49 protein-coding genes and 1 pseudogene (2 of these 50 cut by a window edge) are annotated in these 57,671 nt (G+C 54.5%); 24 read left to right on the forward strand and 26 right to left on the reverse strand.

Going from position 1 to position 57,671, the window contains the following annotated elements; genetic code table 11:
* Nucleotides 1-2,162 carry the 3' portion of a glycogen phosphorylase gene (glgP, locus tag ACHHZ6_RS10330; RefSeq protein WP_182272913.1) on the forward strand. 286 nt of this gene lie to the left of the window's left edge, so 2,162 of the gene's 2,448 nt are visible here — the last part of the coding sequence; its start codon lies beyond the left edge, outside the window; it ends in the stop codon at nt 2,160-2,162.
* Nucleotides 2,163-2,774: 612 nt separating this feature from the next.
* On the opposite strand, the gene glpD is transcribed toward glgP, so the two are convergent.
* Nucleotides 2,775-4,283 carry a glycerol-3-phosphate dehydrogenase gene (gene glpD, locus ACHHZ6_RS10335; RefSeq protein ID WP_182272912.1) on the reverse strand — a complete coding sequence of 503 codons (1,509 nt, stop codon included), beginning with the start codon at nt 4,281-4,283 and terminating at the stop codon, nt 2,775-2,777.
* A 188-nt stretch (nt 4,284-4,471) separates the two neighbouring features.
* Here glpD and glpE point away from each other — a divergent pair, with 188 nt between their 5' ends.
* The 3 genes from glpE to ACHHZ6_RS10350 are packed head-to-tail and all read left to right on the forward strand — an operon-like array spanning nt 4,472 to nt 6,463.
* Nucleotides 4,472-4,804, forward strand: coding sequence for a thiosulfate sulfurtransferase GlpE (gene glpE, locus ACHHZ6_RS10340; protein ID WP_182272911.1), 333 nt, complete (start codon nt 4,472-4,474; stop codon nt 4,802-4,804).
* Between the two features lie 53 nt (nt 4,805-4,857).
* Nucleotides 4,858-5,688: a rhomboid family intramembrane serine protease GlpG gene (glpG, locus tag ACHHZ6_RS10345; protein WP_182272910.1), complete on the forward strand. Its 831-nt coding sequence runs from the start codon at nt 4,858-4,860 to the stop codon at nt 5,686-5,688.
* Between the two features lie 16 nt (nt 5,689-5,704).
* A complete protein-coding gene (locus tag ACHHZ6_RS10350) occupies nt 5,705-6,463 on the forward strand; it encodes a DeoR/GlpR family transcriptional regulator (protein WP_182272909.1) in 759 nt (252 codons plus the stop codon).
* Between the two features lie 79 nt (nt 6,464-6,542).
* Here ACHHZ6_RS10350 and ACHHZ6_RS10355 read toward each other — a convergent pair.
* Both ACHHZ6_RS10355 and malT read right to left on the reverse strand, forming a co-directional pair.
* Nucleotides 6,543-7,696: pseudogene (locus tag ACHHZ6_RS10355) on the reverse strand (IS481 family transposase).
* A gap of 118 nt (nt 7,697-7,814) precedes the next feature.
* Complete coding sequence (gene malT / locus ACHHZ6_RS10360; RefSeq protein ID WP_395122185.1) at nt 7,815-10,520, reverse strand: HTH-type transcriptional regulator MalT; 2,706 nt, start codon at nt 10,518-10,520, stop codon at nt 7,815-7,817.
* A gap of 584 nt (nt 10,521-11,104) precedes the next feature.
* Here malT and malP point away from each other — a divergent pair.
* Together malP and malQ are read left to right on the forward strand one after the other, a co-directional pair.
* Entirely contained in the window at nt 11,105-13,498 is a 2,394-nt protein-coding gene (gene malP / locus ACHHZ6_RS10365) for a maltodextrin phosphorylase (protein WP_395122186.1), read from the forward strand.
* A gap of 9 nt (nt 13,499-13,507) precedes the next feature.
* Entirely contained in the window at nt 13,508-15,589 is a 2,082-nt protein-coding gene (malQ, locus tag ACHHZ6_RS10370) for a 4-alpha-glucanotransferase (protein ID WP_182272906.1), read from the forward strand.
* 36 nt (nt 15,590-15,625) lie between these two features.
* On the opposite strand, the gene gntT is transcribed toward malQ, so the two are convergent.
* From gntT to gntX, 3 genes are all read right to left on the reverse strand, one after another.
* Nucleotides 15,626-16,942 carry a gluconate transporter gene (gntT, locus tag ACHHZ6_RS10375; RefSeq protein WP_182919057.1) on the reverse strand — a complete coding sequence of 439 codons (1,317 nt, stop codon included), beginning with the start codon at nt 16,940-16,942 and terminating at the stop codon, nt 15,626-15,628.
* Between the two features lie 361 nt (nt 16,943-17,303).
* The gene (nfuA, locus tag ACHHZ6_RS10380; RefSeq protein ID WP_014072124.1) at nt 17,304-17,879 is read right to left on the reverse strand and encodes a Fe-S biogenesis protein NfuA; all 576 of its coding nucleotides are present in this window, start codon (nt 17,877-17,879) and stop codon (nt 17,304-17,306) included.
* Between the two features lie 61 nt (nt 17,880-17,940).
* Nucleotides 17,941-18,624, reverse strand: a complete 684-nt coding sequence (gntX, locus tag ACHHZ6_RS10385) for a DNA utilization protein GntX (protein WP_182272904.1) — start codon at nt 18,622-18,624, stop codon at nt 17,941-17,943.
* Nucleotides 18,625-18,660: 36 nt separating this feature from the next.
* On the opposite strand from gntX, the gene bioH reads away from it, so the two are divergent.
* A complete protein-coding gene (gene bioH, locus ACHHZ6_RS10390; RefSeq protein ID WP_182272903.1) occupies nt 18,661-19,434 on the forward strand; it encodes a pimeloyl-ACP methyl ester esterase BioH in 774 nt (257 codons plus the stop codon).
* Nucleotides 19,435-19,545: 111 nt separating this feature from the next.
* Nucleotides 19,546-19,815: a YdgH/BhsA/McbA-like domain containing protein gene (locus tag ACHHZ6_RS10395; protein WP_182272902.1), complete on the forward strand. Its 270-nt coding sequence runs from the start codon at nt 19,546-19,548 to the stop codon at nt 19,813-19,815.
* Between the two features lie 33 nt (nt 19,816-19,848).
* Here the strand turns inward: ACHHZ6_RS10395 and feoC are convergent, their stop codons facing one another.
* The 5 genes from feoC to greB form a co-directional block, all read right to left on the reverse strand.
* Entirely contained in the window at nt 19,849-20,085 is a 237-nt protein-coding gene (gene feoC / locus ACHHZ6_RS10400; protein ID WP_182272901.1) for a [Fe-S]-dependent transcriptional repressor FeoC, read from the reverse strand.
* 11 nt (nt 20,086-20,096) lie between these two features.
* Entirely contained in the window at nt 20,097-22,415 is a 2,319-nt protein-coding gene (gene feoB / locus ACHHZ6_RS10405; protein ID WP_182919056.1) for a Fe(2+) transporter permease subunit FeoB, read from the reverse strand.
* A 30-nt stretch (nt 22,416-22,445) separates the two neighbouring features.
* Entirely contained in the window at nt 22,446-22,673 is a 228-nt protein-coding gene (gene feoA, locus ACHHZ6_RS10410; RefSeq protein ID WP_008503050.1) for a ferrous iron transporter A, read from the reverse strand.
* Between the two features lie 294 nt (nt 22,674-22,967).
* Nucleotides 22,968-25,298 carry a Tex family protein gene (locus ACHHZ6_RS10415; protein WP_395122187.1) on the reverse strand — a complete coding sequence of 777 codons (2,331 nt, stop codon included), beginning with the start codon at nt 25,296-25,298 and terminating at the stop codon, nt 22,968-22,970.
* 87 nt (nt 25,299-25,385) lie between these two features.
* On the reverse strand, nt 25,386-25,859 hold the full coding sequence (greB, locus tag ACHHZ6_RS10420; RefSeq protein ID WP_182272898.1) for a transcription elongation factor GreB: 474 nt from the start codon (nt 25,857-25,859) through the stop codon (nt 25,386-25,388).
* A 232-nt stretch (nt 25,860-26,091) separates the two neighbouring features.
* Here greB and ompR point away from each other — a divergent pair, with 232 nt between their 5' ends.
* Nucleotides 26,092-26,811 (forward strand): two-component system response regulator OmpR, encoded by a 720-nt coding sequence (gene ompR, locus ACHHZ6_RS10425; protein WP_001157751.1) that lies wholly within the window; start codon nt 26,092-26,094, stop codon nt 26,809-26,811.
* Nucleotides 26,808-28,154 (forward strand): two-component system sensor histidine kinase EnvZ, encoded by a 1,347-nt coding sequence (envZ, locus tag ACHHZ6_RS10430; protein ID WP_182272897.1) that lies wholly within the window; start codon nt 26,808-26,810, stop codon nt 28,152-28,154. Before ompR ends, envZ begins: the two co-directional genes overlap by 4 nt.
* A 95-nt stretch (nt 28,155-28,249) precedes the next feature.
* Here envZ and pckA read toward each other — a convergent pair whose 3' ends face one another.
* The 5 genes from pckA to ACHHZ6_RS10455 all read right to left on the reverse strand — a co-directional run bounded on the left by pckA (nt 28,250) and on the right by ACHHZ6_RS10455 (nt 34,413).
* Nucleotides 28,250-29,866 carry a phosphoenolpyruvate carboxykinase (ATP) gene (gene pckA, locus ACHHZ6_RS10435; RefSeq protein ID WP_182272896.1) on the reverse strand — a complete coding sequence of 539 codons (1,617 nt, stop codon included), beginning with the start codon at nt 29,864-29,866 and terminating at the stop codon, nt 28,250-28,252.
* Nucleotides 29,867-30,223: 357 nt separating this feature from the next.
* Entirely contained in the window at nt 30,224-31,102 is an 879-nt protein-coding gene (hslO, locus tag ACHHZ6_RS10440; protein ID WP_023309492.1) for an Hsp33 family molecular chaperone HslO, read from the reverse strand.
* 25 nt (nt 31,103-31,127) lie between these two features.
* Nucleotides 31,128-31,529, reverse strand: coding sequence for a ribosome-associated heat shock protein Hsp15 (hslR, locus tag ACHHZ6_RS10445; RefSeq protein ID WP_182272895.1), 402 nt, complete (start codon nt 31,527-31,529; stop codon nt 31,128-31,130).
* The gene (yrfG, locus tag ACHHZ6_RS10450; RefSeq protein ID WP_182919054.1) at nt 31,526-32,209 is read right to left on the reverse strand and encodes a GMP/IMP nucleotidase; all 684 of its coding nucleotides are present in this window, start codon (nt 32,207-32,209) and stop codon (nt 31,526-31,528) included. The genes hslR and yrfG overlap by 4 nt, the downstream gene beginning before the upstream one ends.
* 65 nt (nt 32,210-32,274) lie before the next feature.
* Nucleotides 32,275-34,413, reverse strand: coding sequence for an intracellular growth attenuator family protein (locus tag ACHHZ6_RS10455; protein WP_182919053.1), 2,139 nt, complete (start codon nt 34,411-34,413; stop codon nt 32,275-32,277).
* A gap of 517 nt (nt 34,414-34,930) precedes the next feature.
* Here ACHHZ6_RS10455 and nudE point away from each other — a divergent pair.
* Nucleotides 34,931-35,491 carry an ADP compounds hydrolase NudE gene (gene nudE / locus ACHHZ6_RS10460; protein WP_182272892.1) on the forward strand — a complete coding sequence of 187 codons (561 nt, stop codon included), beginning with the start codon at nt 34,931-34,933 and terminating at the stop codon, nt 35,489-35,491.
* On the opposite strand, the gene ACHHZ6_RS10465 is transcribed toward nudE, so the two are convergent.
* From ACHHZ6_RS10465 to mrcA, 4 genes are all read right to left on the reverse strand, one after another.
* A complete protein-coding gene (locus ACHHZ6_RS10465; protein ID WP_182272891.1) occupies nt 35,421-35,906 on the reverse strand; it encodes a hypothetical protein in 486 nt (161 codons plus the stop codon). The two genes, nudE and ACHHZ6_RS10465, sit on opposite strands and share 71 nt — an antisense overlap.
* Nucleotides 35,907-35,960: 54 nt before the next feature.
* Complete coding sequence (locus tag ACHHZ6_RS10470; protein WP_395122188.1) at nt 35,961-36,281, reverse strand: hypothetical protein; 321 nt, start codon at nt 36,279-36,281, stop codon at nt 35,961-35,963.
* A gap of 12 nt (nt 36,282-36,293) precedes the next feature.
* Nucleotides 36,294-36,938: a hypothetical protein gene (locus ACHHZ6_RS10475; protein WP_182272890.1), complete on the reverse strand. Its 645-nt coding sequence runs from the start codon at nt 36,936-36,938 to the stop codon at nt 36,294-36,296.
* 129 nt (nt 36,939-37,067) lie between these two features.
* A complete protein-coding gene (gene mrcA, locus ACHHZ6_RS10480) occupies nt 37,068-39,620 on the reverse strand; it encodes a peptidoglycan glycosyltransferase/peptidoglycan DD-transpeptidase MrcA (RefSeq protein ID WP_182272889.1) in 2,553 nt (850 codons plus the stop codon).
* Nucleotides 39,621-39,740: 120 nt separating this feature from the next.
* On the opposite strand from mrcA, the gene pilM reads away from it, so the two are divergent.
* The 12 genes from pilM (at nt 39,741) to trpS (ending at nt 49,722) form a co-directional block, all read left to right on the forward strand.
* Complete coding sequence (gene pilM, locus ACHHZ6_RS10485) at nt 39,741-40,517, forward strand: pilus assembly protein PilM (RefSeq protein ID WP_182919052.1); 777 nt, start codon at nt 39,741-39,743, stop codon at nt 40,515-40,517.
* Nucleotides 40,514-41,008, forward strand: a complete 495-nt coding sequence (locus ACHHZ6_RS10490; RefSeq protein WP_182272887.1) for a PilN domain-containing protein — start codon at nt 40,514-40,516, stop codon at nt 41,006-41,008. The genes pilM and ACHHZ6_RS10490 overlap by 4 nt, the downstream gene beginning before the upstream one ends.
* Before the next feature lie 3 nt (nt 41,009-41,011).
* On the forward strand, nt 41,012-41,473 hold the full coding sequence (locus ACHHZ6_RS10495; RefSeq protein ID WP_395122189.1) for a HofO: 462 nt from the start codon (nt 41,012-41,014) through the stop codon (nt 41,471-41,473).
* Complete coding sequence (locus tag ACHHZ6_RS10500) at nt 41,463-41,819, forward strand: HofP DNA utilization family protein (protein ID WP_182272885.1); 357 nt, start codon at nt 41,463-41,465, stop codon at nt 41,817-41,819. The genes ACHHZ6_RS10495 and ACHHZ6_RS10500 overlap by 11 nt, the downstream gene beginning before the upstream one ends.
* Nucleotides 41,779-43,014 carry a DNA uptake porin HofQ gene (hofQ, locus tag ACHHZ6_RS10505; protein ID WP_395122190.1) on the forward strand — a complete coding sequence of 412 codons (1,236 nt, stop codon included), beginning with the start codon at nt 41,779-41,781 and terminating at the stop codon, nt 43,012-43,014. Before ACHHZ6_RS10500 ends, hofQ begins: the two co-directional genes overlap by 41 nt.
* 287 nt (nt 43,015-43,301) lie before the next feature.
* Nucleotides 43,302-43,823 carry a shikimate kinase AroK gene (gene aroK, locus ACHHZ6_RS10510; RefSeq protein WP_010436374.1) on the forward strand — a complete coding sequence of 174 codons (522 nt, stop codon included), beginning with the start codon at nt 43,302-43,304 and terminating at the stop codon, nt 43,821-43,823.
* 57 nt (nt 43,824-43,880) lie between these two features.
* Entirely contained in the window at nt 43,881-44,969 is a 1,089-nt protein-coding gene (aroB, locus tag ACHHZ6_RS10515; RefSeq protein ID WP_182272884.1) for a 3-dehydroquinate synthase, read from the forward strand.
* A gap of 92 nt (nt 44,970-45,061) precedes the next feature.
* Nucleotides 45,062-46,372: a cell division protein DamX gene (gene damX, locus ACHHZ6_RS10520; RefSeq protein WP_182272883.1), complete on the forward strand. Its 1,311-nt coding sequence runs from the start codon at nt 45,062-45,064 to the stop codon at nt 46,370-46,372.
* A 67-nt stretch (nt 46,373-46,439) separates the two neighbouring features.
* The gene (dam, locus tag ACHHZ6_RS10525; RefSeq protein ID WP_182272882.1) at nt 46,440-47,252 is read left to right on the forward strand and encodes an adenine-specific DNA-methyltransferase; all 813 of its coding nucleotides are present in this window, start codon (nt 46,440-46,442) and stop codon (nt 47,250-47,252) included.
* Nucleotides 47,253-47,293: 41 nt separating this feature from the next.
* Nucleotides 47,294-47,971 carry a ribulose-phosphate 3-epimerase gene (gene rpe, locus ACHHZ6_RS10530; RefSeq protein ID WP_003861634.1) on the forward strand — a complete coding sequence of 226 codons (678 nt, stop codon included), beginning with the start codon at nt 47,294-47,296 and terminating at the stop codon, nt 47,969-47,971.
* On the forward strand, nt 47,964-48,725 hold the full coding sequence (gph, locus tag ACHHZ6_RS10535; RefSeq protein WP_182272881.1) for a phosphoglycolate phosphatase: 762 nt from the start codon (nt 47,964-47,966) through the stop codon (nt 48,723-48,725). The genes rpe and gph overlap by 8 nt, the downstream gene beginning before the upstream one ends.
* Entirely contained in the window at nt 48,718-49,722 is a 1,005-nt protein-coding gene (gene trpS, locus ACHHZ6_RS10540) for a tryptophan--tRNA ligase (RefSeq protein WP_182272880.1), read from the forward strand. Before gph ends, trpS begins: the two co-directional genes overlap by 8 nt.
* A gap of 113 nt (nt 49,723-49,835) precedes the next feature.
* Here trpS and ACHHZ6_RS10545 read toward each other — a convergent pair whose 3' ends face one another.
* From ACHHZ6_RS10545 to nirB, 5 genes are all read right to left on the reverse strand, one after another.
* The gene (locus ACHHZ6_RS10545) at nt 49,836-50,006 is read right to left on the reverse strand and encodes a YhfL family protein (protein ID WP_182272879.1); all 171 of its coding nucleotides are present in this window, start codon (nt 50,004-50,006) and stop codon (nt 49,836-49,838) included.
* 145 nt (nt 50,007-50,151) lie between these two features.
* Entirely contained in the window at nt 50,152-51,525 is a 1,374-nt protein-coding gene (gene cysG / locus ACHHZ6_RS10550) for a siroheme synthase CysG (protein ID WP_182272878.1), read from the reverse strand.
* Between the two features lie 11 nt (nt 51,526-51,536).
* Entirely contained in the window at nt 51,537-52,346 is an 810-nt protein-coding gene (gene nirC, locus ACHHZ6_RS10555) for a nitrite transporter NirC (protein WP_395122191.1), read from the reverse strand.
* 69 nt (nt 52,347-52,415) lie between these two features.
* Nucleotides 52,416-52,742: a nitrite reductase small subunit NirD gene (gene nirD / locus ACHHZ6_RS10560; protein WP_182272876.1), complete on the reverse strand. Its 327-nt coding sequence runs from the start codon at nt 52,740-52,742 to the stop codon at nt 52,416-52,418.
* On the reverse strand, nt 52,739-55,282 hold the full coding sequence (gene nirB, locus ACHHZ6_RS10565; protein WP_395122192.1) for a nitrite reductase large subunit NirB: 2,544 nt from the start codon (nt 55,280-55,282) through the stop codon (nt 52,739-52,741). Before nirB ends, nirD begins: the two co-directional genes overlap by 4 nt.
* Nucleotides 55,283-55,522: 240 nt before the next feature.
* Here nirB and ACHHZ6_RS10570 point away from each other — a divergent pair, with 240 nt between their 5' ends.
* Nucleotides 55,523-56,848 (forward strand): cytosine deaminase, encoded by a 1,326-nt coding sequence (locus ACHHZ6_RS10570; protein WP_182272874.1) that lies wholly within the window; start codon nt 55,523-55,525, stop codon nt 56,846-56,848.
* On the opposite strand, the gene tsgA is transcribed toward ACHHZ6_RS10570, so the two are convergent.
* Nucleotides 56,845-57,671, reverse strand: partial view of an MFS transporter TsgA gene (tsgA, locus tag ACHHZ6_RS10575; RefSeq protein ID WP_182919046.1) — the 3' portion only. The gene runs 358 nt beyond the window's last position; only the last 827 of its 1,185 coding nucleotides appear in the window; its start codon lies beyond the right edge, outside the window; the stop codon is at nt 56,845-56,847. The genes ACHHZ6_RS10570 and tsgA overlap by 4 nt on opposite strands.

The following is a 57,671-nucleotide window of genomic DNA, read 5'->3' on the forward strand; positions in this document are numbered from 1 at the left end:
ACGACGTGAAAAACGCGCTGGAAGAGATGGGGCTGGATTTAGAAGAACTGATTGACGAAGAAAACGACCCGGGCCTCGGTAACGGTGGTCTGGGGCGTCTTGCGGCCTGTTTCCTGGACTCGCTGGCGACGCTGGCGCTGCCGGGGCGTGGCTACGGTATTCGCTATGACTACGGGATGTTCAAACAGAACATCGTTGATGGACGTCAGAAAGAGTCTCCGGACTACTGGCTGGAGTACGGCAACCCGTGGGAGTTCAAACGCCACAACACGCGCTACAAAGTACGCTTTGGTGGGCGTATTCAACAGGAAGGGAAAAAGTCCCGCTGGGTTGAAACCGAAGAGATCCTGGCGGTGGCCTATGACCAGATCATTCCAGGCTACGACACCGATGCCACCAACACGTTGCGCCTGTGGAGCGCACAGGCCAGTAGCGAGATCAACCTCGGTAAGTTTAACCAGGGCGACTATTTCGCGGCGGTGGAAGATAAAAACCACTCCGAGAACGTTTCCCGTGTGCTTTACCCGGACGACTCGACCTACTCCGGGCGTGAGCTGCGTCTGCGTCAGGAGTATTTCCTTGTCTCCTCGACGGTACAGGACATCCTTAACCGTCACTACCAGTTGCACAAAACCTACAAAAATCTGGCGGAGAAAACCGCTATTCACCTTAACGACACCCATCCGGTGTTGTCGATCCCTGAGTTGATGCGTCTGTTGATTGATGAGCATAAGTTCAGCTGGGATGACGCGTTTGACGTGACCTGTCAGGTTTTCTCATACACCAACCACACGCTGATGAGCGAAGCGCTGGAAACCTGGCCGGTGGATATGCTCGGTAAAATTCTGCCGCGCCATCTGCAGATTATCTTTGAGATCAACGACTACTTCCTCAAGACGGTGCAGGAGCAGTATCCGAACGATACCGGCCTGCTGAGCCGTACCTCGATCATTGATGAGTCGAACGGCCGTCGTGTGCGTATGGCCTGGCTGGCGGTGGTGATCAGCCACAAGGTGAACGGGGTGTCTGAGCTGCACTCGAACCTGATGGTGCAGTCGCTGTTTGCCGATTTCGCGAAAATCTTCCCGACGCGTTTTTGCAACGTGACCAACGGCGTTACGCCGCGCCGCTGGCTGGCGCTGGCAAACCAGCCGTTGTCTGAGGTGCTGGATGCCAACATTGGTCGTACCTGGCGGACGGATTTAGGTCAACTGGGCGAGCTTGAACAGCACATTGATTTCCCGACGGTGAACAAAGCCGTGCGTGAAGCCAAGCTGTTAAACAAAAAGCGGCTGTCGGTCTGGCTTGCGCTGCACCTGAATGTGGTGGCTAACCCAAAAGCGCTGTTCGATGTGCAGATCAAGCGTATCCACGAGTACAAACGCCAGTTGATGAACGTGCTGCATGTGATCACTCACTACAACCGTATCAAGGCCGATCCGACGCTGGACTGGGTACCACGCGTGAAAATCTTTGCCGGTAAGGCGGCTTCTGCCTATTACATGGCGAAACACATAATTCACCTCATCAACGATGTCGCGAAGGTGGTGAACAACGATCCTGAGATTGGCGATAAGCTGAAAGTGGTGTTTATCCCGAACTACAGCGTGAGCCTGGCGCAGCTGATCATTCCGGCGGCGGATCTCTCTGAGCAGATCTCAACGGCCGGTACGGAAGCGTCCGGAACCAGTAACATGAAGTTTGCCCTCAACGGCGCGCTGACCATCGGCACGCTGGACGGTGCTAACGTCGAGATGCTGGAGCATGTGGGAGCGGATAACATCTTTATCTTCGGTAATACAACGGAAGAGGTGGAGGAACTGCGCAAGCAGGGCTACAAGCCGCGTGAGTGTTACGAGCAGGACGATGAGTTGCGCCAGGTGCTGACGCAGATCGCCACCGGATTGTTCAACCCAGAAGAGCCGGGCCGCTACCGTGACCTGGTGGATTCGCTGATTAACTTTGGCGATCACTATCAGGTGCTGGCGGATTATCGCAGTTATGTGGATTGCCAGGACAAGGTGGACGAACTGTACCGTCACCAGGAGAAGTGGACCAGTGCCGCGATGCACAACATCGCCAATATGGGGTACTTCTCGTCGGACAGAACCATCAAGGAGTATGCCGAGACTATCTGGCATATTGATCCGGTACGGTTGTAAAAACAAAACGGCAACACAAGTTGTAATGCTGGTCAGTTAAGCACTGTGGATAATTCCGTTCACCTTAATATCTGCAGAAAATAATACGCTCACAACCTGTGAACGGGATAAGGGGGCCACCGCGGCCCCCTTATCAATCCCCGCGGCCCCGCAGAGAAATCGGTGCTTCGCACTGCGCTCACCTCCCGACCCGCTGCCTGCGGTCGGCTCGACTCAAGATTACTCGTCCCATCCCTGGGACTCGCCCCTTCGGGGCCAACGCAAGCGTTGTTCAAAATTGCTCCCGGCAATTTTGTCCTGTCTCGTTTCGCCTCTGGCCGCCATCCCTGGCGTCCAGCCTTTGTCATCCGGTCTCTGGTTCGCCGATTTCAGCGGGGACTCAACATCCGTGCCACATTCAGGCGATGAAGAAGGTTAAGGGGGCGCGATAGCCCCCTTAACACGTTCACCGCAGCGGATTATGCAGGTAGCAGGAATGTCTGAGTGAACGGAACGATACCACTGAAATAACAAAGTGCCCTGGTGTCGCTTAACTGTCTGGCATTACAACCGAGGTTGCCGTTTTTACTGTTTGCGGCCATCTCCTGATGGGAGAGGCCGCACTAATTTACATCACGACGCCAACGACAACTCACGCTTCCCCGCGTTTTGCAGCAGCCACTGTGCAACGCGAGACTGTTGTTCGGCATCCAGCCACATCCCTTCTTTGGTACGACGCCAGATGGCATCATCCAGGCGGCGAACCCATTCATGTTCGACCAGATAACGCAGCTCGGCTTCATACAGCTCGTGGCCAAAATGTTCGCCCAGGTCGGCAATCTCTTTCGCTTCCCCGAGGATCCATTCGGTATTGCTACCGTAGGTGCGGGCGTAATGGCGCGCCATTGATTCAGTAATGAAGGGGTAGCGACGACGCAGTTTCGCGGCATAATCATCGCGGTTGCCACCGATATCACCACCAGGCAGTACCGCGCCTTTCGTCCATGCCGGGCCAATACCTTTGTAGTACGGCACCAGTTTTTCCAGCGCGTGTTCGGCCAGTTTACGGTAAGTGGTGAGTTTGCCACCAAACACCGACAGCAGTGGTGCCTGACCGTCTACGTCATGAATATCGAGCGTATAGTCGCGGGTGATAGCCTGCGGTGAGTCAGATTCGTCATCACACAGCGGACGCACACCGGAATAAGTCCAGACCACGTCATTACGTGCCAGCTGTTTCTTAAAGTGCGCGTTATACACTTTCAGCAGGTAGTTCACTTCGCTCTCGTCAATCTCGACGTTTTTCGGGTCGCCTTTGTACTCCACGTCGGTGGTGCCGATGATGGAAAATTCGTCCATCCACGGGATCACAAACACAATGCGCTTATCTTCGTTCTGCAGAATGTAGGCCTGTTTCTGGGTATGCACGCGAGGCACAACAATGTGGCTGCCTTTGATCAGACGGATACCATAAGGTGAAGGCAGGTGCATTCCCTCGTCAAAGAACTGTTTCACCCACGGACCGGTGGCGTTCACCAGGCCGCGCGCTTTCCAGCTGAACTTCTCGCCGGTGTCCACGTCTTCCGCTTCGACAATCCACAAGCCGTTTTCACGACGGGCAGCGGTGGCGCGGGTACGGGTTTTCACTTCGCCACCTTTCCTCTCTACCATCTGCGCATTGGCCAGGACCAGGCGCGCATCGTCCACCCAGCAGTCGGAATATTCGAATCCGCGCACGATTTCAGGCTTAAGTACCGATTCTGAGCCAAAACGCAAACCATTCGAACCTGGCAGGCTGGTACGTTTCCCCAGGTGATCGTACATAAACAGACCAATTCGGATCATCCATGCCGGACGCAGGTGTGGACGGTGTGGCAGGCGGAAGCGCATTGGGATCGCCAGGTGCGGAGCCATCTTCAGCAGCACTTCACGTTCGGCCAGTGCTTCACTGACCAGGCGGAATTCGTAGTGTTCCAGGTAGCGCAGGCCACCATGGATCAGTTTTGAGCTGGCGGACGATGTCGCACAGGCGAGATCGTTAGCTTCCAGCATCAGTACGGATAATCCGCGTCCTGCGGCATCGACCGCAATCCCGGCACCGTTGATGCCACCGCCTATCACAATCAGATCTTTGGTTTCCATGTCACCCTCACGCACTTTCGTTAAAGCTCAAAAATGTTCGATATCGCTCATAATAGCAAAGGAACGCGCTTTTGGTAACATCAAAAAAACAATTTAGAGTGATATGGATAACATAATGGCGTTTACCTGCCGCCAGGACGTACACTACGGGGTAAAATAGTGCCGTTGACCAATGTAAAGAGAACACCATGGATCACTTTGAATGTATTAACGTAGAAGAAGCCCATCAGAAGATGCACCAGGGAACGGCGGTGCTGGTGGATATCCGTGATCCGCAGAGTTTTGCGATGGGCCACACGCCGGGCGCGTTCCACCTCACCAACGACACGCTGGGTGCGTTTATGCGTGATAACGACTTCGACACGCCGGTAATGGTGATGTGCTACCACGGCAACAGCAGTAAAGGGGCGGCGCAGTATCTGCTCCAGCAGGGCTACGACGCGGTGTACAGTGTCGATGGTGGTTTCGATGCCTGGCATCGTCATTTCCCGGCAGAAGTTGAGCACGCGTTTGGCGGCTAAAACCATTCGCTCTATACTGTTCCCCTTTGTGTGGAAATAAGCGACCGCTGCTCATGTTGATGATCACCTCTTTTACCAACCCGCGCGTCGCCCAGGCGTTTGTCGATTATATGGCGACGCAGGGCGTCATCCTGACCATTCAACAACATACTCAGACCGACGTCTGGCTGGCGGACGAGAGTCAGGCCGTACGAGTGAATGCAGAGCTGGCGCGTTTCCTGGAGAACCCTGGCGATCCGCGCTATCTGGCGGCAAGCTGGCAGTCCGGCCAGACCGGCAGCGGGTTGCACTACCGTCGTTTTCCTTTCCTTGCCACCATTCGCGAGCGCGCAGGCCCGTTTACGCTGCTACTGATGGCCGCCTGCATTATCGTCTTCATTATTATGAATGTGGTGGGCGACCAGAGCGTGATGATCGCCCTGGCGTGGCCGTATGATCCCTCGCTGGAATTTGATGTCTGGCGCTATTTTACCCATGCGCTGATGCACTTCTCGGTGATGCATATTCTCTTCAACCTGCTGTGGTGGTGGTATCTCGGCGGTGCCGTGGAGAAGCGTCTGGGCAGTGGCAAACTGATTGTTATTACAATTATCAGTGCCTTGTTAAGCGGCTATGTGCAGCACAAATTCAGCGGCCCGTGGTTTGGCGGTTTATCTGGTGTGGTATATGCCCTGATGGGCTACGTCTGGCTCAGAGGCGAGCGCGATCCTGCCAGCGGTATCTATTTGCAACGCGGGTTGATAACCTTTGCATTAATATGGTTAATTGCCGGATGGTTTGATTTGTTTGGCATGTCTATCGCCAACGGTGCGCACGTTACCGGGCTGGCCGTCGGGCTGGCGATGGCCTTTGCCGATACGCTTCATGCGCGAAAACGAACATAATTTCCAGGGATATTTGATGAAACAAACACAACGTCATGACGCCATTATCGAACTGGTAAAAAAACAGGGATACGTCAGTACCGAAGAGCTGGTGGAACAGTTTGCCGTCAGCCCACAAACCATCCGTCGTGACCTGAACGACCTGGCCGATCAAAACCGTATTCTGCGCCATCACGGCGGCGCGGCGCTGCCGTCCAGCTCGGTTAACACCTCCTGGCATGACCGCAAAGCAACGCAAACGGCAGAGAAGGAGCGCATTGCCCGTAAAGTGGCAAGCCAGATCCCGAACGGTGCGACGCTGTTTATTGATATCGGCACCACGCCGGAAGCGGTCGCCCATGCGCTGCTGGAACACGAGAACCTGCGCGTGGTCACCAACAACCTGAACGTGGCGAATACCCTGATGCAGAAAGATGATTTCCGCATCATCCTCGCGGGCGGCGAATTGCGCAGCCGTGACGGCGGTATTATTGGTGAAGCGACGCTCGATTTTATCTCTCAGTTCCGCCTCGATTTCGGCATCCTGGGGATCAGCGGTATCGACAGCGACGGCTCGTTGCTGGAGTTTGATTATCACGAAGTGCGCACCAAGCGGGCCATTATTGAAAACTCACGTCATGTCATGCTGGTGGTGGATCACTCCAAGTTTGGTCGTAACGCGATGGTGAATATGGGCAGTATCAGTATGGTCGATGCGGTCTATACCGACGTGATGCCGCCAGCAGGCGTGATGCAGGTGATTAAGGATAATAATCTGCAGTTAGAGTTGTGTTGAAAAGCCTTTCTCCCTCTCCCTGTGGGTGTACGGTCCGGGGACATGGTAGACAGGTGTTCGGGGACATGGTGAACACTTTTTAACATCCTTTACCTATGGTGATCGACTTTTTCTTCAGGTCGATCACCCCCACTTTCGTGCTGTACCACCACACGTCATAACAGCCGTCTTCCTGTGTTTCCCTCAGCCCTACCCGTTCCCCCTGAACGCCTTGCCTGCGCTCAGACTGACTCCTTTCACGCTCAGCTTCCCGCTGATATCGACTTTCCTGACCATCACCCCCTCATCGTATTCCGGTGGGATTGTGTTGCCGTTGTACTGCCGTGCGGACGGCTGATACCGGGAGGCCGGAACGTTCATACCCAGCGCCTCGTGCGGTCGTTCAAGGTTATAGACGGTGCGCCAGTGTTCAAATGCACGCTGCAGTTCACCGCTGTCCGCGAACCACTTCCCCTGCAACACTTCCGCCTTCAGGCTGCGGTGAAAACGCTCCAGCTTGCCCTGTGTCTGCGGATGATATGGCCGGGAGTGCCCCACCCGGATACCCAGGCGCATCAGCCACAGCTCCAGTGCCGTCCAGATGCCGGTGGTGTCGCCCCACGGCGCTCCGTTATCCATCGTCATCCTGTCCGGCAGACCGTAGCGTTCAAACACGCTGACCAGTTGCTGCTGTACGGTCTCACGCCGTTCATCGGTGCAGTGTGCCAGGCACAGGGAAAAGCGGGAGTGGTCATCCAGCAGGGTGAGCGGATGACAGCGGCCACCACCAAAGGGAAAGTGTCCCTTAAAATCCATCTGCCAGAGGCGATTGGGCGCATCATGTTCGAACCGCCCTGAGGCCGGAATGCCCGGTGAAACGCCCGGCAGCAGACCGTGGCGGGCCATCAGGTTATGGACGGTGCTGAAAGCGGGCATGCAGTGCCCCAGGTCTTCCAGCCAGCGCTTAATCTTGCGTGCGCCCCAGCGTTCATGACGGTCATGTGCCATGCGCAGCAGAGCTGTGATGTCATCAGATGAGCGGTTCGGGGAATGATGAGGTATACGGGGCCGGTCCAGAAGGCCGGATGCGCCTTCCTGAGCCCAGCGCTGAAGCCACTTATAGCCGGTGGCAGGCGAAATGCCGTAGTGACGGCACAGGGAACGGATGTTCGCCCCGTCCTGCGAGGCAAACAAAACAAACTCGGTACGTAATGATATGGTATCTCTCGCATCCCAGGGCATAAGTGACTCCATAAACGGGTTCTTATGCCTTAGTTGTAAGTGTCTACCATGTCCCCGAACAAGTGTTCACTATGTCCCCGGACTGTACAGTGGGAGAGGGCCGGGGTGAGGGCATCAGGCCGAACAGACCTTAAACCCCGTACCCCATCATCTTCAGCAATTGCTGCGCATGTTGTACGGCATCCTGACGATGTGCCACACCCAACTTCTGGTACAAATTGCGGATATGCGTTTTGATGGTGGTTGCCGCCACCGCCAGCTCACCGGCAATCTGCTCATTGCTGTAGCCTGAATAGATCAGCCCCAGAACCTGCCATTCACGCTGGGTGAGTGGGCTGGTGCGGATAAGTTCCGGCACTTCAGGGTGATTCAGCAGGCGTTCAACAAAGTTCTCATCAAAGTGCGCAAACTTGTGGCGATGATGCTGGTTAATTTCACGCAGAATACGCTGTGCGCGATGCTGATCCAGCTCTGGCAGCGTATTGAGCTGAATAAGCTGACGCAGTTGTTGCGCCATCACTTCGCCTTCAATCACAAAGTGGCTGATAAACCCGGTGCGGTTAGCCAGCTGCAATGCTTCCAGCAACACTCGCTGGGCATCATTTTTACGCCCAGCCTGCCAGTAGAGCTGATTAAGCAACAGCAGGTTACGGTTTAGATCGCTCATCAGACGCAGGCTGCGGGCATTTTCATTCAGCTCTTCCAGCACAATCTCGGCTGGTTCAAAATCACCGAGCAGGATCTGCACGCGGGCAATGTTCCGCCACTGGCTTTGCAGGAAGTGGTTGTTAGCGAATGCCGGTTTAGGCGTCTGGCGTAGCCAGTTGGCGGCAGATTTTTTGTCGCCGGTCATTTGCCAGTAAACGACCCGTACCTTATCGGCGTTCGAAACCCAGTCGCAATGGTACTGGCCGTTACCGAGCAGGTTTTCCAGGCGGTTAAGGTGGTTGCGGGCGTTATCCAAATCCCCGCGTGCCAGCGAGCACTGCACCAACAGCGCGAGACATTGTAACTGCTGCTGTGGCTGGAAACCTGAGAGCACGTCAACACCCTGGCGGGCGCAGCTTTCTGCCTCATCCAGACGCGACCACGCCCACAGCAGCTGAGCGCGAATACGTAACAGGAACTCGTGCATTGGCAGCTGTTCCAGATGTTGTTCACGAACGAGCTGGAATGCTTTTTCCTGATTTTCCCAGGCGGCTTGCAGGAACCCCTGAGCAAATAAAATTTCACTTTGCTGGATCAGGCTCCATAACGCGTAGTGCCAGACATCATGGCGACGTGCCATCTGTTCGGTTTGTTGCATCAGCGACAGGGAACGCGTCAGGTCACCTTTGCAGTGCAGGACTTCACCGTGTACTGAGGTGGCAACGATGCGGCTGTAGAAGTTTGCCAGCGGCAGCTCATCAAGAGCAACCATCGCCAGGCGCTCCGCCTCTTCCGGGTCACCCGCGTTAATTGCCACCTGTGCGCGCAGCGCGTTAAATTCACCGTGCAGCGTGATATCCATTTCACTTTCCATCTCCTGCTCGGCGCGCGCCAGCAGGGTATTCACTTCGCTGTAGCGATGCTGGCTTTGCATCAGCCAGGCCTGCAGGAGCACAAGACGTGGGTTCTCCAGCAGGCTTTCCCACGGCAGGGCTTTTAATGACTCTTCAAGCAGCGTCAGTTCGCTGTGGTTAAATAAGCCCCATGCATGGTTGAGCAGGATATCGCGTAGCATGCTGGCATCACCGGCAGCCAGCGCGTGGTGGATTGCCTCGCTCGGGAAACCTTGCGCCATCCAGCTTTCGGCGGCAGCGCGGTGGATCTCCGGCAACTCGACGGCAAGCTCCCACTGACAACGCTGGCGCAGGAAGCTGCCAAACAGCGGGTGATAGCTAAACCATTCGCCAGGATCGTCCATGCGCGTCAGGAACAGGCCCTGACGTTCAATCTCTTCGAGCTGGAGCTGGCCGTTCTCGCTGCCGGTCACGCGCACAATCAGCGCGTCGTTCATGGAACGCAGCAGGGAACTTTTTAGCAGGAAATTACGGGTAGAAGGATCGACGCTGTCCAGTACCTCATCCACCAGATAATCGGACAGATGGCTGGCGTTAATACCCGCCAGGCGACGCGCAGACTGATGCGTCGGGCTTTTGTTTTGCCGGGCAGACAGGGCAATCAGCTGCAGCGCTGTGGCCCAGCCTGCAACATCATCGCACAGGCGGCTGCTTTCGGAGGCCTCAATGGGTGAGGTCAGACGGCAGTCAAAGAACTGTTTGGCTTCCTGGTGGGTAAAGGCCAACTGCTGGCTACCCACTTCCAGTAGCTGATCGCGTACGCGCAGGTTGGCAATACCCAGCTGCGGCAGGTTACGCGACAGTACGACCAGGGTCAGGTTTTCCGGCTGATGGCGCAGGAAGAAACGCATCGACTCGTGGATAACCGGGTTGGTGATCAGATGATAATCATCAATCACCACATACAGCGGACGATGCCATTCGGCCAGTTCAATAAACAGCTGTGAAAAAAGCGAGGACAGACTGGCGTACTGGCGCTTTTGCACCATTACCTCACTGGTCGTGCAGTGTCCATTGGTTGCCTGTTGAATGGCGGCAACCAGATAGCTGGCAAAACGCTCTTGCTGGTTATCGCCCTCGTCGAGGGAGTACCAGCCAAGATCGCTCTTACCTGCGGCCCATTGCGAAATGAGCGTTGTTTTTCCATAACCTGCAGGGCTCGTAACCAGCGCCAGTCGGAAATTATGCGCGCCGGAAAGTTTAGCCAACAGACGTTCGCGGACCACTGTATGGTCAAGACGAACCGGGCGACTTAATTTTGACGGAATCAACATAGTTTTCACTTCACTGTGGGGAACGAGGGAATCTATTTTTTTTGCGCTTCGTAATTAATAGCTATAAGGTCGGCCAGAAAGAGAACTATTGCAAGTTATGTCTGGGTTTTGTGGCTGTGAATTTGCACTCTGTCACAAAACATTCCACCTGGAACCGGAACTTTTTAGAATGGCCCGAATGCCGCGTGGATGCTGGATTACGTACATTCAGTGCGGGTACGCTGAAACTGGTTTCATAAAGGTATAATGACGCCAAAGTTAATAAAGTTTCGGTAAAGTTGAGAGGGATTAATAGTGTTCTGAGAGAGGCCCCAATGGCAGAAATATTATTCTGCGTAAGTAATCATTTCCACGCGTATTAATTTTTTACGAAACCGCATTTCATTTTTTTGACACTCTCCCCGGTTATCTTTTTCCCTTCAGGGCACACTCAAACTATGCTCTCAGAGTGGCCTTGATCACACTTTTATGCTCATCCCCGCTACTCCTCCCTGCCTAATCCCCCGCAGGAGGAGGAAGTGGCGAAGTGAGCCAGGCACACTAGCGCCAACATGTGTTTTCTCTCTACAGGATGCCGATTCCCTATGTCACAGCCTACCTTCAACAAAGCTCAATTTCAGGCTGCCCTGACGCGTCAGTGGCAGCGTTTTGGTCTTCATGCTGCAAACGAGATGACGCCTCACCAGTGGTGGCAGGCGGTGAGCGGTGCGCTCGCAGAGCAGCTGGATGCTCAACCGGTAGCAAAGCCTGTTAAAGGCCAGCGCCATGTGAACTATATTTCGATGGAATTCCTGATTGGCCGTCTGACCGGCAACAACCTGCTGAACCTCGGCTGGTATCAGGACGTGGGCGACGTGTTGAAAGAGCACGACGTGAACCTGACCGACCTGCTGGAAGAAGAGATTGACCCGGCACTGGGTAACGGTGGTTTGGGGCGTCTGGCGGCCTGTTTCCTTGATTCAATGGCAACGGTAGGTCAGTCGGCAATTGGCTATGGCCTGAACTACCAGTACGGTCTGTTCCGCCAGTCGTTTGCTGAAGGTCATCAGATGGAAGCTCCGGATGACTGGCACCGCAATACGTACCCGTGGTTCCGCCACAATGCGCAGCTTGATGTGCAGGTGGGCATTGGCGGTAAGGTATCAAAACAAGGGGTCTGGGAACCTGCCTTTACGCTTACCGGTGAAGCCTGGGATCTGCCGGTGCTGGGCTACCGTAACAGTGTGGCACAACCTCTGCGCCTGTGGCAGGCGAAGCATGCTCATCCGTTTAACCTGACCAAATTCAACGACGGTGATTTCCTGCGTGCCGAACAACAGGGTATCGACGCTGAGAAACTGACGAAAGTGCTCTACCCGAATGACAACCATCTGGCGGGCAAGAAACTGCGTCTGATGCAGCAATACTTCCAGTGTGCCTGTTCCGTAGCGGATATTCTGCGTCGTCATCATCTGGCAGGTCGCAAGCTGGCACAGCTGCCAGACTTTGAAGTGATTCAGCTTAACGACACCCACCCGACCATTGCGATCCCTGAACTGCTGCGTGTGCTGATTGATGAACATCAGCTGAGCTGGGATGACGCCTGGGCAATCACCAGCCGTACGTTTGCCTACACCAACCATACGCTGATGCCAGAGGCGCTGGAGTGCTGGGATGAGAAGCTGGTGAAGGCGCTGCTGCCACGCCACATGCAGTTAATCAATGAGATTAACGACCGCTTTAAAGTGCTGGTGAAAAAGACCTGGCCGGGTAATAAAGAGGTGTGGGCGAAGCTGGCTGTGGTTCACGACAAACAGGTGCGCATGGCGAACATGTGTGTGGTGAGCGGTTTTGCGGTCAACGGTGTGGCGGCGCTGCACTCGGATCTGGTGGTGAAAGATCTGTTCCCGGAATACCACCACCTGTGGCCGACCAAATTCCACAACGTGACCAACGGTATCACGCCACGTCGCTGGATCAAGCAGTGCAACCCGCTGCTGGCCGACCTGCTGGATAAAACCCTGAAGAAAGAGTGGGCCAACGATCTGGATCAGCTCATCAATCTGGAAAAATACGCCGACGACGCGAAATTCCGTGAACAGTACCGCGCCATCAAGCTGGAGAACAAAGTGCGTCTGGCGGCGTTTGTAAAAGCGCGTACCGGGATTGAGATCAACCCACAGGCCATTTTCGACATCCAGATTAAACGTCTGCATGAGTACAAACGCCAGCACCTGAACCTGCTGCACATTCTGGCACTGTATAAAGAGATCCGCGAGAACCCGAAAGCCAACCGAGTTCCACGCGTGTTCCTGTTCGGCGCAAAAGCGGCACCGGGTTACTACCTGGCGAAAAACATTATCCTCGCCATCAACAAAGTGGCAGAAGCGATCAACAACGATCCGAAAGTGGGCGACAAGCTGAAGGTGGTGTTCCTGCCGGATTACTGTGTCTCCGCAGCAGAGATGTTGATCCCGGCGGCGGATATCTCCGAGCAGATCTCCACGGCGGGTAAAGAAGCCTCCGGTACCGGCAACATGAAGCTGGCGCTGAACGGCGCGCTCACCGTCGGTACGCTTGACGGTGCGAACGTTGAAATTGCTGAGAAGGTCGGGGAAGAGAACATCTTTATCTTCGGACATACCGTTGAAGAAGTGAAAGCCATCAAGGCCAAAGGTTACGACCCGGTGAAATGGCGTAAGAAGGACAAAGTGCTTGATGCTGTCCTGAAAGAACTGGAAAGCGGTAAATACAGCGATGGCGACAAGCACGCGTTTGACCAGATGCTGCACAGCATGAACAAACACGGCGGCGACCCGTATCTGGTGATGGCGGACTTCGCGGCGTACGTGGAAGCACAAAAACAGGTCGACGTGCTGTATCGCGACCAGGAAGCCTGGACCCGGGCGTGCATCCTGAACACTGCCCGCTGCGGTATGTTCAGCTCTGACCGCTCAATCCGTGATTATCAGGCTCGTATCTGGCAGGCAAAACGCTAAGGAAGCGCGATGGAGAGTAAACGTCTGGATAGTGCCGCGCAGGCGGCGGGGATCAGCCTCAGTTACATTAATGCTCACGGCAAACCACAGTCTATTGGCGCTGACACCAAAAGACGTTTGCTGGATGCCATGCACAAAGCCGACGCGAAAGCGTCGGTTGCTCCGGTACCGAACGTGAAGGTCTTTACTGCGGGCAAAAAGATGCCGCTGACGGTGGAGGGGCGAGGCGAGTTTAGCTGGCTGCTCACCACTGAAGAGGGTCATCAGCACAAAGGCCATGCCACTGGAGGCAAGGCTCTTAACCTTCCGGCAAAACTGCCGGAGGGCTACCACACATTAACGCTCACCCAGGACGACCAGCGTTTTCACTGCCGGCTGATTGTTGCGCCAAAACGCTGCTATGAGCCACAGGCATTGCTCGAAGGCAAAAAGTTGTGGGGTGCATGCGTGCAGCTCTACACGCTGCGCTCCGACAGCAACTGGGGCATCGGTGATTTTGGCGACCTGAAAAAGATGCTGACGGACGTCGGCGAACGCGGCGGTGCGTTTATCGGCCTCAACCCGATCCACGCGCTCTATCCGGCGAACCCGGAAAGTGCCAGCCCGTATAGCCCGTCATCTCGCCGCTGGCTGAACGTGATTTATATCGACGTTAACGCGTTAGAGGATTTCAAAAACAGCAAAGAGGCGCAGTCGTGGTGGAAACTCGCGACGACGCAGCACATGCTGAAAGAGGCCCGCGATGCGGAGTGGGTCGATTACTCTACCGTCACCTCCCTGAAGATGGCCGCGCTGCGTCTGGCGTGGAAAGGCTTTGCGAAGCGTGATGATGAACAAATGGCGGCTTTCCGTCAGTTTGTGACGCAGGAAGGTGAGAGCCTTTACTGGCAGGCGGCGTTCGATGCGCTGCATGCGTATCAGGTGAAAGAGGATGAAATGCGCTGGGGCTGGCCGGTATGGCCGCAGGCATATCAATCCGTAGACACCCCTGAAGTGAAAGCATTTTGTCAAAAGCATGCCGATGAGGTGGACTTCTACCTGTGGCTGCAATGGCTGGCGTACAGCCAGTTTGCGGCCTGCTGGCAGGTGAGCCAGGGTTATAAAATGCCGATCGGCCTGTATCGTGACCTGGCCGTCGGTGTGGCAGAAGGGGGGGCGGAAACCTGGTGTGATCGCGAGCTTTACTGCCTGAAAGCCTCTGTTGGTGCACCGCCGGATATTCTTGGCCCGCTCGGTCAGAACTGGGGCTTACCGCCGATGGATCCACACGTGATGGCGGCGCGCGCATACGAGCCGTTTATCGACCTGTTGCGCGCCAACATGCAAAACTGCGGGGCGCTGCGTATTGACCACGTGATGTCCGTGCTGCGCCTGTGGTGGATCCCTTATGGTGAAACGGCGGATCACGGGGCTTACGTGCAGTATCCGGTTGACGATCTGCTGTCGATCCTGGCGCTGGAAAGTAAACGCCATCAGTGCATGGTGATCGGTGAAGATCTCGGTACCGTACCGGTGGAGATCGTCAGCAAGCTCCGCGATAGCGGCGTGTATTCCTACAAAGTGCTCTATTTTGAAAACAACCATGAGAAAACCTTCCGCGCGCCAAAAGCGTATCCGGAACAGTCAATGGCAGTCGCGACGACGCATGATCTTCCTACGCTGCGTGGCTATTGGGAAAGCGGCGATCTGACGCTTGGTAAAACGCTGGGTCTTTATCCTGATGAAGAGGTGCTATGCGGTCTGTATCAGGATCGCGAGCTGGCGAAGCAGGGGCTGCTGGATGCGCTGCATAAGCATGGCTGTCTGCCGAAACGTGCCGGGCATAAGGCTTCGCTGATGTCGATGACCCCCACGCTTAACCGGGGGTTACAACGCTACATCGCTGACAGTAACAGTGCCTTGCTGGGTCTGCAGCCGGAAGACTGGATTGATATGGCCGGGCCGGTGAACATTCCGGGAACCAGCTATCAGTACAAGAACTGGCGTCGTAAGTTGTCCGTGAGTCTTGAGAAGATGTTTGCCGATGAGGGGGTGAACAAGCTGATTAAGGATTTGGATAAGCGCAGAAAAGCTGTAGTGAAGAAGAAATAAAAAAGAACCCGCCTGTTGGCGGGTTCTTTTTTTACATCAGAGTGCCATATTCAGCAGCAGAACCCCGACCAGGCCACACACCGAAATAATGGTTTCCAGCATTGACCAGGACTTGATAGTTTCACCGATCGTCAGGTTGAAGTACTCCTTGAACAGCCAGAAGCCCGGATCGTTTACGTGAGAGAAAATCACGCTACCGGAACCGACCGCGATAACCATCAGCTCAGGGCTGACGCCGGTGGTCGCAATCAGCGGCGCAACGATACCACCCGCAGTAATTGCCGCAACGGTTGCAGAGCCAAGCGCAATACGCAGAACCGCAGCAATAGACCAGGCCATAAAGAGTGGTGACACGTTGGTTTCATGCATCATGGAGGCGATGTATTTATCCACGCCACTGTCGACCAGAACCTGTTTGAACGCACCGCCACCGCCGATGATCAGGAGCATCATGGCAATGATTTTGATGGAAGAGATCAGCGTGTCGTTGATCTGATCCATTGAACGACCACGGTTCAGACCGAAGGTAAACATCGCGATCAGTACCGCAATCAGTGTTGCCATGACCGGGTCACCCAGGAATTCCGCAACGGCCAGGAAGGCGTGATCTTTTGGCAGGATCATCTCTGCTATAGCACGCATGGCCATCAGGATCACCGGTACCAGAGATGTCCAGACGCTGACGCCAAAGCCAGGCATCTCTTCTTCAGTGAAGGTTTTCGCGCTGTACAGACCTTCCGGGATAGGCTTATCAATACCTTTCAGGAAGCGCGCGTATACCGGACCTGCCAGAATGACGGTTGGGATCGCCAGAATTGTACCGAACAGCAGTGTTTTACCCATATCGGCGTGGAAAATAGTTGCAATAGCGGTTGGGCCAGGGTGTGGTGGCAGGAAGCCGTGCGTCACGGACAGCGCCGCCGCCATTGGCACACCTACATACAGCAGTGGGATATTTGCCGCAGCCGCAATGGTGAACACCAGTGGCAGCATCAGCACGAAGCCCACTTCATAGAACAGCGCAAAACCGACGGTAAAACCGGTTAATACCACCGCCCACTGGATATTTTTCTTACCGAATTTGGCGATAAGTGTGGTTGCGATGCGCTGCGCACCACCGCAGTCTGCCAGCATTTTGCCGAGCATGGCACCAAAGCCCATGATCAACGCCAGGCCGCCGAGCGTACCGCCTACACCTGCTTTAATCGAGCTAATAACTTTAACCAGCGGCATCCCTTGCATCAGACCGACTGCAAGTGCCACCAGAACCAGAGCGATAAATCCGTTCATTTTGAAACGGATCATCAAGAGCAGTAATAACACAACACCGATAGCGACGATGACTAATGGCATGATTTACCTGGCCTTTGAATTGTTATGGGTAACGTCATTGTGTCAATGACGATTTCCGCTCGTCCCAACTGGGAACAGAGTGTGAACGGCACTAACACGGATACCTGTGAAACTATTAAATGTAGTTAGCTGTTATAAGAGTGCTTAGTGCCCACTTGAATGATACGGGTAACATGGCGTGATTGAGAATCACCCTGAGCGGCAAAATTTAAATTATGAGACGCAGGTCAACATATACAGAGGGGAGAGGCGGGCAAACAAAAGCCGGGCGGCGGCTTCGCCTTACCCGGCTTACGAATCAAGATGTGTAGCGTCGCTGTAGGACCGGTAAGCGCAGCGCCACCGGGCAAAGGCAGACGGCTTAGTAGTAAGAGTGCTCGCCGCGCTGGTGTTCGGTCAGATCGCGCACGCCTTTCAGCTCAGGGAATTCGTTCAGCAGCTGCTTCTCGATCCCTTCTTTCAGCGTGACGTCGACCATTGAACAGCCGTTACAGCCGCCGCCGAATTGCAGGATCGCCAGGCCATCTTCAGTGATTTCCATCAGTGAGACACGGCCGCCGTGACCTGCCAGCTGTGGGTTGATCTGGGATTGCAGCAGGTACTCAACGCGCTCCATCAGCGGGGCATCGTCAGACACTTTACGCATTTTTGCGTTGGGTGCTTTCAGGGTCAGCTGAGAACCCAGCTGATCGGTGACGAAGTCAATTTCCGCATCGTCAAGATACGGTGCGCTGAGCTCATCAACGTAAGCGGTGAGCTGTTCAAATTTAAGGGCTGTGTCGGTTGCTTCCACCGCGTCCGGAGGGCAATAAGAGACACCACATTCTGCATTCGGAGTGCCTGGATTGATCACAAACACGCGGATCTGCGTCCCTTCTTCCTGATTTGCCAGCAGTTTGGCAAAGTGCGCTTGTGCAGAATCGGAAATACGGATCATAGCTTTGGCCTAATAGTTGACTAAATTACTTGGGTATAATAATACGCCCAATGAAGAAGGGCTACAAGGTACGGCACAGACACCATACCTGAACCGACGCGGCACCGCTTTGCAAAAGCAGTCGGGAAAGTTCAGCAACGGTACTGCCCGTGGTGACGACATCATCCACAATCGCGATATGGAGACCTTCGACCGGTAATTCAAGGCGAAAGGCATTTTTCAGGTTTCTTTTGCGAAGCCGGGCATTGAGCTGATGTTGTACCGCGGTGGCATGGACGCGTTTAAGCGCTGAAACCGCATACCGACATCCCAGCCAGCGCGCGAGAGGCTGGCAGAGCAGGTCACTCTGGTTATAGCCACGCTGCCAGTGACGACGTGGGTGCAGCGGCACATTCATTACCATGTCGACTTTCGGCAGGGCGCGGGTGCGTCGGGCCTGCAAAATCGCCAACAGCAACAGGCGAGCCAGAGGGTGTGCCAGCGTTGTCTGGCCGGAAAACTTCAGCTTGTGGATAAGCCCGCTCAGCGGTGGGACATAATCATCAACCGCCACCAGGGCGCTCCACGGTGGTGATTTTTTCAGGCAGCGGCCACAGGGAAATACCCGGCTCATGGCCGGTAAACCACACTGTGGACACCCCGTGATACGGCCTTCCAGTGAGCGCGTGCAGACAGAACAGACACCCCAGTGACTCAGCGCAAGTGGCATTCGACATAGCCAGCACAAGCCAGGCACTGTTAGCATGTACAACCTCCATGTAAAAAAAGAGAACAGTAACTGATGAAGACTCTGTGGTGGCAGACCGTAGGGACGGGAAATTGCCATCTTGTGCTGCTGCACGGATGGGGACTGAATGCTGAAGTGTGGCATTGCATAAACGAGGAACTTGCCTCGCATTTTACCCTGCACCTGGTGGATTTACCGGGTTTTGGCCGTAGCCACGGCTTTGGTGCGATGTCGCTCGATGAGATGGCGCAGCACGTTCTGGATGCCGCGCCGCAAAATGCCATCTGGCTGGGCTGGAGCCTGGGTGGGCTGGTCGCAAGCAGGATTGCACTGGCAAACCCTGAACGCGTGCAGGCACTGGTGACGGTAGCCTCGTCACCGTGCTTCAGTGCGCAGGACGCATGGCCGGGTATCAAACCCGAGGTACTGGCCGGGTTCCAGCAGCAGCTGAGCGAAGACTTCCAGCGGACGGTTGAGCGTTTCCTGGCATTGCAGACGATGGGAACCGAAACTGCACGTCAGGATGCCCGTATGCTGAAACAGACGGTGCTCTCTCTGCCGATGCCGGACGTAGAGGTGCTTAACGGGGGACTGGAAATACTGAAAACCGTCGATTTGCGTGAATCGCTGACATTGCTTGCCATGCCACACCTGCGTATCTATGGCAACCTTGACGGCCTTGTGCCGCGCAAAGTGGTCCCATTACTGGATGTACTGTGGCCAGAAAGCGAATCGCTGGTTGTGCCCAAAGCCGCACATGCGCCGTTTATCTCTCATCCCGCGGAGTTTTGTTCAGCGCTTGTTGCTTTAAGTCAACGTTTAGACTGATTATTTTCTATCCATCCTGGAAAAAGTCACCTACCGCAACCATACTCCAGATGTCGTTGCGGTTGTTCTGCTTTCGATAATCAAAACAACAATCCTATGGAGAATCAGGTTATGAAACTTGTTACAGGTATTGTCACTTCTCTGGTTATTGGGTCACTGTCATTTGGCGTGTTTGCGGCGCAAGAGCTGGAAAAAGACAAGGTGAAAGGGATGCATCTGACCAAGATTGGTCAGATTTCCACGTCTGACACCACCGCGCCAATGGACGCGAGAAAAGAGCTGTCGAAGAAAGCGGATAAACTGGGTGGCAAATATTTCGTGGTCACCAGCGCATCGAAAGATACCAAAAACGTACGTGCAACAGCAGACGTTTATAAGTAATACACTAAAGCCGGGCAGCATTGCCCGGCTTTATTAACGCAGCGCCCACCACACCCTGAGGCAGGCTTTTCCTTCCGGGCAGCTTTTGCAACTGCCAGAGAGACAACCATCCGCATCTTCCTGAATGCGCACGGCTTTTCCCATCGCTTCCAGTCGCTCCAGCATGGCATCAATCATTGGTTGTGGTGTATGCAGGCTGAGACTCAGCTGTTTCGCGTCCATTCGCCCCTGTAACGCCAGTAAGTCACGAACCTGTATCAATGATGCCATTGTCATTCTCCTTAGTGACAGTCGCCAGCCGGGCTGTTACAGCAGGATGCCGCGGTTTTGCGGTTCGCCAGCAGGTTGATGTCAACGCGACTGCGCGCCCGACGTAGCAGGCCGAGAACGATCACGTTGAACAGCAGAACTGCCAGGATACAGACCAGGCTGTACCGTGGGTGCTGGCTAAAGTTAACGGTCTGGTAAAAGAGCGTCGCCAGCGAGTAGGCAATGTTTAGCCCCCACAGGATAGAGAAGCCCATCCAGCCGCGGCTGGACTCGCGGGCAATGGCCCCCATGACGGAGATGCATGGAATATAGAGCAACACGAAGATCAGGTAGCTATAGGCCGCAGACGCGCTGCCAAATTTCTCGCTCATCACACCCATTGCGCCGGTGGCCATTTCGCCATCGCCTTTACTGGCTTCAATAGGGTTCGCCAGCACGCTCAGGCTAAAGGTGTCTTTCAGGCTCTGCCAGGTCTCTTCTGCGGCAGCCAGCAGTTCACCACCGAGGTTAAATTCTGCCGGGTTGAAGGCCTGTTCCTGAATGTTTTCTGCGGTAAAGAGGGTGTTCAGCGTACCAACAACCACCTCTTTTGCCATCGCTCCCGTGAACAGGCCAACGGTCGCCTGCCAGTTGTCCTCATGTACACCGATGGGTTTGAAGACCGGTGTGATGACACGGCTGACGGAGGCGAGGGCGGAGTCGTTGATGTTATCTGCCGCTTGTCCGCTCAGGGTGAAGCTGTTCAGTGCGCTCAGGAAGATGCTTACGATGACAATCACTTTACCGGCGCGCAGAACAAACCCTTTCAGGCGCTGCCAGGTCTGGATCACCAGGCTTTTAAGGTGTGGCACGTGATACACCGGAAGCTCCATCACGAACGGTGACGCTTCGCCACGCATGATGGTGTGTTTCAGCATCAGCCCCGTCAGGATCGCCATGACGATGCCGAGTACATACAGTGAGAACACCGCCAGAGCCCCTTGCTGACCAAAGAAGGCCGCTGCAAAGACCGCAAAGATAGCCAGGCGTGCGCCGCAGGACATAAACGGTGCCATCATGATGGTCATCAGACGTTCGCGCGGTGCATCCAGCGTACGTGCGCCCATCACCGACGGCACGTTACAACCGAAACCGACAATCAGTGGGACGAAGGATTTACCCGGCAGACCCAGCGCCTGCATCAGACGATCCATCACGAAGGCCGCGCGCGCCATGTAACCGGAATCCTCAAGGAAGGAGAGGAACAAGTACATCATGCCGATTTGCGGTACCAGCGGCAGAACGGTGTTGATACCACCACCGATCCCCTGGGCGAGGAAAATAGTCAGCCATTCCGGGAAGTGCAGGGTATAACCCACCCACTGAATACCGTGCACGAATATCGCGACGGAACCCGCATCGAAAATCGGCTGGAGTGCGCCGCCGATGTTAATGGCGAGCAGGAACATCAGGTACATCACCAGTAAAAAGATCGGCAAACCAAGGAAGCGGTTGAGCACCACTTTATCCACGGCGGCGGTAAAGCGGCTTGGCTCAGCCGTCAGAGCGTTACTGACCACATCGCAAATGGCCGCAATGGTCTGGTAGCGTGCGTCGGCGATGTGTAACGCAGGGTCATCCAGCTCGCCACTCAGACGTGCCAGTGCAACATCCAGCTTATCTGCCGCATCGCCTGCATAGGCGCGACTGTAGATATCGCCTTCCAGCATCTGCAACCCGAGCCACAGACGCTGTTTTTCCGGCATGCTTTTGTCCATCTCTTGCGCCAACTGGCCGGCTTCGCGCAGCAGCGGCTGTGCATAATGCACCAGCTCAACATCCTGATTGCTCACGTGACGGTCGATGGTCATCTTCAGGGCATCAATACCCCGTGCGCGGGTGGAAACCAGCGGGACAACCGGGCAGCCCAGGCGCGTGGCGAGGGCATCGACATCTATGCGCAGCTTTTGCTTTTCCGCGATGTCGAGCATGTTGAGTGCCACAATGCAGGGAATACCCAGCTCCAGCAGTTGCAGCGTCAGATACAGGTTGCGCTCCAGATTCGAGGCATCCACGACGTTAATGAGCAAATCGGCGTCGCCGCTCAGAATATAGTGACAGGCAATCTGCTCATCGAGAGACGTTTGTGACGAGATGGTGGTTAACGAATACGTGCCTGGCAGGTCAACCAGCGTGACCTGATTGTCTGTTGTCGCGAACTGGCCTTCTTTACGCTCAACCGTCACGCCCGCCCAGTTACCGACGCGCTGGCGCGCACCCGTCAGCTGGTTAAATAGCGTGGTCTTGCCGGAATTAGGATTGCCAATTAAGCCAATAGTTAATTTTTTCATTATCGTAAACTCACTGAAACCGCTGGCTTGTTATCGGGATAAGGCTTCGACTTCTATTAATGCGAGGTCTTTTTTACGCAGAACCAGATTCACACGTCGGGTTTCGATATGAACAGGATCTCCTAACGGGGCAACGCGCACGACCTGGAATGATGAGCCGGGTAGCATGCCCAGCGACAGCAGCTTTTGCCGATAGGCTGGGCTAATTTCACGGGTAAAACCGGTGATTTTCCATGCACTGTCTGGAGTGAATTGCATAATGCCTGATTCCACGAGAGGTTAAATTATCTACTCTGTGATGATAATGAGAATAGTTTTTATCATCAATCATAAAACTGTGACGGAATGTAGTTTTGGGTATGAATTTACGGCCTGTTTGACCTTGCTCAATATTTTATGAAATGCGGAAAAAAGTAAAACGCGGGAGTTTGTTAACGGAAGGATAATTAGTGGTTTAAATATGGATATGCAATCGGTTTCATATTTGATGAGTAACGTTGGGTCAGCGAGTTAATTAAATTCCCCTCTCCCCATTGGGGAGAGGGTGAAGGGTTAGCGCTTCTTACCCATCGCCGCCGCCAGCGCATCCATCATCGCGCTGTTACCCGCAGGCTGGGCGTCACGCCCACGCGGCTTCGCTGCTTTGGCTGCAGGACGCTGCTGCTCGCGGGCTCCACCATTGCCGCCACGGCGTGCGTTGGTTTCACCGGGCTGCTCGTCCAGGCGCATAGTCAGGGCGATACGTTTGCGCTGCAGATCCACTTCCAGCACTTTCACCTTCACGATATCGCCCGCTTTGACCACGGTATGCGGGTCTTCAACGAACTTATCGGCCAGCGATGAAATGTGAACCAGACCATCCTGATGCACGCCGATATCCACAAACGCACCAAAGTTGGTGACGTTAGTGACCGCACCTTCCAGCACCATACCTGGTAGCAGGTCGTTCATGGTCTCGACACCGTCGGCAAAGGTCGCCGTCTTAAACTCAGGACGCGGATCGCGGCCCGGTTTTTCCAGCTCCTTGATGATGTCGGTAACGGTTGGCACGCCGAACTGTTCGTCGGTGAAATCAGAGGCTTTCAGGTTGCGCAGCGCGCTGTTATCGCCCATCAGATCTTTTAGCGCCTGCTGTGTGGCCGCCAGAATGCGCTCGACAACGGGGTAGGCTTCCGGGTGAACGGTTGACGCATCCAGAGGGTTATCGCCGTGGTTGATGCGCAGGAAGCCCGCGCATTGCTCAAAGGCTTTTGGCCCCAGACGGCTTACCTTCAACAACTGCTGGCGGTTCTGGAACTGACCATTCTCATCACGCCAGGTGACGATGTTCTGTGCCATCATGCGGGTTAAGCCCGCCACGCGGGTCAGCAGGGGGACGGAGGCGGTGTTCAGGTCTACGCCGACGGCGTTTACGCAGTCTTCCACTACCGCATCCAGCTTACGCGCCAGCTGAGTCTGGCTCACGTCGTGCTGATACTGGCCGACACCAATAGATTTCGGGTCGATCTTCACCAGCTCCGCCAGCGGATCCTGCAGACGGCGAGCGATTGAAACGGCACCACGCAGGGAAACGTCCAGATCCGGGAATTCCAGCGCTGCCAGTTCAGAGGCGGAATAGACCGATGCACCCGCTTCACTGACGATCACTTTCTGTGCCGTGACTTTCGGGAACTGTTTCTGAACGTCGAGGTAGAAACGCTCGGTTTCGCGAGATGCAGTACCGTTACCGATGGCAACCAGCTCAACGTTGTGTTTTTCGCACAGCGCCGCAACCGCTACAGCCGCTTTTGCTGCCTGCCCGGTATGCGGATAAATGGTGTCGGTGGCCACCAGTTTACCGGTGCCATCAACCACCGCCACTTTTACGCCGGTACGCAGGCCTGGATCGAGGCCCATCGTCGCGCGCAGGCCTGCAGGGGCGGCCATCAGCAGGTCATGCAGGTTACGGGCGAAGACGTTAATCGCTTCGTCTTCGGCGCGCTCGCGCACGGTGCCCATCAGTTCGGTTTCGAGGTGCATCAGCACCTTGATACGCCACGTCCAGCTCACCACGCCTTTACGCCAGCTGTCCGCCGGGGCGTTGTTGAGGCGCAGGCCGAGGTGGTCGGTAATGATCTGCTCGCAGTGGCTCTCTTTCGGCGGCTCATCAAACTGCGGGTCGGCGCTCAGGGAGAGTTGCAGCACGCCTTCGTTGCGGCCACGGAACATCGCCAGCGCGCGGTGAGACGGGGCGGTAGCGATCGGTTCGTGGTGGTCGAAATAGTCGCGGAATTTCGCGCCTTCTTCCTCTTCACCTGCCACCACCGCAGAGACAATGTGCGCATTCTTCCACAGATAATCACGCACTCTGGAAAGCAGAGTGGCATCTTCGGAGAAACGCTCCATCAGAATGTAACGTGCGCCATCGAGCGCCGCTTTGGTGTCCGCCACGCCTTTGTCGGCATCGATAAATTTGGCGGCTTCGGTTTCCGGGTCGTGGGACGGCTCGTTCCACAGCAGATCGGCCAGCGGCTCCAGGCCTGCTTCAATCGCAATCTGCCCGCGCGTGCGGCGCTTCGGTTTGTACGGCAGATAGAGATCTTCCAGTTCGGTTTTGCTCAGGGTACCGTTAATGGCCTTTTCCAGATCGCTGGTCAGTTTGTCCTGTTCGCCGATGGATTTGAGGATTGCCTGACGTCGGTCTTCCAGCTCGCGCAGGTAACCCAGACGGGTCTCCAGGTTACGTAGCTGCGTGTCATCCAGACCGCCGGTGACTTCCTTACGATAACGTGCAATAAACGGCACGGTGTTCCCTTCATCAAGCAGGCGAACGGCAGCTTCTACCTGTTCGGCTCTGGCCTGAAGTTCACCCGCAATAATGCGGCAGAGCGAATCTTTCATCATGGCTTTATCATCTGTTGAGTCGAAAAATCAGGGGATAGTTATACGGGCTGGCACGGCAAAATGCCAGCCGTGGGGGGCGCTCTCGGACTATTTAACGTACGCGATCTCGTTCACGTACCAGCTGGCTTCACCTGCAGGGGTCTGCACGATGGCTAAATCGCCCACTTCCTTTTTCAGCAACGCGCGGGCCATTGGCGAGTCGATGGAGATGTAATCCTTACGACCAAAAATTTCATCATAGCCGACAATGCGAAAGCGCAGGGTATTGCCGTCATCATTTTCGATTTCCACCCATGCGCCAAAGAACACTTTGCCTTCCTGTTGCGGCGAGTAATCGACGATTTTGAGATTCTCGAGGCATTTGGTCAGGTAGCGCACCCGACGGTCGATTTCGCGCAGCCGTTTCTTGTTGTACTGGTAGTCGGCGTTCTCACTGCGATCGCCCAGGCTTGCTGCCCAGGTGACTTTTTTGGTCACTTCCGGACGCTCTTCGCGCCACAGGTAATCCATCTCTTTTTTGAGCTTTTCGTACCCTTCGCGGGTGATCAGGGGCGTTTTCATGCGGTGACCTTCAGACCTGGCTTCATTGCAAACCTTGCGCACATTACGTATCAAATAGTCTAACAGACAGTATTAATAATGATTTATGTGATGAAATGTGCAGATAAGCTGCTGTTAAATATGCTTTGTAACAATTTCGACTAGAATTTATACCAGAATTAGCTGGTCGAACACGTGCACTTTTTTAGAATACGCTGTTATTAGACTATCCGAACCTTTGGGAGTACATACAATGCAAGAGAACTACAAAATTCTGGTCGTGGATGACGACATGCGCCTGCGCGCGCTGCTTGAGCGTTATCTGACCGAGCAGGGCTTCCAGGTTCGTAGCGTGGCGAACGCTGAGCAGATGGATCGTCTGCTGACCCGTGAATCTTTCCACCTGATGGTGCTTGATCTGATGCTGCCTGGCGAAGACGGGCTTTCTATCTGCCGCCGTCTGCGTAGCCAGAGTAACCCAATGCCGATCATCATGGTGACGGCGAAGGGCGAAGAGGTTGACCGTATTGTGGGCCTCGAAATCGGCGCGGACGACTACATTCCAAAACCATTTAACCCGCGTGAGCTGCTGGCGCGTATTCGTGCCGTTCTTCGTCGTCAGGCGAATGAGCTGCCGGGCGCACCGTCGCAGGAAGAAGCGGTGATTGCGTTTGGTAAGTTCAAGCTTAACCTCGGTACGCGTGAAATGTTCCGCGAAGATGAGCCAATGCCACTCACCAGCGGCGAGTTTGCGGTACTGAAAGCGCTGGTCAGCCACCCGCGTGAACCGCTTTCCCGTGACAAGCTGATGAACCTGGCGCGTGGTCGTGAATACTCCGCAATGGAACGTTCCATCGACGTGCAGATCTCCCGTCTGCGCCGCATGGTGGAAGAAGATCCGGCGCATCCTCGTTATATTCAGACCGTGTGGGGTCTGGGCTACGTGTTCGTCCCGGACGGTTCTAAAGCATGAGGCGAATGCGCTTCTCACCGCGAAGCTCGTTTGCCCGCACTCTGTTACTGATCGTCACCCTGCTGTTCGTCAGCCTGGTGACGACCTACCTGGTGGTGCTGAACTTTGCGATCCTGCCGAGCCTCCAGCAGTTCAATAAGGTTCTGGCGTACGAAGTCCGTATGCTGATGACTGATAAACTGCAGCTGGAGGACGGCACGCAGTTAGTGGTTCCCCCGGCGTTTCGTCGTGAAATCTACCGTGAGCTGGGCATTTCGCTCTATTCAAATGAAGCGGCAGAAGATGCGGGCCTGCGCTGGGCGCAGCACTATGAATTTCTTAGCCAGCAGATGGCACAGCAGCTTGGCGGCCCAACGGAAGTCCGCGTTGAGGTTAACAAAAGCTCTCCGGTCGTCTGGCTGAAAACCTGGCTGTCACCCAACATCTGGGTGCGCGTCCCGTTGACCGAAATCCATCAGGGAGACTTCTCGCCGCTGTTCCGTTACACCCTTGCCATCATGCTGTTGGCGATAGGGGGGGCGTGGCTGTTTATCCGTATACAAAACCGACCGCTGGTCGACCTGGAGCACGCTGCGCTGCAGGTCGGTAAAGGAATTATTCCACCACCGCTACGTGAATACGGCGCATCGGAAGTCCGTTCGGTAACGCGTGCCTTCAACCATATGGCGGCAGGCGTGAAGCAACTGGCGGACGACCGCACGTTGCTGATGGCAGGCGTCAGCCATGACCTGCGTACCCCGCTGACGCGTATCCGCCTGGCGACGGAGATGATGAGCGAAGACGATGGTTATCTCGCCGAGTCCATTAACAAGGATATCGAAGAGTGTAATGCCATTATTGAGCAGTTCATTGACTACCTGCGCACCGGGCAGGAGATGCCAATGGAGATGGCTGACCTGAATGCGGTATTAGGTGAAGTGGTCGCGGCGGAAAGTGGCTACGAGCGTGAGATTGATACCGATCTTCAGGCGGGCGACATTCAGGTACGCATGCATCCGCTCTCCATTAAACGTGCGGTGGCCAACATGGTGGTGAACGCGGCTCGCTACGGTAACGGCTGGATTAAAGTCAGTAGCGGCTCTGAGCTCAACCGTGCCTGGTTCCAGGTGGAAGACGATGGCCCGGGTATTAAACCTGAACAACGCAAGCATCTGTTCCAGCCGTTTGTGCGTGGCGATAGCGCGCGCAGTACCAGCGGAACGGGTTTAGGTCTGGCGATTGTGCAGCGTATTGTTGATAACCATAACGGGTTGCTGGAGATCGGTACCAGCGAGCGGGGTGGTTTGAGCATTCGCGCATGGTTACCGGTGCCGGTTACGCGTGGGCAGGTGAAAGAGAGTTAAACAGTAAAGGTGCGGTCTGATGCCCTCACCCGACCCTCTCCCACCGGGAGAGGGCGAAAACATTAAAAAAGGCAACTTGCGTTGCCTTTTTACCTTTACCTTGGCCCTGCACTCACCAGCGCTTCACCCGCTGGTGTATCGGTATACTTCTCGAAGTTATCAATAAACAGTTTCGCCAGCGATTCCGCTTTTTCACGCCACTGCTCAGGTGAGCCGTAGGTGTTGCGTGGGTCGAGGATATGCGTATCCACGCCCGGCAGTTGCGTTGGGATCGCCAGGTTAAACATTGGCAGGGTAAAGGTTTCGGCGTTATCCAGAGAACCATCCAGAATGGCGTCGATAATGGCGCGGGTATCTTTAATGGAGATACGCTTGCCTGTACCGTTCCAGCCGGTGTTGACCAGATACGCCTGTGCGCCAGAAGCCTGCATGCGTTTCACCAGTACTTCAGCGTACTGCGTCGGGTGCAGCGACAGGAACGCTGCGCCGAAGCAGGCGGAGAAGGTTGGCGTTGGCTCGGTCACGCCGCGCTCGGTCCCCGCCAGTTTGGCGGTAAAACCAGAGAGGAAGTGATACTGCGTCTGGCTGGCGGTCAGGCGAGAAACTGGCGGTAACACGCCGAATGCATCAGCCGTCAGGAAAATCACCTTCGTGGCATGACCCGCTTTCGACACCGGTTTCACGATATTGTCGATGTGGTAGATAGGGTAAGAAACACGGGTGTTTTCGGTTTTTGATGCGTCATCGAAGTCGATAGAGCCATCGGCACGCACGGTGACGTTTTCCAGCAGTGCATCGCGACGGATGGCATGGAAGATATCCGGCTCTGCTTCTTCAGACAGGCGAATGGTCTTCGCATAGCAGCCACCTTCGAAGTTAAACACACCGTCGTCATCCCAGCCGTGTTCGTCATCGCCAATCAGGCGGCGTTTCGGATCGGTGGAGAGGGTGGTTTTACCGGTGCCGGACAGGCCAAAGAACACGGCCACATCGCCTTTTTCACCCACGTTCGCTGAACAGTGCATGGAGGCGATACCGCGCAGCGGCAGCAGGTAGTTCATCACCGAGAACATCCCTTTCTTCATCTCTCCGCCGTACCAGGTTCCGCCAATCAGCTGGATACGCTCGGTGAGGTTGAAGGCAATGAAGTTCTCAGAGTTCAGACCCTGCTCTTTCCACTGTGGGTTAGTGCATTTCGCACCGTTCATCACGATGAAGTCAGGCGTGAAATTCTTCAGCTCTTCGTCGGTTGGACGAATAAACATGTTTTTCACAAAATGCGCCTGCCAGGCCACTTCGGTGATAAAACGCACGGAAAGTCGGGTGTCGGCGTTAGCGCCGCAGAAAGCATCGATAATAAACAGACGCTTGTTAGAGAGTTGGTGAGTGACGAGCCCTTTCAGATGCTGCCAGGTTTCCGGGGAGAGCGGTTTGTTATCGTTCTTCCCTTTGCCTTTATCTGCCCACCACAGCGTGTCGCGGGTGGTTTCGTCTCGGACGATATACTTATCTTTCGGCGAACGACCGGTAAAGATACCGGTATCGACGGCGATAGCACCAAGGTTCGTCAACACACCTCGCTCGTATCCTTCCAGTGCTGGATTGAGCTCTTCCTGATACAGCGTATCGTAGTCGGGGTTGTAGACCACTTCCTGGACGTCGTGAATACCATAAGCCTTGAGATCTTGCGGGGTTAAACCAGTAACACGCATATCACTGCTCCTTAGCCAATATGTACTGCCTGAAATTGTAGGGTTTTTCTGAGGTTGTTAACCGCGACGGGGCTCATAGATTTACGTATCTGGACAAAACCCTTACTAACGGAAAACGCTGCGACTCCAGTCACAGGGCGGGCAGATTATCGCAGGAATCGCTTTTTGGTTGGGGAAAATGTTCTTAAAAGGTTAAAGACTGGTGATTTTATCGGAAGGAATGTGAATGTAATCGCATACATGTTGGAAAATTACGTAAGAGTTACAGTATGAAATGCGATTCAGCTTGGGCGGGAGATTTACCCCTCATCCTGACCCTCTCCGCAACGGGGAGAGGGCAGGGTGAGGAGCACAGTTTTAGTGAACCTGAGGATCCGCCGGTGAGGCGTTATTGCGGATCTCGGCGATATCCATCGAATTGAACACGTAGTGCGTACCGCAGTAGTCACAGTGCATATCAATTTCACCGTCTTCCGCCATGATGCTGTCGATCTCTTCATCTGGCAGGGTTTTCAGTGCGCCAGCGCAGCGCTCACGGGAACAGGTGCATTTAAATTCCACAGACTGCGGATCGTAAACGGTCACTTCTTCTTCGTGGTACAGACGCCACAGCACATCGGTCGCAGACAGGTTGAACAGCTCTTCCGCTTTGATGGTTTCTGTCAGCGTTGCCAGGTGCTCGAAGTCGTTGGTCTGCGCGTCCTGCGCAGGCAGAACCTGCAGCAGCATCCCGCCCGCAGCAGGCTGACCGTCCACTTCACCGGTGCGGATGAACAGGCGGGTTGGCAGCTGTTCAGAACGCATGAAGTAATCTTCCAGACAGGCGGCCAGGGTATCACCTTCCAGACCGACAACACCCTGATAGCGCTCACCTTCTTCTGGGGAGATGGTGATCACCAGGTAGCCATTACCGACCAGCGTCTTCAGATCCGCATTCTCAGGAACATCACCCTGAACGCGTGCGACACCACGCATTTGCTGCTGGTTGTTGCCATTGATCACGGCCAGCGTCATTGGACCGTCACCCTGCAGCTGCACGGTGATATCACCGGCAAATTTCAGCGTCGCGGTCAGCAGGCTGGTGGCAACCAGCAGTTCGCCCAACAGGGTTTTCACCGGCAGCGGGTAGTTGTGGTTTTCCAGAATCTGTTTCCAGGTTTCGGATACGGTGACCAGCTCGCCGCGCACGGCGAATTGTTCAAACAGATAACGGTGTAATTGGTCGTGTTGGGCCATAATAGTCTCTCGTGCAGGTGAGGGGTTACTCGGTCTCACCGTGTTTAAATTTCATCAGATCGCGGCGCTCTTTTTTATCCGGTCGCCGGTCCGGGTGTGGCATTGTCAGTGCGTTCATTTTGCGCGCCAGCGCGGTCTTCTCGCGCTTTTCAATGCTTTCAGCCGTCTCTTCATACAGCAGCACGGCTTCCGTTGCAGGCCGCCGTTGTTCGGTAATGGCTTTAATCACCACCGTTCGGTCATCGTTGCCCTGACGCAGTGTTAAGGTGGCATTCAGTTCAACCAGCTTGCCCGGCTTGCTGCGCTGACCGTTGTAATGCACTTTTCCGCCGTCGACCATTTCACGGGCAAGGGCGCGCGTTTTATAAAAACGGGCAGCCCACAGCCATTTATCCAGTCTTACCCCATCAGTGGGTTTTTCTTTCATGGCGTCTCCTTCACGGTCAGTGAGGGGATCATCCGGCGATAGTCGTTCAGCCCCGGATGGCGCAGATAGCTTTTTTCCGCCAGGCCAGAATCAGGGTTGGTGACGCCCAGACAGTAGCGAATACCAAACGTTGCCGCGGAATCCAGAATCGGCTCACTGTCATCGATGAACAGCGTGCGCTCTGGCTGTAGACCGGTCTCTTCCGCCACCGCATGCCACAACCGCTGATCCTCTTTCGGATAACCAAATGTGTGGGTGGAAAGTAATAAATCAAGGTGTGAAGCCAAACCCGTATGCTCCAGCTTCACGGCCAGATTATGCGGATGCGCGTTGGTCAGCAAAATACGGCGCTTGCCGCTTGCTTTCAGCGCGTCCAGGAAAGGTACGGTATCCTCACGCAGAACGGCACGCGGACCCTGGGCGGTGGTCATGGCACAAATATCCAGACCGAGGCGTTCACTCCAGTAGTCCAGACAGTACCAGTTTAGCGTATGCTGCACCGCGCTATATTGTGAACGAATGAACGCCTGCGCTTCTGCCGGGGAGATCCCCTGTTGTTCGCCATAGGTTTCAGGTACCAGCGTTTGCCAGAAATAGTTATCAAAGGCGAGATCGAGCAGTGTGCCGTCCATATCCAGCAGGACGGTATCGACCTCCTGCCAGGCGATATCAAGATGCATAAAGGGGGAACTCCAGCCAGAAGAAACGTGCGCGACAGGGTAGCACAACTTGTCGCGCAGTGACGTTATCCGATCAGGCTCTCAGGGGCGGGGATCAGTTTAGGATTGAGGCAATTTTCGTAGTATTGCTGGATGTCGGCCAGCCGCGTGCGTGAACGCTGATAGCGGCGCAGTGCCATAAAACCGTTCCAGAAAATACACACCAGCATGGCAATCATCAGCAGGGATGTGCCGACATAACGCCACAAACCGGCGCTGTCTGGCATCCGGTGCAGGTTGACATGGCGCGTGCCGTTGGCGTCGGTGAAGAGACTTGTCACAATCCCTTCCGCACTGAACGGGGTTTGCATCAGCATCTGTGCCAGACGCTGAAACTCACCCCATTGTTCCTGGGCAGGGTAATCATAAAGCGCGACCTGTGGATAAGGCTGATCGACCAGGTCGCTACCTTCATCGCTGACAATCACAAACCCGCCCGGTGCCGGGCTGTTCAACGCCTGGGCTGCACGGGTTGTTTCACGCATCACGAACGGCGCGGTGGAGGTTGCCACCAGGTTATCCAGCGATTCGGCACTGACCGGACGCAGCAGTACGTTTACGCCGTCCAGTCGTCCTGTTTCGGCGCGCTTTACCAGAGAATCCCAGTCTTTGCTGTTACCGAGGTTCACGAGGGCGTTTTTAAGGCGTACACATTCACTCTGAGAAGAACATAAATCCTGTGTTTTCAGTACGATTTCGCCAAAGTCGTCCAGCAGCACCATACCCGATTTCTGAATAGCCGAGCGCAGGGCAGGGCTGACGCGCGAATCATCATCCGGTTTCGGGTGTAACTGGCGGTTGACCGTCTGGGTGAGCGCTGTCGCTTTATTGACGACTTCGGACTCCGGCAACGGCAGCGGTGGCGCATCGTTCCAGATAATTTGCGAGCAATCAAACGGCATGAATGGAGAGTTCTGCCGCGTGTTCCAGGTACCTGGCGTATGGATATTACACATCCCGGTTCCCTTAAGACGCAGCGTATCACCCACCCGCACGCCTGCTTCTTCCAGCTTATTGACGCTGGTGGCTTCGACGGTTTGCGCGCCTTTAATCCACGACAGGGTGAATTTGATGGGCATATCCAGCGGCACAAAGAGTAGCAGCAGGGCAAAGACCAGCGCCGCCCCGCCAGCAATAACCGCACTGCGCAGCCAGTGCTGAAGCGGGAAGTTTTTCACTTCGTCATGCAGGGACAGATAGCGCCCCTGACGCACAACGTGGCGGTCAAGGTAGATATCAATATCCGTTTTTTGCCCTAAATCCTGGGCAATCCACGGCTGCCAGTGGCGCGGGTAGATGAGATCGATAATACCGAGCGAGATATTGTTGATATGCTCCTGATCGTTCTCACCGAACAGACCCCAGCGTTTAGGCGTTCCGCGCAGGCAGTGAATTTCTCGTAACGATGTTTTTGCTGGTGGGGCAAATAACCCCCACAGCCCGGCCGCCAGAAGCAGAACGCCACTGCCCGCCAGCCACGGGACAAACACATCTGGTGTCAGCAGGCAGATGAAAAAGAGCAGGAAAGCCGTAACGATCAGTATCGCTTCACGAATGCCATCCGTGCGGTTCAGGGTGTACTCTTCACGCGTCTCCTGGCGGATGTTCAACAGCTCAATCTGCTCTGTCTCTTCGCCGCGAATGGAAGCCTGGGTCGCACTTGCCCGTTCCAGTGCAAAGCGTGGTGCTTCCTGAACATATTCACTCAGGGTATGGCCGTTAAGCGAGATAACCAGCGGTAACGAGTCGGTATGGATCAGCTCAACGTTGTTTTCGTCGGTAATGTACTGTTCCCAGAAGGGGGGAAGATGCACTTCAACGGAATCAAGATAGTAGAGCCATTTGTTGGGATCGTCGGTGGTGATGCCATAGCGGGTGATTGAACGCGTCACGCAAAGCACGGTGTTACTTTGTGCGTTCAGAGTGAGTGATACCGGAGCAGAACTGGCTCCCGTTGGCCCAGGCGTTAGCTGAGAACGGTTCAGTGTCTCGAGATAATTTTCAACGGTAGCACGCTCTTCTGGCGTGAGTTTGCGCGTCGTCGCACCAGCAAAGGCATTTAAAAAAGGTAGCCGGTATCGTCGCTGTACGCGACGCCTGTACGCCCACCCTGCAATCAACACGCCGGCCAGCATAGCAGCGAGAACAATCAAAATGGTGCTCATGCTTTCCCCATCTTACTTATCTTCTTACAGGTGTTTACCCGTCATACTTCAGGTTGCCTGTGCGTTGGCTTGACCCGGCCTGTGGTCTCGCCCCTTCGGGGCCAGCGCAAGCGCTGTTCAAACTGGCAAAGCCAGTTTGTCCTCGCTCACCCCAGTTATATACTTATGTATGTTTCCGGGGAGTCGCCGCGTCGCCGCCTTCATGCAACTCGAATTATTTTTGGTAAAATCAATTGCACCTTTAACAATGAATGAGAGTCTGTGGTTGGCTATCGGCAAGTATGGAGTCGACTTGAGCATTTTGAAGCACATCCCAGTAGCCGATGATGATAGCAAAGCCTGTCAAGGCGCGATATCAGCAAATTCCTGGAAACATTTCAACCTCTTGACTTTTGTTTTGAATTGAGGATTGATTCTTGTTACGTTGCACAAATGTAAATAAAGAACAATTGACATTGCCGAAACCGTGCGGCATATCGCACAATAAAGCCAGTTCACACACTAAAGACCCATCAAGATGAGCAAACCACTACAAAAACCCACCATTCTGAATGTTGAAACAGTCGCCAAATCACGCCTGTTTAATGTTGAAAGTGTGGATCTGGAGTTCAGCAACGGTGTGCGTCGCGTTTATGAACGTATGCGCCCCTCTTCGCGTGAAGCGGTGATGATTATTCCTATCGTCGATAACCATCTGATTTTGATCCGCGAATATGCAGTGGGCACGGAATCTTACGAACTCGGGTTCTCGAAAGGGCTTATTGACCCGGGTGAAACGGTGTTTGAAGCGGCAAACCGCGAGCTGAAAGAAGAGGTCGGCTTTGGTGCGAATGAGCTGTCGTTCCTGAAAAAACTGAGCATGGCCCCGTCCTATTTCTCCAGCTCAATGAATATTGTGGTTGCTGAAGATCTCTATCCTGAATCGCTGGAAGGGGATGAGCCGGAACCATTGCCGCAGGTGCGCTGGCCGCTGGCACATCTGATGGATTTGCTGGAAGATCCTGATTTTAACGAAGCCCGCAACGTGAGTGCGCTGTTCCTGGTTCGGGAGTGGTTGAAGGGACAGGGGCGCTTGTAGCGGATGCTATGACGCATCTGTACTTCTTAATCATTAACTTAATCGCTATCACAACAATACTGCCTGCCCCGCCGAGGATTGCACCACAGATTGCCCCTGAAATTGCACTAAAAATATAGTCCTTCAGCGGCAGGTAGTAGAATGAGACATACAGAGTGGCTCCCGTTGCTGTTGCCAGTGCCCCATGTAAAACCGTGAGCCAGGCTTTTCTTTCAATGAAACTTGCCATCAGACATCCACATAGAAAGGTAGTGGTGTAAACCAAACCATTCACAAAATACACCCACCCCATACCTGGTGATGGGCCATAAAAAAGATGGTTGGTAAAAATCTGAATGATATGGCGGGCGAATATATAGATGTTAATACTCAGGAGGTAAGCGATTAAAGTTCTTTTTGTTTGTATTTTTTTCATGTTTTTCTATTCCAGAATATGATTTTTACTCATGCGTAAAATAAAGCGTGAGAATTATGCTTTCATTAAGGTAGTAATAATCTGAACGATTCCCACATCAACTTTCCCTGTGGAATGTATATAATTTCGAACATCATTACCCATTAGTGTATCAGGCTCGAGGAACGTGAGTTTCACCAGATTTGATAACTGCTCTGTAGTTAGTTTTCTTTTCAGCCACCAATGGAATGCACCGTTTCTGTAATGCTCTGAACCCTCTTCATCACCCGGTTGATATAAATGTAATTGGGAATTAAAAAGTTCGTCAGGATACATTCCGTATTCCATCCATTCTTTTGGGAAGCCCATAGAGGCTAAGAATTCATTTTTTTTCATTATGAATCGTTATTATTTATTCAGCGCTCTTTGCTTTTTGGCAAAGTCTATCGCCGCGTCTAACTCTACAGCGGTTTCTTCGGTAGCGATGGGTAACCAAATCCAGGTGTCGCTATGAGCTATGCAGAGTACATAAATACCCTCTACAAGAAAAAAATCTGACGTGGCATTCCATGGGATGAAGGATGATACCTGTTTTGAATTGGTAACTGTCAGCCCTTTTTCATCAATAGTTATATTACGACTCTGACGAACAAAAATATTGTGATAGGCCTGACGATAAACTCTATGAGCACAACGGAGAATGCAAAGTCTGGAAAATAACATGCCCGCAGCCAGAGTCCACAGCATGATAGCTAATGCTTCACCATCGTAAAAATAGAAGATATTCTCATCACCACTTATATTCCAGGTTCCGATGATAAAGTTCACATCGAAAAAATTGAATATTTTTTCAAACTGGAACCCTGACATCACTATCAAAGCGATGACAGCGAAAACCAACATCTTACGCCAGAGAGGCTTAGCCGGAAAGTAGTGAGCACGAGTGACGGTGTTGCATATTGAACGATACTGCTTAAACGTCAAGCTCTGTTCTGGTAGGTGGAAGCTGAATTTATTCTGGTGCTGCGCACTATCTGGAATAGTATCGTTCATTTGATATCATCCATGAAGGAAAATGCAATGATATCGCCCCGTTTTATTGCATAACGAGTTAGTTTTTCTAAATATTTATTTAACTCAGAAGAAAGGCACCGAAGTGCCTTTTTCATATGTAAAGAGAGATCAGAACAGTTCGTGCGTTTCGCCGTTATCAATAATCTCTGTACCCACCTCATGCACCGCCTGCGTGGTTGGCTGTGTACCCTCGATGAAATACTCTTCACGGCTGTTACCACCATTGGCTAACTGCCCGGTGCTACGGTCGATATTGACCGTGACGACGCCCGGTGGTGGGGTCAGCGGCTGTTCCGGAACACCTTCCAGAACTGCTTTCATATACGCATCCCAGGCCGGTTGCGCACTCTTCGCCCCGCCTTCGTAACCGGAAATCTGATCTTTAATCGCGCCAGAGGCCGTGGTGCGGCCTAAATCACGGCGATGATCGTCAAAGCCGATCCACACCGAGGTCACGACGCCAGGGCCGTAACCGGAGAACCATGCATCTTTCGAACTGTTGGTTGTCCCCGTTTTACCGCCGATGTCATGGCGCTGTAAATCGCGCCCTGCACGCCAGCCGGTACCCTGCCAGCCTGGTTCACCGAAGATATTGGTGTTCAGCGCGCTCTTGATCAGGAATGACAACGGCGTGTTGATCACGTGAGGGGCATATTCCTGAGCGCTGCTCTGTGCAACCAGCGCCTGGTTAGCCTGTTCCAGCTGAGGCTGAGGCACGACGGTGTTCTGCTGCTCCTGAGACACGGCAACATCTTCCATGTCCTTGTTCTCAAGCACGTTGGATTTCGGTGTATCACCGTAAATCACCGGAATGTCGCATTCAGCACAGGCAATTTTCGGCTTCGCTTCGAACAGCACACCACCCTGGTCGTTCTCGATTTTGCTGATGTAGTACGGGTCAATCAGGAACCCGCCGTTGGCCATCACCGAGTACCCACGAGCGACCTGAAGCGGCGTGAAGGATGCGGAGCCGAGTGCCAGCGATTCGGTATGGACAATGTTCTGTGCCGGGAAACCGAAACGTTGCAGGTACTGTGCCGCATAGTCAACGCCCATCGCACGCATCGCACGAACCATCACCACGTTTTTCGACTGCCCCAGACCCTGACGAAGACGGATTGGGCCGGCATATTCCGCCGGGGAGTTCTTCGGCTGCCAGTCAGAACCGGCACCTGCATCCCAGCGCGAGATAGGTACGTCATTAAGCATACTGGCAAGGGTCAACCCTTTGTCCATCGCGGCGGTGTACAGGAATGGCTTGATATTGGAGCCGACCTGACGCAGTGCCTGGGTTGCGCGGTTAAATTTGCTCTGGTTGAAATCAAACCCACCGACCAGCGCCATCACGGCACCGTTCTGCGGATTAATGGAAACCAGCGCGGAGTTTACGTCTGGCACCTGCGCCAGCCACCAGGCATCGCCAACCTGACGTACCCAGATTTGCTGTCCGGTCTGTACGGCATCGGTCACTTTGCGCGGCGTCGGGCCTTGCAGGGTGTCAGAACGATAAGGCCGTGCCCAGCGGATCCCGTCCATACGCAGGGATACCGACGTTCCATCGGCGATCATCGCGACCGCTTCCTGTGGGTCGGCCTGAGTCACCACCGCAGGCAACAGCGGGCCATAGGTTGGTAACGCTTTCAGTGAATGGGTGATTTTTTTGCTGTCCCATGCGCTTTCGCCCACTTTCCACAGCACGTTTGACGGGCCGCGATAACCGTGACGCATGTCGTAGTCCATCACGTTATTGCGCACCGCCTCCTGCGCCGCCTGCTGCACCTTACGGGTGATCGTGGTGTAAACACGATAACCATCTTCATAGGCGCTTTCACCATAGCGGTTCACCATGTCCTGGCGAACCATCTCCGTGAGATACGGTGACGCAAAGGCAATTTCAGGCGCATGGTAGTTTGCATCGATGACATCGTTGCGCGCCTGGTTGTATTCGGTCTGGCTGATGTAGCCTTCGCTCAACATGCGTGACAAGACAACGTTACGACGCGCGGTGGCGCGATCGAGCGAGTAGAGCGGGTTAAACGTGGATGGTGCTTTAGGCAGACCCGCGATGGTCGCCATTTCGCTAAGCGTCAACTGCTCTACAGGTTTACCGAAATAGACCTGCGCGGCAGCCCCCACACCATAGGCGCGGTAACCCAGATAGATCTTGTTGAGGTAAAGCTCAAGGATCTCGTCCTTGCTCAGCAACTGCTCAATGCGGATCGCGAGGAACACCTCTTTGATCTTACGCATCAGCGTCTTTTCAGGGCTGAGGAAGAAGTTACGCGCCAGCTGCTGTGTAATCGTACTTGCCCCCTGAGAGGCATGGCCTGAGAACAGCGCAACGCTTGCGGCACGGAAAATCCCCACCGGGTCGACACCGTGGTGCTCGTAGAAACGGCTGTCCTCGGTGGCGATAAACGCTTTCACCATTGTGGGTGGAATTTGTTTTAAGGTCAGTGGAATACGGCGCTTTTCGCCATATTGCGCCATCAACTCACCGTCGGCGCTATAGACCTGCATAGGGATCTGGAGCCGCACATCACGAAGCGTGGCGACATCAGGTAGCTGTGGCTCAATATATTTGTACAAACCATAAATCGAGCCTGCTCCCAGCAGAATGCAACAGACTGCAAGGATTAATAAATACTTTACGAACTTCACCGGAGATTTCCCATTTGGTTTCACTTGGGCAGTTTCTAAACAATCGCGCGGTAGTATAAAGGCAAGCCTGATTCATTGATATAGCCGTCAACCTGGCGGGCGATAAGGAGATCGTGAAGCATGGCTTTTAAAACATGGCAAACAGGCGTTCATATTCAACAGGATAAGGTGCTGGCTGTGGCGCTGACCCGGGAGAGGTCTGGCTGGAGATTGCGCCGCTGGTGGGCGGTTCCCCTGGCCGAAGGGATTATCCTGGATGGGAAAATTTGTCAGCCAGAACAACTGGTTGACGCTTTACGCGACTGGCGGCGGATGTTGCCGCATTACCACCGTGTCTTTCTCTCGTTCCCTGCGGCACGTACCCTGCAAAAATCGCTGCCTCGTCCGGCTATCGCGCTACGCGACAGCGAGCAGCTCTCCTGGCTAGGGGCGGCGCTCTCGCGTGAGCTGGAAATGCCCGCAGATGCGCTGTGCTTCGATTACGCCCAGGACACGTTCAGCAACACATTTCATGTGACTGCCGCACAAAACAAAGAGGTTGAAACGCTTTTGTCGCTGGCGAAAACGCTACGTTTGCGACTGGTGACGATTACCCCGGATGCAGGCGCGCTGGCTAATCTTCTCCCGGCAGTCGCCCCCGCGCAGTGCGTCGCCTGGCGTGATAAGCACCAGTGGCTGTGGGCAATGCGCCACCAGTGGGGGCGTCGTTTTACCACAGAAGCGGAAAATGTGACTGAGCTGGCGGCGCTGCTGGCGCTCACCTCTGAAGACATCGCGCTGTTTGATGCTGTTCGCAATCCGTGGGAAACGCTGGTCCGTTGCCAGCCGCCGTTACCTGAGTGTGGGGCCGACTACACCATCGCTCTGGCGCTGGCTATGAGCGAGGTTCCTGAATGAACATGACAAACTTCATGCCGTGGCGACAGCAACGACGCGTGCGATGCCTGCGTTTCTGGGCTGTAGCTTTTGCGGCAACGTTACTGCTGGTCCTGATGGTGTTTTTCAGTTTGAGGATGAACAACGTTGTGAAACTGCGAGTCCTGCAAAGTGAGCTGATGGGAACGCAATCCGTCCAGCATGCACTTGCGTCTCGTCAGAGACAGACCACCGCAGGGCCGATACCCGCGATCCGGCCCCAGCGCCTGACGTGGCAACCGGTGTTGGAATCACTCTCCGACGTGATCCCGCCCGAGGTCTGGCTCACAGAGCTTCGTTACCAGCCCCCTTCGCTGATGCTTATCGGGTATGCCACCTCGCTCCCGGCGCTTTCTGTACTGCGCGATGCGCTCAGGCAAATAGCGGGTTTTACTTCAGGGCCTGCAGGTGAACTACAGCAGGATCGCCAGGGGCGCTGGATGTTCACTTTTCAGCTCAAAAGCCAGGGGTAGCGTGTGAACATCCTGCTTGAACGCTGGTGCGAAAGCCGCCCCGGGTGTCGGGTGCTCGGTTGGTGTCTGGGAACCGTTTTTCTGGGGGCGGTTGCATGGGGAACGCTGCTCAGGCCGGTACATTTGCAGTGTGTTGCACTCCGGTTACAGGTGACTGATGCCGTACGAACCAACGTGTCGCTGTGGCCTGCCGCCAGCAAGGTACCGTACCAGACTGAAACGGTTGAAGCCCGGGTGGTGCAACCTTTTTCGCCGTTAGATTTTCAGGTTGATGGTACCAGGCTGGTTTACTGGAAACCGCTGCAGAGCGGAGGGGAACTGACGCTGGATGCTGACTGGCAGGCGATACCAGCTGTCTTTTCCCGCCTGATGAAGCGGGATGTGCAGGTTTCTGCTTTCGCCATTTCTCCACATGATGCGGGGCTACGTTTGCACATGCAGCTGGAGCAAGAACATGCGGAATAGTGCGCGATACCTGCTCGTCTGTTCTGCGCTGTTACTGACCGGGATGCGCGACCCTTTTCATCCGCCGGACGATCCCTGCGCCATTGGGGAGCTTGCACAGTGGCACTATCACGGAATGGTGAGGGGGAGTATGGATGTGGGCATTTTGCAGGACGGGCAAAAGCGCTGGCATCGCCTGAAAACAGAAGAACGCTTATCTGTGGGCTGGCGGGTGATGGCGATGAATGAAACGGAACTGGTCGTGGATGTGGGGGCAGCATGCGAACCGGAACAATGGACGTGGCAACGAGAAGGAACGAAAAAGCATGAAAATAAGGATAGCGCTATTGTTGCTGGTGTTCAGTAACTCGCTGGTAGCAGCACCGAAACCGGTCACGCTCGTGGTGGATGATATCCCTGTCGTTCAGGTACTACAGGCACTCGTTATGCAGGAAAACCGTAATCTGGTGGTATCGCCTGATGTGAGCGGCTCACTGTCGCTCAACCTGACGCGTGTCCCGTGGCGACAGGCACTTCAGACGGTCGTTACCAGTGCCGGGCTTGTTCTGCATGAAGATAAGGGCATTTTTTATGTGTATACCGCGGCCTGGCAGCGAGAACAGCAAACGCGTAAGGAGCAAGAACAGGCGCGTCGACAGCTCGATGCGCCGCTGGTAGCACAGAGCATTTCCTTTTCTTACGCTGATGCCGAAGCGCTGCAAAAAGCAGCGGAAAAACTCCTGAGTCCAAAGGGGAGTTTATCTGTCGACAAACGCACCAACCGCCTGCTGGTTCGGGATAACCAGGTGGTACTGGGTACGCTACAGCACTGGGCGACCCAGATGGACATTCCTGTCGCGCAGGTAGAGCTGGCGGCACATATCGTGACAATCAACGAAAAAAGCCTGCGCGAGCTGGGTGTGAAATGGAATCTTGCGGAGGCTACGGAAGCGGGCAAAGTGGGGCAGATCACCACGTTGGGTTCCGACTTATCCGTTGCCAGCGCCACGACTCATGTCGGTTTTAACATTGGACGCATTAACGGCAGGTTACTGGATCTGGAACTGTCGGCGCTGGAGCAAAAACAGCAGGTCGATATTATCGCCAGTCCGCGATTGTTGGCCTCACATATGCAGCCAGCCAGCATCAAGCAGGGTAGCGAAATTCCTTACCAGGTCTCCAGCGGAGACAGTGGGGCAACGTCTGTGGAATTTAAAGAGGCGGTGCTGGGGATGGAGGTCACACCCATTGTCCTGCCTGGGGGCCGCGTGCGCCTGAAGCTGCACATCAGTGAAAACATGCCGGGGCAGGTGTTGCAGCAGGCCGATGGCGAAACGCTGGCAATTGATAAGCAAGAGATAGAAACGCAGGTAGAGGTAAAAAGTGGAGAAACGCTGGCACTGGGCGGTATTTTCTCACAAAAGAATAAAACCGGGAGTGATAGCGTGCCGGGGCTTGGGAAAATCCCCTGGCTTGGGCAGCTTTTTCGCCACGACGGAAAAGACAACGAACGACGAGAGTTAGTGGTGTTTATTACCCCGCGCCTGGTCGGCATTCACTGATGGGTAACGATCCCCGCAATGATTTTGCATTCAGTTTGTTGCAGATGTTTGACGTGGGGCATGAATTAGCATACAAGGAGTACCGATTTGAGTTGGACTTACGGTCTTGTTGCCTTATGCGTCTGGTGCGGTGATTTAATCAGTTGCCAAACAAGCCGGAGTATTGAGATAATTTTTAGTCTGACTCTCGCTCTATTGCATATGAGGTTTCAGTTCATGTCCTGCTACGCCGGATGTTTGCGCAGCGGGGATTACCATTAACGAATAGTCTTAGTAGTACCGAAAAAATGGCAGAGAAACGCAATATCTTTCTGGTTGGGCCTATGGGTGCCGGCAAAAGCACTATTGGGCGTCAGTTAGCTCAACAACTCAATATGGAATTTTACGATTCTGATCAAGAGATTGAGAAACGAACCGGAGCTGATGTGGGCTGGGTCTTCGATGTAGAAGGCGAAGAAGGTTTCCGTGACCGAGAAGAAAAAGTGATCAACGAACTCACGGAAAAACAGGGCATTGTGCTGGCAACTGGCGGCGGCTCTGTGAAATCTCGCGAAACCCGCAACCGTCTCTCCGCCCGTGGCGTAGTGGTCTATCTTGAGACGACCATTGAAAAACAGCTGGCACGTACGCAGCGCGATAAAAAGCGCCCGTTGCTGCAGGTTGAAACGCCGCCACGCGAAGTTCTGGAAGCCCTGGCCGGTGAACGCAATCCTCTGTACGAAGAGATTGCTGATGTGACCATTCGTACTGACGATCAGAGCGCTAAAGTGGTTGCAAACCAGATTATTCATATGCTGGAAAGCAACTGATTCTGGCTTTATATACACTCGCCTGCGGGTAAAAGCATTAAAGGTGGATGTCGCGTCATGGAGAGGATTACAGTTACTCTTGGGGAACGTAGTTACCCTATCACCATCGCGGCTGGTTTGTTTAACGACCCAGCTTCCTTCTTACCACTGAAAGCGGGTGATCAGGCGATGCTGGTCACCAATGAGACACTGGCTCCGCTTTATCTCGACCGTGTTCGCCAGCTGCTTGAGCAGGCGGGCGTGAAAGTCGACAGTGTGATTCTGCCCGATGGCGAGCAGTATAAAAGCCTGGCGGTGCTGGACACCGTCTTTACCGCATTACTGCAAAAACCGCACGGTCGCGATACGACACTGCTTGCCCTGGGCGGCGGTGTTGTGGGTGATCTGACGGGGTTTGCGGCTGCAAGCTATCAACGTGGTGTGCGCTTTATTCAGATCCCAACCACGCTGTTGTCTCAGGTCGACTCTTCCGTTGGTGGCAAAACGGCAGTCAACCATCCGCTTGGTAAAAACATGATTGGCGCGTTCTACCAGCCTGCATCGGTGGTGGTGGATCTCGACTGTCTGAAAACCTTGCCAAAACGCGAGCTGGCTTCTGGCCTTGCTGAAGTGATCAAATACGGCATTATTCTTGATGGCGAGTTCTTCATCTGGCTGGAAGAGAATATGGATGCATTGTTGCACCTGGATGAGGCTGCACTGGCATACTGCATTCGTCGTTGCTGTGAACTGAAAGCGGAAGTTGTTGCGGCAGACGAGCGTGAAACGGGCTTACGTGCTTTACTGAATCTGGGGCATACGTTTGGCCACGCGATTGAAGCCGAAATGGGCTATGGCAACTGGCTTCACGGTGAGGCGGTTGCTGCCGGTATGGTCATGGCAGCACGCACCTCTGAACGCCTGGGTCAGTTCAAACCGGAAGAGACGGCGCGCATCATCACACTGCTTGAGCGTGCTGGCCTGCCGGTCACCGGACCTCAGGTGATGTCTGCACAAGCGTATTTACCCCACATGATGCGCGATAAAAAAGTATTGGCAGGTGAGATGCGTCTTGTACTCCCACTTGCAATAGGGAAGAGTGAAGTGCGCGGCGGAGTGCCGCACGAAGTCGTTCTTGGCGCTATTGCTGATTGTCAGCAGTCGTAACAACTAGAAAGGTCAGGCCACGGTAACAGGTGGTCGTTTAGCTTCAGGTGAAATGCAAAGTCGTTGGCATAAGCCTTTGAGTGGGGTGTTAAATGGATGAATTCAAACCAGAAGACGAGCTGAAACCCGATCCCAGCGATCGTCGTACTGGTCGTTCTCGTCAATCTTCAGAACGTGATAACGAGCCGCAGATCAACTTTGACGATGTTGAGCTGGATGCAGACGATCGTCGCTCTTCGCGTAGCCGCAATGCGCGTGATGAGCGAGAAGAAGAGGGTTATGAGTCCGAAGAAGATTCAATGGACGAAGAGCCTGTAGAGCGTCGCCCGCGTAAACGTAAAAAAGCGGCAGCGCCGAAACCGGCGTCCCGCCAGTACATCATGATGGGGCTTGGCGTTCTGGTGCTTGTGCTGCTGATTGTCGGTATTGGCTCCGCGCTGAAAGCACCGTCAACGAACTCAAGTGAGCAAACGGCTTCCTCTGAGAAAAGCATCAACCTTTCTGGTAATGATGCGGGCACTCAGGCGAACGGCACACAGCCAGCGCCAGGTGCCGCTTCTACAGAGCAGACTGCCGCTAACAACACCACGACGCCGCAGGATGTTTCTCTGCCGCCAGTTTCTTCTACCCCGGCTCAGGGTCAGGCACCTGCTACGCCAGAAGGCCAGCAGCGTGTAGAAGTTCAGGGTGACCTGAACAATGCGCTGACGCAGCCGCAAAACCAGGAACAGGTGAACAACGTAGTGGCTAACTCTACGCTGCCAACTGAACCTGCAACCGTCGCACCGATTCGTGGTGGTAGCGCTCAGCCGCAAACCGCCGCTACGGAAACCAAACCGCACCAGACACAAACTGCACCGCGTCCGGAACGTAAGCAGGCGGTGATTGAGCCTAAGCGTGAAATCAAACCTCAGGCCGTGGTAAAAGCACCTGAAGTAAAAGCACCTGCTCAGACGAAACCTGTTGTTAGTGAGCCGGTGAAAGCACCAGCCACAACGGCTGCACCGAAAGCGACGGTAACGACAACAGCGCCGGCTGCTACTGCCACTACCGCACCGACGACAGCCACTACCGCACCAGCTGCAACCGCATCCAGCGACGCTGCAGGTAAAACGGCGGGCAACGTAGGTTCTCTGAAGTCTGCGCCATCCAGCAACTACACGCTGCAGCTGAGCAGTTCGTCTAACTATGACAACCTCAACGGTTGGGCGAAGAAATCGAATCTGAAAAACTATGTGGTTTATCAGACGACCCGTAACGGGCAGCCGTGGTATGTGCTGGTAACCGGCGTTTATGCTTCCAAAGACGAAGCGAAACGGGCTGTTGCGACACTGCCTGCCGATGTTCAGGCGAAGAACCCGTGGGCGAAGCCGATTCATCAGGTGCAGGCCGATCTGAAGTAATGTTTAAAGCGCAGGATGCTGTCGGAGCTTTCTCCACAGCCGGAGAAGGTGTAATCAGTTAGTCAGCATGAAAAAAAATCGCGCTTTTCTGAAATGGGCAGGGGGGAAATACCCCCTGCTCGATGATATTAAAAAGCACCTGCCACAAGGCGAGTGTCTTATCGAGCCCTTCGTGGGGGCGGGATCGGTGTTCCTGAATACCGATTTTTCTCGTTATATCCTGGCGGATATCAACAGCGACCTTATCAGCCTCTATAACATCGTCAAACGACGTACTGATGAGTACGTGGAAGAGGCGCGTAAGCTGTTTACGCCAGAGAACAACCACCCGGACATCTACTATCAGTTTCGCGCGGAGTTTAACCAGAGCAAGGATCCCTTCCGCCGTGCGCTGTTGTTCCTCTATCTGAACCGTCATGGCTACAATGGCCTGTGCCGGTATAATCTGCGTGGTGAATTTAACGTGCCGTTTGGCCGCTATAAGCGCCCGTATTTTCCGCAGACCGAGTTATATCACTTTGCTGAAAAAGCGCAGAATGCTGAATTCCACTGCCTCTCGTATGAAGAGTGTATGGATCGTGCAGACGCAAATTCGGTGGTCTATTGTGACCCGCCTTATGCGCCGCTGTCTGCGACGGCGAACTTCACCGCCTATCACACCAACAGCTTCAGCCCGGCCGAGCAGGCCCGTCTGGCGGAGATGGCGGAAAAGCTGGTCAGCAAAAGAATTCCGGTGTTAATTTCGAATCACGATACCCCTGATACGCGCGAATGGTACAAAGCCGCGAAGCATTTTCAGGTCAAGGTGCGGCGTAGCATTAGCAGCAACGGCGGCACACGTAAAAAGGTGGACGAACTCCTGGCTCTTTATCGCCCCTGAGCCGTTTTGCCCGCCGGTAAACACACTTCAAGGAGATGCGGATGAAACAGTTTTTGATTGCTCCCTCAATTCTGTCGGCCGATTTTGCCCGCCTGGGTGAAGACACTGCCAAAGCACTTGCGGCTGGGGCGGATGTTGTCCATTTCGACGTTATGGATAATCACTACGTTCCCAATCTGACTATCGGCCCGATGGTACTCAAGGCGCTGCGTAATTACGGCATCACCGCACCGATTGACGTGCACCTGATGGTGAAACCTGTCGACCGTATCGTGCCTGATTTTGCCGCGGCGGGGGCGAGTATCATTACCTTCCATCCGGAAGCCTCTGAACATGTGGATCGCACGCTGCAGCTGATCAAAGAGAACGGCTGTAAAGCCGGTCTGGTCTTTAACCCGGCAACGCCGCTGAGCTATCTCGACTACGTGATGGATAAGCTGGACGTGATTTTGCTGATGTCCGTTAACCCGGGCTTTGGCGGTCAGTCGTTTATCCCTCAGACCCTCGATAAACTGCGTGAAGTGCGCCGCCGTATTGATGAGTCTGGCTACGATATCCGTCTGGAAGTGGACGGTGGTGTGAAGGTGAATAACATTGGTGAGATTGCGGCTGCGGGCGCAGATATGTTCGTTGCAGGCTCAGCCATCTTCGACCAACCGGATTACAAAAAAGTCATTGATGAAATGCGCCGTGAACTGGCAAAGGTAAGTCATGGATAAATTGCAGGCAACCCGGGGTGTAGCATTTGACCTCGACGGCACGCTGGTTGACAGCGCGCCAGGCTTAAGCAGCGCCGTCGACCAGGCGCTGTATGCTCTCGAATTACCCGTTGCGGGCGAAGATCGCGTCGTGACGTGGATTGGTAACGGTGCCGATGTGTTGATGGAGCGCGCGTTGACCTGGGCCCGCCAGGAGCGTGCGTCGCAACGTTCTGCACAGGGAAAACCGAGCGTCGATCACGCCGACATTCCGCAGGAAGAACAGCAGCGTGTTCTGCGTAAACTGTTCGATCGTTTCTATGAAGAAACCGTGGAAGAGGGTAGTTTCCTGTTCCCGGATGTTGCCGAAACGCTGAGTGCGCTTCACGCCAAAGGTATCCCGCTGGGGCTGGTGACTAACAAACCGACGCCGTTTGTTGCGCCACTGCTTGAAGCACTGGATATCGCGAAGTATTTCTCCGTGATTGTGGGCGGCGATGACGTGAAGAACAAAAAGCCGCATCCGGAACCGCTTCTGCTGGTGGCAGGAAAATTATCCTTAGCCCCTGCGGAGCTGCTCTTTGTTGGCGATTCACGCAATGATATTCTGGCTGCCAGAGCAGCGGGTTGTCCTTCCGTTGGATTAACCTATGGCTACAACTACGGTGAAGCCATTACGCTGAGTGAACCGGACGTAGTGTTCGACCACTTCAAAGATTTGTTGCCCGCACTCGGGCTTTCGCACAGTGAACATCAGGAATTGAAAAATGACTAAGCCCATCGTTTTTAGTGGCGCACAGCCGTCAGGTGAATTGACCATTGGTAACTACATGGGTGCGTTGCGTCAGTGGGTAAGCATGCAGGATGACTACCATTGCATTTACTGCATCGTGGATCTCCATGCGATCACTGCGCGTCAGGATCCTGAGAAACTGCGTAAAGCCACGCTGGATACGCTGGCGCTGTATCTGGCCTGCGGTATCGATCCGGAAAAAAGCACGATCTTTGTTCAGTCTCACGTACCGGAGCATGCCCAGTTGGGCTGGGCGCTGAACTGCTACACCTATTTCGGTGAGCTGAGCCGCATGACCCAGTTCAAGGATAAATCCGCGCGTTACTCTGAAAACATCAACGCCGGTCTGTTCGACTACCCGGTACTGATGGCGGCAGATATTCTGCTGTACCAGACCAACCAGGTTCCGGTGGGTGAAGACCAGAAGCAGCATCTGGAACTGAGCCGCGATATCGCTCAGCGCTTCAACGCCATTTACGGTGATGTGTTCAAAGTACCAGAGCCGTTTATTCCGAAGTCCGGTGCGCGCGTGATGTCGCTGCTGGAGCCGACTAAGAAGATGTCCAAGTCCGACGATAACCGCAACAACGTTATCGGTCTGCTGGAAGACCCGAAATCAGTGGTCAAAAAGCTTAAGCGTGCGGTAACCGATTCTGATGAGCCGCCAGTTGTGCGTTACGACGTGCAGAACAAAGCGGGTGTTTCTAACCTGCTGGACATTCTCTCCGGCGTCACTGGCCAGAGCATTCCTGAGCTGGAACAGCACTTTGAAGGCAAGATGTATGGCCACCTGAAAGGTGAAGTAGCAGATGCCGTTTCCGGTATGCTGACTGAGCTGCAGGCGCGTTACAATCTTTACCGCAACGACGAAGCATTCCTGCAGAAGGTGATGAAAGAGGGCGCGGAAAAAGCCAGCGCACGCGCATCTGAAACCCTGAAAGCCGTGTACGAAGCGATTGGGTTTGTCGCAAAACCATAATGCTCTTTTTCCTCTCCCGCTGGGAGAGGGCAAGGGCATCAGGCCGCACAACCCCTGCACTTCACCAAACAAAAAAACCGGGTAATCCCGGTTTTTTTACGCCTGAAAAACGCTTACTGCTGTGCCGCTGGCCCGCAACCACCAATGATCTTCGAAATGGAGATCGCCGGATGTAGCAGATAATCATAGCTGCAGTTATTTTTGGTGTTTTCAACGTGACCGGTGCAGGCGGTAAGGGTCGATAACAAGCCCACCAGAACGGCAGCTTTTGCCAGTTTGAACATACACATTCCTTGTCTTAAACAACGTTATTTGGATGCAATTCGAGGGAATAAATGGAAAAGTTCCATTTTGCGAGCGGTATGTTAACGGTGCAGGTAAGAGGGGGGTAGTCCGTTTAAAGACTACCCCGGGAAGGGAAAATATGAGTTAGTGGTTAGAGAACCAGTTCAGTTTTTCGCGCAGTTCGACGACACGGCCCACAACAATCAGCGCCGGGCTTTCAACTTGTTGTGCCAGGTCACTTAACTGCGTCAGCGCTCCCTTCACCACACGCTGCTTAATGGATGTGCCGTTTTCCACCAGTGCGACGGGCATATCTTCATCCATGCCATGTTCCAGTAGTTTCGCCTGAATCGTAGCGGCCTGGTTCAGTCCCATGTAGAACACCAGCGTCTGTTTTTCAGCGGCCAGGTTGTGCCAGTCCAGCTCGCTGCCGGTTTTCAGGTGGCCCGTCACCAGACGTACGCTCTGGGCGTAGTCACGGTGGGTCAATGGAATGCCGGAATAGGCCGAACAGCCGGACGCCGCCGTAATACCGGGTACCACGGAGAACGGAATGCCCGCGTTGCACAGGGTTTCCAGTTCTTCACCGCCACGCCCAAAGATAAACGGATCGCCACCTTTCAGGCGTACCACGCGTTTTCCTTTTTGCGCTTCCCGCAGCAGGATCTGGTTAATTTCTTCCTGTGGTACACAGTGATAGCCTGCGCGTTTGCCCACAAATACGCGGTCGGCATCCCGGCGCACCAGGTTCATAATGTCATCGGAGACCAGGCGGTCGTAGACCACGATATCCGCCTGTTGGATCTGCTGTAGCCCTTTCAGCGTCAGCAAGCCAGCATCGCCAGGCCCCGCGCCCACCAGTACCACTTCTCCGCGATGATCCAGTGGTTCGGTGAGAAGTTGTTCTGTCGTCTCTTCAACGGCTTTCTGATCCTGATTTGCCAGCGACTGCGCCAGCCTGTCGTTCACAAAGAATTTTTCCCAGAAACGGCGACGCTCGCCGACGGTGGAGAACGTTTTCTTCACGCGGGAACGCAGCTGGCCGGCATAGTGCGCCACCTGGCCGAGATGCTGGGGCAGAACCGCTTCCAGCTTTTCACGCAGCAGGCGAGCCAGCACCGGAGACGTTCCGCCGGACGATACCGCCACCATCAGCGGAGAACGGTCGATAATCGACGGCATAATAAAGCTGGCTTCTTTGGGGGCGTCTACTACGTTACAGAAGATACGGCGGGATTCGCAGGCGTTGCTGACGCGCTGGTTCACTTCATCGTCGTCTGTGGCAGCGATGGTCAGCCAGCAGGTATCGAGCAGGGACTCGTCGAACTCTCCCTGCGCCAGGGTCAGCATTCCAGCTTTCGCCCAGGCGTCAAACTGCGGAGCGAAGGAGAGTGCGTTTACGGTAAGCCGGGCACCTGCCTCTAACAGCAGACGTGCTTTACGTTCAGCCACATCGCCGCCGCCCACAAGCAGGCAGTCGCGATGGCGTAATTGACAGAAAATAGGCAGGTGATCCACGACATTACCTCTTAAGAATGGGCTTTCGCCTGAGCCGTTGCGATGTTTGCCGGAGTCGGACGCTCCGCTTTAGGGGTAGCATACCAGTAACCTAACCCCATAAACACTGCACCTGAAAGAGTATTGCCCAGTGTTACCCACAACAGGTTATGGCCGATACCCGAAAGGGTGAAGGCATCGCTGTGATGGCCGAACCAGGAAAGGGCAAACAACGTCATGTTGGCAACGGAGTGCTCGTAGCCGGAAGCGATAAACGCCAGCAGACACCACCAGATAGCGATGAACTTCGCCGCGCCTTCGGTACGGATTGCCATCCAGATAGCAAGGCAGACCAGCCAGTTACACAGCGCGCCCTTAAAGAACAGCACCATCGCAGGCTGTGTGGTTTTTGCCAGCGCGACGGTGTGTACGATGCTGGTATCAACCGGCAGTAAACTCCCGCCTCCCCAGCTGTACAGCAGTGCTACAAATATGGAACCCAGCAGGTTACCCACCCAGGTCTGAGGCAGAATTGCCCACATCTGTCCGTGGCTGATAGTGCCCGCTTTCACGCCCAGCGTCAGGAACATCGTGTGGCCGGTGAAAAGCTCAGAACCGGCGATGATCACCAGGGTTAAAGCAATACCAAAGGTTGCACCCATGACCAGTGGACGCACGGAAGGGTCGAGCAGATTACCGAGACTGAAAATTAAAATAATCCCCAGACCCACATAGGCACCCGCCATTGCGGAGCTGACCCAGAAGCCGAGCGGATTATTTTGGCTGAGCCGTGCAATGCGCGCAGCGTTAGCCGCACACTTATTAATAGTGTCTGTAAACATGGTTTGATTATCCTGAAAAATAAAAGAAATAGTTTAAAAAAGGGAGGCATTGCGCCTCCCTCAAAATCGTTAACTGCGTAACTGTACTTTGCCATCCTTCACCCGGATGTCGTAATGCTTCACCGAGTGGCTCTCATCTTCCATGCAGTGCCCGTCGCTTAAGCGGAAGCGCTGCTTTTTCAATGGGCTGGCGACCCATAACTCGCCCTGATGCTCTGCAATCAACCCACGGGAGAGCACGCTGGCGTCGAAGAACGGGTCGATATTGCTGATGGCAAAAACCTGTTCATCGTGGCGAGGGCGGAAAATCGCGACCTGCTCTTTACCCAGCAGCGCACAGACGCCGGTTGCTGGCAGGATGTCGTTAATGTTGCAAATGTTTACCCACTGGCTCATGCGTTTTCCTCCACCAGCGTGACCGGAATGCGTTCATAAGGCGTCGCCGGGCGATGCTGTGCGCGCTCAGGCACAACCTGCACGTTCGGGTCGCGCTGGGTGCTGTTGATAAAGTGTTTGAAGCGAGTCTGCGCCGCCGGGGTGTTGACGGTTTCAGTCCACTCGCAAATCACCGCCTCGCGCAGTCGGGCCATCCCGGATTCCAGCTGTTCATTCAGGCCCAGTTTGTTGTCGATGATGACCGATTTCAGGTAGTCGATGCCGCCATCCAGGTTATCCAGCCAGGAGGCGGTACGGGTCAGCTTGTCGGCGGTACGGATGTAGAACATCATGAAGCGGTCGAGATACTGGATCAGCGTATCGTGGTCGAGGTCTGCCGCCAGCAGGTCTGCATGGCGTGGTTTCATCCCACCGTTGCCGCACACGTACAGGTTCCAGCCTTTCTCGGTGGCGATAATACCCACGTCTTTACCCTGTGCTTCCGCACATTCACGGGTACATCCGGAGACACCGAACTTCATTTTGTGCGGCGTACGGATGCCTTTGTAGCGGTTTTCCAGCTCAACGCCGAAGCCTACGCTGTCGCCCACGCCGTAGCGGCACCAGGTGCTGCCCACGCAGGTTTTTGCCATACGCAGCGCTTTGGCATACGCGTGGCCGGTTTCGAAGCCCGCTTCAATCAGCTGACGCCAGATTTCTGGCAGGTCATCTTTCTGGGCACCAAACAGACCGATACGCTGGGAACCGGTGATTTTGGTGTACAGATTAAATTCACGTGCAATACGGCCTACGGCCACCAGCCCTTCCGGAGTGATTTCGCCACCGGCAGAACGTGGGATCACGGAGTAGGTACCGTCTTTCTGGATGTTTGCCAGGAAGTTGTCGTTGGTGTCCTGCAGAGGTGTGTGTTCTGGTTTGAGCACATACTCGTTCCAGCAGGAGGCCAGCAGGGAACCAACCGTTGGTTTACACACTTCACAGCCATAACCCTGGCCGTGTTTTGCCAGCAGTTCGTCGAAGGTTTTGATACCTTCCACGCGGATCAGATGGTACAGCTCCTGGCGAGAGTAAGAGAAGTGCTCGCACAGGTTGTTGTTTACTTCGATGCCCTGTTTCGCCAGCTCGGCGTTCAGTACCTGAGTGACCAGGGGGATACAGCCGCCGCAGCCGGTACCGGCTTTGGTTTCCGCTTTCAGGGCCGCAACGGTGTGGCAGCCTTTGTTGATGGCAGAAATCAACATGCCTTTGGTGACATCGAAGCAGGAGCAAATCTGCGCGCTGTCTGGCAGTTTATCTACGCCGATAGACGGCTTACCGCTGGAGGCGTGAGCCGGGAGGATCAGCGCGTCCGGGTTTTCCGGCAGTTCAATGGCGTTCAGCACCAGCTGTAGCAGGTTACCGAAGTCGCTGGTATCCCCGACCAGTACCGCACCGAGCAGGGTTTTGTTGTCCTGGCTTACGATCAGACGCTTATAGACTTCTTTGCTCTCATCGAGATAAACATAGCTGCGGGAGTTTGGAGTGCGACCATGCGCATCGCCAATACCGCCTACGTCCACGCCCAGCAGCTTCAGCTTGGCGCTCATGTCTGCGCCGGTGAAGGCGTTTTCGCTGCCGAGGATATGGTCAACGGCGACCTGCGCCATCTTGTACCCCGGAGCCACCAGACCGTATACGCGGTTATTCCAGCTGGCACATTCCCCGATTGCGTAGATATCCGGGTCGGAGGTCTGGCAGGAATCATTAATCATGATCCCGCCGCGCTGCGCCACGGCCAGACCGCACTGGGTGGCCATTTTGTCGCGCGGGCGAATACCCGTAGAGAAGACAATAAAGTCCACTTCCAGCTCGCTGCCGTCGGCAAAGCGCATCGTTTTACGCGCTTCAGTACCTTCCTGAACGATCTCTTTGGTGTTCTTGCTGGTGTGAACTTTCACACCCATACTTTCGATTTTACGCTTAAGCTGATCACCACCCATGTGGTCCAGCTGTTCAGCCATCAGCATCGGGGCAAATTCGATGACGTGGGTTTCAACGCCGAGGTTTTTCAGCGCGCCAGCCGCTTCCAGACCCAGCAGTCCGCCACCGACGACGGCACCGCGTTTACTGCGGCGGGCACAGTTTTCGATTGCCTTCAGGTCTTCAATGGTACGGTAAACGAAGCAATCCTGGGTTTCCGAGCCTTTAATTGGCGGGATCCACGGATATGAGCCAGTCGCCATGATCAGTTTGTCGTAGAAAACCGTGCGTCCGGCGCTGGAGTGGATCACTTTTTCCTGACGGTTGATGGTGATAGCGCGTTCGCCTACCAGCACTTTTACGCCATGCTTCTCGTAAAACCCTTCACGTACCAAAGAAAGCTCTTCAGCGGTATGGTGGGCGAAGTAGGAAGATAAGTGCACACGGTCGTACGCTTTACGGGGTTCTTCACAAAATACGGTAATATCGAACCGGGCTGCGTCAGCTTTATCGAGAAGATCCTCAATAAAGCGGTGGCCGACCATACCGTTACCGATGATAGCGAGTCTGACTTTGCTCATTTTTGCCTCGATTTCTTTTCTATTACTGCCTACCTTAACGATTCAGCAGAGGCGCTTATTGATGCAAATCAAATACGCCTTCACCTACTACTTAGGTGGTAGATTGCTGATTTGTCAGGATTTTTATAAGTTATAGAAATCACAGGCTTTTCGTTGTCGTCGATTTTGTGTACCAATCAGGGTGCTCATTTTTAAAAATGGGTACTCCTAAATTTCAGCCGCATTTTTCGGGGGAAAGGTATGTCTACAACACCGCTTTGGCTGGTTCAGAATGTTCGTTTACCGGGTCGTGATGGGCTGTGGCAACTTGCCATTGAGAACGGTCGTTTTGGTGATATCACGCCAATGGACGATACCCGCGCCGAAAGTTACGAGATCTTAAATGCCCGTGGAGGGCTCGCGATCCCGCCGTTTATTGAGCCGCATATTCACCTCGATACCACCCAGACGGCGGGTGAGCCGAACTGGAATCAGTCCGGCACGCTCTTTGAAGGCATTGAGCGCTGGGCCGAGCGCAAGGCGCTGCTCAGCCACGAAGATGTGAAGGCGCGTGCCTGGAAGACGCTGAAGTGGCAAATTGCTAACGGTATCCAGTTCGTCCGTACTCACGTGGATGTTTCTGACCCGACGCTCACCGCGCTGAAGGCGATGCTGGAGGTGAAGCAGGAGGCCGCGCCGTGGGTCACGCTGCAAATCGTGGCGTTTCCGCAGGAAGGTATCCTCTCCTACCCGAACGGCGCGGCGTTGCTGGAAGAGGCGTTAAAGCTGGGGGCGGATGTGGTGGGAGCAATCCCGCATTTTGAGTTCACCCGTGAGTATGGCGTGCAGTCGCTGCACATCGCCTTTGCACTGGCAAAGAAATATGACCGTCCGCTGGATATTCACTGCGATGAAATCGACGATGAACAGTCCCGATTCGTGGAGACGGTGGCGACGCTGGCGTATGAGGCGGGTATCGGCCCGCGTGTGACCGCCAGCCACACTACCGCCATGCACTCCTATAACGGCGCTTACACTTCGCGGCTGTTTCGTCTGCTGAAAATGTCGGGTATTAACTTTGTGGCGAACCCGCTGGTGAACATTCACCTTCAGGGTCGCTTTGACGACTATCCGAAACGCCGGGGCATTACCCGCGTGAAAGAGCTTCAGGAGGCGGGGATTAACGTCTGCTTCGGTCATGATGATGTCTTTGATCCGTGGTACCCGCTTGGCACCGGCAATATGCTGCAGGTGCTGCATATGGGGTTACACGTGTGTCAGATGATGGGCTATCCGCAAATCGACAGCGGCCTGAATCTGATTACCCATAACAGTGCCCGAACCTTTGGTCTGAGCGATTACGGTATCGGGACGGGGAACCCGGCAAACCTGGTTATTCTGCCTGCGGAGAGTGGGTTTGAAGCGGTGCGTTGTCAGGTTCCGGTACGCTGGTCGATTCGTCAGGGGCGCATTATCGCCACCACGCAGCTGGCGCAGACCTGGATCCAAATGGATAGCGGGGGAGAAGAGGTGAGCTTTGCCAGAAACAGCCCCTCTGCTGAGAGCAAAGGGGCGTCGGAGGATTAGTGAGAAGCCGCTGCCGCGCCGTGCTGGCGGTGGCGGGTCACAAAACCGAGAACGAAGCACATAATGAACACCACAGCGTAAAGGCCGTTAGCCGTGTGCAGTGCAGCCAGCGGGCCGCTGTGGGCCACAATCGGGCCGGTGACCACGAAGGTCAGCATGGTGCCGATGGTGCCACAGGTCAGCACGAAGTTAACCAGTTTTGGCGAGGCCACTTTGGTTTGCAAAGAGCCCAGGGTGATGATCGAGGTGTAAATCGCGCTGGAGAAGAAGCCCAGGGTCAGAATGAACCACGGCATGTGTTCCGGGGAACCGTTGATGAACAGATACATCAGTACGGTTGCCATCCCTGCCAGCACGGTCAGAATGCGCTGCAGGTCGAAGAAGCGCAGGATGAAGCTAAACGCCCACATGCCGAACATGTAAGACATCCAGAAATCGCTTACCAGTTTGCCTGCGTCATTCAGGCTCATGCCCAGACCTTTGGCGTATTCCGGTACCCAGGAGATAAAGCCCAACTGGCCCAGGATGTAGCACAGGGCGGCGATGGAGAGGAACAAGACGCCGATGCCCCACTTTTCTTTCGCGACAGGTTCAGCCGTGGTCTGTGCTTTTTTGCCCAGAACCGGGAATTCGCAACCGAAGGTCAGAATAAAGATCGCCACGTAGACCAGGCCGATGCAGGCATACACCCAGTACCATTCAATGCTGCGCGCCAGCAGAACGGCAGCGACCATCGGGAAGATCATCCCGGCCATGCTGAAGAAGGAGTCGGTAAACAGCAGACGCGCGCCGCGCTGACGGCCTTCATACATGTGGGTGATGA

Origin of the sequence: Enterobacter cloacae complex sp. 2024EL-00214, from assembly GCF_043945575.1 — a bacterium.
GTDB lineage: Bacteria > Pseudomonadota > Gammaproteobacteria > Enterobacterales > Enterobacteriaceae > Enterobacter > Enterobacter cloacae_P.

What these genes read in the sequence shown, in the direction of transcription:
- glpG (WP_182272910.1), top strand. Translation starts at nt 4,858, where the DNA reads ATGTTGATGATCACCTCTTTTACCAACCCGCGCGTCGCCCAGGCGTTT.
- ACHHZ6_RS10415 (WP_395122187.1), bottom strand. Translation starts at nt 25,298, where the DNA reads ATGATGAAAGATTCGCTCTGCCGCATTATTGCGGGTGAACTTCAGGCC.
- nfuA (WP_014072124.1), bottom strand. Translation starts at nt 17,879, where the DNA reads ATGATCCGTATTTCCGATTCTGCACAAGCGCACTTTGCCAAACTGCTG.
- damX (WP_182272883.1), top strand. Translation starts at nt 45,062, where the DNA reads ATGGATGAATTCAAACCAGAAGACGAGCTGAAACCCGATCCCAGCGAT.
- malQ (WP_182272906.1), top strand. Translation starts at nt 13,508, where the DNA reads ATGGAGAGTAAACGTCTGGATAGTGCCGCGCAGGCGGCGGGGATCAGC.
- ACHHZ6_RS10470 (WP_395122188.1), bottom strand. Translation starts at nt 36,281, where the DNA reads ATGAAAAAAAATGAATTCTTAGCCTCTATGGGCTTCCCAAAAGAATGG.
- aroK (WP_010436374.1), top strand. Translation starts at nt 43,302, where the DNA reads ATGGCAGAGAAACGCAATATCTTTCTGGTTGGGCCTATGGGTGCCGGC.
- gph (WP_182272881.1), top strand. Translation starts at nt 47,964, where the DNA reads ATGGATAAATTGCAGGCAACCCGGGGTGTAGCATTTGACCTCGACGGC.
- feoA (WP_008503050.1), bottom strand. Translation starts at nt 22,673, where the DNA reads ATGCAATTCACTCCAGACAGTGCATGGAAAATCACCGGTTTTACCCGT.
- feoB (WP_182919056.1), bottom strand. Translation starts at nt 22,415, where the DNA reads ATGAAAAAATTAACTATTGGCTTAATTGGCAATCCTAATTCCGGCAAG.
- malP (WP_395122186.1), top strand. Translation starts at nt 11,105, where the DNA reads ATGTCACAGCCTACCTTCAACAAAGCTCAATTTCAGGCTGCCCTGACG.
- ACHHZ6_RS10350 (WP_182272909.1), top strand. Translation starts at nt 5,705, where the DNA reads ATGAAACAAACACAACGTCATGACGCCATTATCGAACTGGTAAAAAAA.
- ACHHZ6_RS10500 (WP_182272885.1), top strand. Translation starts at nt 41,463, where the DNA reads ATGCGGAATAGTGCGCGATACCTGCTCGTCTGTTCTGCGCTGTTACTG.
- nudE (WP_182272892.1), top strand. Translation starts at nt 34,931, where the DNA reads ATGAGCAAACCACTACAAAAACCCACCATTCTGAATGTTGAAACAGTC.
- bioH (WP_182272903.1), top strand. Translation starts at nt 18,661, where the DNA reads ATGAAGACTCTGTGGTGGCAGACCGTAGGGACGGGAAATTGCCATCTT.
- nirB (WP_395122192.1), bottom strand. Translation starts at nt 55,282, where the DNA reads ATGAGCAAAGTCAGACTCGCTATCATCGGTAACGGTATGGTCGGCCAC.
- aroB (WP_182272884.1), top strand. Translation starts at nt 43,881, where the DNA reads ATGGAGAGGATTACAGTTACTCTTGGGGAACGTAGTTACCCTATCACC.
- ACHHZ6_RS10545 (WP_182272879.1), bottom strand. Translation starts at nt 50,006, where the DNA reads ATGTTCAAACTGGCAAAAGCTGCCGTTCTGGTGGGCTTGTTATCGACC.
- ACHHZ6_RS10490 (WP_182272887.1), top strand. Translation starts at nt 40,514, where the DNA reads ATGAACATGACAAACTTCATGCCGTGGCGACAGCAACGACGCGTGCGA.
- hslR (WP_182272895.1), bottom strand. Translation starts at nt 31,529, where the DNA reads ATGAAAGAAAAACCCACTGATGGGGTAAGACTGGATAAATGGCTGTGG.
- ompR (WP_001157751.1), top strand. Translation starts at nt 26,092, where the DNA reads ATGCAAGAGAACTACAAAATTCTGGTCGTGGATGACGACATGCGCCTG.
- hofQ (WP_395122190.1), top strand. Translation starts at nt 41,779, where the DNA reads ATGAAAATAAGGATAGCGCTATTGTTGCTGGTGTTCAGTAACTCGCTG.
- pckA (WP_182272896.1), bottom strand. Translation starts at nt 29,866, where the DNA reads ATGCGTGTTACTGGTTTAACCCCGCAAGATCTCAAGGCTTATGGTATT.
- nirC (WP_395122191.1), bottom strand. Translation starts at nt 52,346, where the DNA reads ATGTTTACAGACACTATTAATAAGTGTGCGGCTAACGCTGCGCGCATT.
- feoC (WP_182272901.1), bottom strand. Translation starts at nt 20,085, where the DNA reads ATGGCATCATTGATACAGGTTCGTGACTTACTGGCGTTACAGGGGCGA.
- nirD (WP_182272876.1), bottom strand. Translation starts at nt 52,742, where the DNA reads ATGAGCCAGTGGGTAAACATTTGCAACATTAACGACATCCTGCCAGCA.
- ACHHZ6_RS10395 (WP_182272902.1), top strand. Translation starts at nt 19,546, where the DNA reads ATGAAACTTGTTACAGGTATTGTCACTTCTCTGGTTATTGGGTCACTG.
- ACHHZ6_RS10475 (WP_182272890.1), bottom strand. Translation starts at nt 36,938, where the DNA reads ATGAACGATACTATTCCAGATAGTGCGCAGCACCAGAATAAATTCAGC.
- greB (WP_182272898.1), bottom strand. Translation starts at nt 25,859, where the DNA reads ATGAAAACGCCCCTGATCACCCGCGAAGGGTACGAAAAGCTCAAAAAA.
- gntT (WP_182919057.1), bottom strand. Translation starts at nt 16,942, where the DNA reads ATGCCATTAGTCATCGTCGCTATCGGTGTTGTGTTATTACTGCTCTTG.
- ACHHZ6_RS10465 (WP_182272891.1), bottom strand. Translation starts at nt 35,906, where the DNA reads ATGAAAAAAATACAAACAAAAAGAACTTTAATCGCTTACCTCCTGAGT.
- glpE (WP_182272911.1), top strand. Translation starts at nt 4,472, where the DNA reads ATGGATCACTTTGAATGTATTAACGTAGAAGAAGCCCATCAGAAGATG.
- yrfG (WP_182919054.1), bottom strand. Translation starts at nt 32,209, where the DNA reads ATGCATCTTGATATCGCCTGGCAGGAGGTCGATACCGTCCTGCTGGAT.
- pilM (WP_182919052.1), top strand. Translation starts at nt 39,741, where the DNA reads ATGGCTTTTAAAACATGGCAAACAGGCGTTCATATTCAACAGGATAAG.
- rpe (WP_003861634.1), top strand. Translation starts at nt 47,294, where the DNA reads ATGAAACAGTTTTTGATTGCTCCCTCAATTCTGTCGGCCGATTTTGCC.
- hslO (WP_023309492.1), bottom strand. Translation starts at nt 31,102, where the DNA reads ATGGCCCAACACGACCAATTACACCGTTATCTGTTTGAACAATTCGCC.
- gntX (WP_182272904.1), bottom strand. Translation starts at nt 18,624, where the DNA reads ATGCTAACAGTGCCTGGCTTGTGCTGGCTATGTCGAATGCCACTTGCG.
- trpS (WP_182272880.1), top strand. Translation starts at nt 48,718, where the DNA reads ATGACTAAGCCCATCGTTTTTAGTGGCGCACAGCCGTCAGGTGAATTG.
- glpD (WP_182272912.1), bottom strand. Translation starts at nt 4,283, where the DNA reads ATGGAAACCAAAGATCTGATTGTGATAGGCGGTGGCATCAACGGTGCC.
- ACHHZ6_RS10455 (WP_182919053.1), bottom strand. Translation starts at nt 34,413, where the DNA reads ATGAGCACCATTTTGATTGTTCTCGCTGCTATGCTGGCCGGCGTGTTG.
- dam (WP_182272882.1), top strand. Translation starts at nt 46,440, where the DNA reads ATGAAAAAAAATCGCGCTTTTCTGAAATGGGCAGGGGGGAAATACCCC.
- ACHHZ6_RS10570 (WP_182272874.1), top strand. Translation starts at nt 55,523, where the DNA reads ATGTCTACAACACCGCTTTGGCTGGTTCAGAATGTTCGTTTACCGGGT.
- envZ (WP_182272897.1), top strand. Translation starts at nt 26,808, where the DNA reads ATGAGGCGAATGCGCTTCTCACCGCGAAGCTCGTTTGCCCGCACTCTG.
- malT (WP_395122185.1), bottom strand. Translation starts at nt 10,520, where the DNA reads ATGTTGATTCCGTCAAAATTAAGTCGCCCGGTTCGTCTTGACCATACA.